The sequence below is a fragment of the Streptomyces sp. NPDC041068 genome (assembly GCF_040647455.1).
Taxonomy (GTDB): Bacteria; Actinomycetota; Actinomycetes; order Streptomycetales; family Streptomycetaceae; genus Streptomyces.
This window is the reverse complement of the sequence record NZ_JBEZCG010000003.1, coordinates 396756-452115: the sequence shown is the minus strand read 5'-3', so window position 1 is coordinate 452115 and position 55360 is coordinate 396756. Positions and strand designations below refer to the sequence as shown.

54 protein-coding genes and 7 tRNA genes (2 of these 61 only partly in view) are annotated in these 55360 nt (G+C 71.6%); 18 read left to right on the top strand and 43 right to left on the bottom strand.

What is annotated here, in order from left to right:
• From secD to pgsA, 12 genes are all read right to left on the bottom strand, one after another.
• Positions 1-1278 carry the 5' portion of a protein translocase subunit SecD gene (secD, locus tag AB0B50_RS09130; protein WP_362327907.1) on the bottom strand. Its footprint begins 522 nt before the window's first position, so 1278 of the gene's 1800 nt are visible here — the first part of the coding sequence; its start codon is at positions 1276-1278; its stop codon lies beyond the left edge, outside the window.
• A gap of 163 nt (positions 1279-1441) precedes the next feature.
• On the bottom strand, positions 1442-1900 hold the full coding sequence (gene yajC, locus AB0B50_RS09125) for a preprotein translocase subunit YajC (protein ID WP_362327905.1): 459 nt from the start codon (positions 1898-1900) through the stop codon (positions 1442-1444).
• A gap of 242 nt (positions 1901-2142) precedes the next feature.
• On the bottom strand, positions 2143-3225 hold the full coding sequence (gene ruvB / locus AB0B50_RS09120) for a Holliday junction branch migration DNA helicase RuvB (RefSeq protein WP_362327903.1): 1083 nt from the start codon (positions 3223-3225) through the stop codon (positions 2143-2145).
• 66 nt (positions 3226-3291) lie between these two features.
• Entirely contained in the window at positions 3292-3903 is a 612-nt protein-coding gene (gene ruvA / locus AB0B50_RS09115) for a Holliday junction branch migration protein RuvA (protein ID WP_362327901.1), read from the bottom strand.
• Positions 3900-4475 carry a crossover junction endodeoxyribonuclease RuvC gene (ruvC, locus tag AB0B50_RS09110; RefSeq protein ID WP_362327900.1) on the bottom strand — a complete coding sequence of 192 codons (576 nt, stop codon included), beginning with the start codon at positions 4473-4475 and terminating at the stop codon, positions 3900-3902. Before ruvC ends, ruvA begins: the two co-directional genes overlap by 4 nt.
• Positions 4476-4642: 167 nt before the next feature.
• The gene (locus AB0B50_RS09105) at positions 4643-5395 is read right to left on the bottom strand and encodes a YebC/PmpR family DNA-binding transcriptional regulator (protein ID WP_362327898.1); all 753 of its coding nucleotides are present in this window, start codon (positions 5393-5395) and stop codon (positions 4643-4645) included.
• A gap of 80 nt (positions 5396-5475) precedes the next feature.
• The gene (gene pdxT / locus AB0B50_RS09100) at positions 5476-6081 is read right to left on the bottom strand and encodes a pyridoxal 5'-phosphate synthase glutaminase subunit PdxT (protein WP_362327896.1); all 606 of its coding nucleotides are present in this window, start codon (positions 6079-6081) and stop codon (positions 5476-5478) included.
• Entirely contained in the window at positions 6081-6995 is a 915-nt protein-coding gene (pdxS, locus tag AB0B50_RS09095) for a pyridoxal 5'-phosphate synthase lyase subunit PdxS (protein WP_362327894.1), read from the bottom strand. The genes pdxT and pdxS overlap by 1 nt, the downstream gene beginning before the upstream one ends.
• Before the next feature lie 168 nt (positions 6996-7163).
• Complete coding sequence (locus AB0B50_RS09090) at positions 7164-7709, bottom strand: hypothetical protein (protein WP_362327892.1); 546 nt, start codon at positions 7707-7709, stop codon at positions 7164-7166.
• 65 nt (positions 7710-7774) lie between these two features.
• A complete protein-coding gene (locus tag AB0B50_RS09085; protein WP_362327890.1) occupies positions 7775-8935 on the bottom strand; it encodes a glycosyltransferase family 4 protein in 1161 nt (386 codons plus the stop codon).
• Positions 8932-9852: a phosphatidylinositol mannoside acyltransferase gene (locus AB0B50_RS09080; RefSeq protein ID WP_362327888.1), complete on the bottom strand. Its 921-nt coding sequence runs from the start codon at positions 9850-9852 to the stop codon at positions 8932-8934. Before AB0B50_RS09080 ends, AB0B50_RS09085 begins: the two co-directional genes overlap by 4 nt.
• On the bottom strand, positions 9849-10520 hold the full coding sequence (pgsA, locus tag AB0B50_RS09075) for a phosphatidylinositol phosphate synthase (protein ID WP_362327886.1): 672 nt from the start codon (positions 10518-10520) through the stop codon (positions 9849-9851). The genes AB0B50_RS09080 and pgsA overlap by 4 nt, the downstream gene beginning before the upstream one ends.
• Before the next feature lie 258 nt (positions 10521-10778).
• On the opposite strand from pgsA, the gene AB0B50_RS09070 reads away from it, so the two are divergent.
• Positions 10779-12977 carry an elongation factor G-like protein EF-G2 gene (locus AB0B50_RS09070; protein ID WP_362327885.1) on the top strand — a complete coding sequence of 733 codons (2199 nt, stop codon included), beginning with the start codon at positions 10779-10781 and terminating at the stop codon, positions 12975-12977.
• Positions 12978-13159: 182 nt separating this feature from the next.
• Positions 13160-14827 carry a hypothetical protein gene (locus AB0B50_RS09065; protein WP_362328244.1) on the top strand — a complete coding sequence of 556 codons (1668 nt, stop codon included), beginning with the start codon at positions 13160-13162 and terminating at the stop codon, positions 14825-14827.
• A gap of 22 nt (positions 14828-14849) precedes the next feature.
• On the opposite strand, the gene AB0B50_RS09060 is transcribed toward AB0B50_RS09065, so the two are convergent.
• Complete coding sequence (locus AB0B50_RS09060; protein WP_362327884.1) at positions 14850-15410, bottom strand: HIT domain-containing protein; 561 nt, start codon at positions 15408-15410, stop codon at positions 14850-14852.
• Between the two features lie 67 nt (positions 15411-15477).
• On the opposite strand from AB0B50_RS09060, the gene AB0B50_RS09055 reads away from it, so the two are divergent.
• The gene (locus AB0B50_RS09055) at positions 15478-16233 is read left to right on the top strand and encodes a potassium channel family protein (RefSeq protein ID WP_362327883.1); all 756 of its coding nucleotides are present in this window, start codon (positions 15478-15480) and stop codon (positions 16231-16233) included.
• 24 nt (positions 16234-16257) lie between these two features.
• On the opposite strand, the gene thrS is transcribed toward AB0B50_RS09055, so the two are convergent.
• From thrS to AB0B50_RS09040, 3 genes are all read right to left on the bottom strand, one after another.
• Positions 16258-18237 (bottom strand): threonine--tRNA ligase, encoded by a 1980-nt coding sequence (thrS, locus tag AB0B50_RS09050; RefSeq protein WP_362327881.1) that lies wholly within the window; start codon positions 18235-18237, stop codon positions 16258-16260.
• Positions 18238-18427: 190 nt separating this feature from the next.
• Entirely contained in the window at positions 18428-19657 is a 1230-nt protein-coding gene (locus AB0B50_RS09045; RefSeq protein WP_362328242.1) for a hypothetical protein, read from the bottom strand.
• Positions 19654-20220, bottom strand: coding sequence for a DUF4365 domain-containing protein (locus tag AB0B50_RS09040; protein WP_055553844.1), 567 nt, complete (start codon positions 20218-20220; stop codon positions 19654-19656). The genes AB0B50_RS09045 and AB0B50_RS09040 overlap by 4 nt, the downstream gene beginning before the upstream one ends.
• 179 nt (positions 20221-20399) lie before the next feature.
• On the opposite strand from AB0B50_RS09040, the gene AB0B50_RS09035 reads away from it, so the two are divergent.
• On the top strand, positions 20400-21125 hold the full coding sequence (locus AB0B50_RS09035) for a 3'-5' exonuclease (RefSeq protein ID WP_362327879.1): 726 nt from the start codon (positions 20400-20402) through the stop codon (positions 21123-21125).
• Between the two features lie 95 nt (positions 21126-21220).
• Here AB0B50_RS09035 and AB0B50_RS09030 read toward each other — a convergent pair.
• Together AB0B50_RS09030 and AB0B50_RS09025 are read right to left on the bottom strand one after the other, a co-directional pair.
• A tRNA-Val gene (locus tag AB0B50_RS09030) sits at positions 21221-21292 on the bottom strand.
• A gap of 116 nt (positions 21293-21408) precedes the next feature.
• Complete coding sequence (locus AB0B50_RS09025; protein WP_362327877.1) at positions 21409-21855, bottom strand: SRPBCC family protein; 447 nt, start codon at positions 21853-21855, stop codon at positions 21409-21411.
• Between the two features lie 117 nt (positions 21856-21972).
• On the opposite strand from AB0B50_RS09025, the gene AB0B50_RS09020 reads away from it, so the two are divergent.
• Positions 21973-24360 carry a hypothetical protein gene (locus tag AB0B50_RS09020; protein ID WP_362327876.1) on the top strand — a complete coding sequence of 796 codons (2388 nt, stop codon included), beginning with the start codon at positions 21973-21975 and terminating at the stop codon, positions 24358-24360.
• Positions 24361-24464: 104 nt separating this feature from the next.
• Here AB0B50_RS09020 and AB0B50_RS09015 read toward each other — a convergent pair.
• A tRNA-Val gene (locus AB0B50_RS09015) sits at positions 24465-24536 on the bottom strand.
• Positions 24537-24602: 66 nt separating this feature from the next.
• A complete protein-coding gene (locus AB0B50_RS09010) occupies positions 24603-25037 on the bottom strand; it encodes a TIGR02611 family protein (RefSeq protein WP_362327874.1) in 435 nt (144 codons plus the stop codon).
• Positions 25038-25228: 191 nt separating this feature from the next.
• Between AB0B50_RS09010 and AB0B50_RS09005 the strand changes: the two genes are divergently transcribed.
• Together AB0B50_RS09005 and AB0B50_RS09000 are read left to right on the top strand one after the other, a co-directional pair.
• Positions 25229-25642, top strand: coding sequence for an SsgA family sporulation/cell division regulator (locus AB0B50_RS09005; protein ID WP_003959770.1), 414 nt, complete (start codon positions 25229-25231; stop codon positions 25640-25642).
• A 215-nt stretch (positions 25643-25857) separates the two neighbouring features.
• Entirely contained in the window at positions 25858-26415 is a 558-nt protein-coding gene (locus AB0B50_RS09000; RefSeq protein WP_362327872.1) for a CGNR zinc finger domain-containing protein, read from the top strand.
• On the opposite strand, the gene AB0B50_RS08995 is transcribed toward AB0B50_RS09000, so the two are convergent.
• On the bottom strand, positions 26412-26687 hold the full coding sequence (locus tag AB0B50_RS08995) for a hypothetical protein (protein ID WP_362328268.1): 276 nt from the start codon (positions 26685-26687) through the stop codon (positions 26412-26414). The two genes, AB0B50_RS09000 and AB0B50_RS08995, sit on opposite strands and share 4 nt — an antisense overlap.
• Positions 26688-26871: 184 nt before the next feature.
• Here AB0B50_RS08995 and AB0B50_RS08990 point away from each other — a divergent pair, with 184 nt between their 5' ends.
• Positions 26872-28413, top strand: a complete 1542-nt coding sequence (locus AB0B50_RS08990) for a DUF4874 domain-containing protein (protein WP_362327869.1) — start codon at positions 26872-26874, stop codon at positions 28411-28413.
• Between the two features lie 36 nt (positions 28414-28449).
• Here the strand turns inward: AB0B50_RS08990 and AB0B50_RS08985 are convergent, their stop codons facing one another.
• Positions 28450-28896 (bottom strand): hypothetical protein, encoded by a 447-nt coding sequence (locus AB0B50_RS08985; protein WP_362327866.1) that lies wholly within the window; start codon positions 28894-28896, stop codon positions 28450-28452.
• 186 nt (positions 28897-29082) lie between these two features.
• On the opposite strand from AB0B50_RS08985, the gene AB0B50_RS08980 reads away from it, so the two are divergent.
• Positions 29083-29601 (top strand): DsbA family protein, encoded by a 519-nt coding sequence (locus AB0B50_RS08980; RefSeq protein ID WP_362327864.1) that lies wholly within the window; start codon positions 29083-29085, stop codon positions 29599-29601.
• Between the two features lie 10 nt (positions 29602-29611).
• Here the strand turns inward: AB0B50_RS08980 and AB0B50_RS08975 are convergent, their stop codons facing one another.
• From AB0B50_RS08975 to AB0B50_RS08965, 3 genes are read right to left on the bottom strand one after another with little or no spacing between them, the layout of a single operon-like run.
• Positions 29612-30436 carry a GNAT family N-acetyltransferase gene (locus AB0B50_RS08975; RefSeq protein WP_362327861.1) on the bottom strand — a complete coding sequence of 275 codons (825 nt, stop codon included), beginning with the start codon at positions 30434-30436 and terminating at the stop codon, positions 29612-29614.
• A gap of 53 nt (positions 30437-30489) precedes the next feature.
• The gene (locus AB0B50_RS08970) at positions 30490-31311 is read right to left on the bottom strand and encodes an aminodeoxychorismate lyase (protein WP_362327858.1); all 822 of its coding nucleotides are present in this window, start codon (positions 31309-31311) and stop codon (positions 30490-30492) included.
• The gene (locus AB0B50_RS08965) at positions 31308-32333 is read right to left on the bottom strand and encodes a chorismate-binding protein (RefSeq protein ID WP_362328240.1); all 1026 of its coding nucleotides are present in this window, start codon (positions 32331-32333) and stop codon (positions 31308-31310) included. The genes AB0B50_RS08970 and AB0B50_RS08965 overlap by 4 nt, the downstream gene beginning before the upstream one ends.
• A 187-nt stretch (positions 32334-32520) precedes the next feature.
• Between AB0B50_RS08965 and AB0B50_RS08960 the strand changes: the two genes are divergently transcribed.
• The 5 genes from AB0B50_RS08960 (at position 32521) to AB0B50_RS08940 (ending at position 32992) form a co-directional block, all read left to right on the top strand.
• Positions 32521-32593: transfer RNA gene (locus tag AB0B50_RS08960), tRNA-Gly, on the top strand.
• Positions 32594-32633: 40 nt separating this feature from the next.
• Positions 32634-32707: transfer RNA gene (locus AB0B50_RS08955), tRNA-Cys, on the top strand.
• Position 32708: 1 nt separating this feature from the next.
• Positions 32709-32780: transfer RNA gene (locus AB0B50_RS08950), tRNA-Val, on the top strand.
• Positions 32781-32816: 36 nt separating this feature from the next.
• A tRNA-Val gene (locus tag AB0B50_RS08945) sits at positions 32817-32888 on the top strand.
• Positions 32889-32917: 29 nt separating this feature from the next.
• Positions 32918-32992 (top strand) — tRNA-Val (locus AB0B50_RS08940).
• A gap of 50 nt (positions 32993-33042) precedes the next feature.
• On the opposite strand, the gene AB0B50_RS08935 is transcribed toward AB0B50_RS08940, so the two are convergent.
• From AB0B50_RS08935 to AB0B50_RS08920, 4 genes are all read right to left on the bottom strand, one after another.
• Entirely contained in the window at positions 33043-33351 is a 309-nt protein-coding gene (locus tag AB0B50_RS08935) for a zf-TFIIB domain-containing protein (protein ID WP_362327855.1), read from the bottom strand.
• A gap of 69 nt (positions 33352-33420) precedes the next feature.
• Positions 33421-34392, bottom strand: coding sequence for an aminoglycoside phosphotransferase family protein (locus tag AB0B50_RS08930; protein WP_362327852.1), 972 nt, complete (start codon positions 34390-34392; stop codon positions 33421-33423).
• 299 nt (positions 34393-34691) lie between these two features.
• Positions 34692-34895: a hypothetical protein gene (locus AB0B50_RS08925; RefSeq protein WP_055569527.1), complete on the bottom strand. Its 204-nt coding sequence runs from the start codon at positions 34893-34895 to the stop codon at positions 34692-34694.
• A gap of 199 nt (positions 34896-35094) precedes the next feature.
• Positions 35095-35361, bottom strand: a complete 267-nt coding sequence (locus tag AB0B50_RS08920) for a hypothetical protein (RefSeq protein ID WP_362327849.1) — start codon at positions 35359-35361, stop codon at positions 35095-35097.
• 196 nt (positions 35362-35557) lie between these two features.
• On the opposite strand from AB0B50_RS08920, the gene AB0B50_RS08915 reads away from it, so the two are divergent.
• Entirely contained in the window at positions 35558-36898 is a 1341-nt protein-coding gene (locus AB0B50_RS08915; protein ID WP_362327847.1) for a serine/threonine-protein kinase, read from the top strand.
• 27 nt (positions 36899-36925) lie between these two features.
• On the opposite strand, the gene AB0B50_RS08910 is transcribed toward AB0B50_RS08915, so the two are convergent.
• The 10 genes from AB0B50_RS08910 to AB0B50_RS08865 form a co-directional block, all read right to left on the bottom strand.
• A complete protein-coding gene (locus tag AB0B50_RS08910; RefSeq protein ID WP_362327845.1) occupies positions 36926-37744 on the bottom strand; it encodes an RNA methyltransferase in 819 nt (272 codons plus the stop codon).
• Positions 37745-37808: 64 nt separating this feature from the next.
• A complete protein-coding gene (cobA, locus tag AB0B50_RS08905) occupies positions 37809-39065 on the bottom strand; it encodes a uroporphyrinogen-III C-methyltransferase (RefSeq protein WP_362328238.1) in 1257 nt (418 codons plus the stop codon).
• 300 nt (positions 39066-39365) lie between these two features.
• Positions 39366-43589 (bottom strand): nicotinate-nucleotide--dimethylbenzimidazole phosphoribosyltransferase, encoded by a 4224-nt coding sequence (gene cobT, locus AB0B50_RS08900; RefSeq protein WP_362327843.1) that lies wholly within the window; start codon positions 43587-43589, stop codon positions 39366-39368.
• A 357-nt stretch (positions 43590-43946) separates the two neighbouring features.
• Positions 43947-45173 (bottom strand): precorrin-6y C5,15-methyltransferase (decarboxylating) subunit CbiE, encoded by a 1227-nt coding sequence (gene cbiE, locus AB0B50_RS08895; RefSeq protein ID WP_362327840.1) that lies wholly within the window; start codon positions 45171-45173, stop codon positions 43947-43949.
• Between the two features lie 141 nt (positions 45174-45314).
• Positions 45315-45977 (bottom strand): GNAT family N-acetyltransferase, encoded by a 663-nt coding sequence (locus AB0B50_RS08890; protein WP_362327838.1) that lies wholly within the window; start codon positions 45975-45977, stop codon positions 45315-45317.
• A 164-nt stretch (positions 45978-46141) separates the two neighbouring features.
• Positions 46142-46978, bottom strand: coding sequence for a MetQ/NlpA family ABC transporter substrate-binding protein (locus AB0B50_RS08885; protein ID WP_362327835.1), 837 nt, complete (start codon positions 46976-46978; stop codon positions 46142-46144).
• Positions 46979-46980: 2 nt separating this feature from the next.
• A complete protein-coding gene (locus AB0B50_RS08880) occupies positions 46981-47817 on the bottom strand; it encodes a MetQ/NlpA family ABC transporter substrate-binding protein (RefSeq protein WP_362327832.1) in 837 nt (278 codons plus the stop codon).
• A gap of 83 nt (positions 47818-47900) precedes the next feature.
• Positions 47901-48647, bottom strand: a complete 747-nt coding sequence (locus AB0B50_RS08875; RefSeq protein ID WP_362327830.1) for a methionine ABC transporter permease — start codon at positions 48645-48647, stop codon at positions 47901-47903.
• Complete coding sequence (locus tag AB0B50_RS08870; protein ID WP_362327828.1) at positions 48644-49711, bottom strand: ATP-binding cassette domain-containing protein; 1068 nt, start codon at positions 49709-49711, stop codon at positions 48644-48646. The genes AB0B50_RS08875 and AB0B50_RS08870 overlap by 4 nt, the downstream gene beginning before the upstream one ends.
• A gap of 404 nt (positions 49712-50115) precedes the next feature.
• Positions 50116-50763, bottom strand: coding sequence for an HAD family hydrolase (locus AB0B50_RS08865; RefSeq protein ID WP_362327825.1), 648 nt, complete (start codon positions 50761-50763; stop codon positions 50116-50118).
• 71 nt (positions 50764-50834) lie between these two features.
• Between AB0B50_RS08865 and AB0B50_RS08860 the strand changes: the two genes are divergently transcribed.
• Positions 50835-51194, top strand: a complete 360-nt coding sequence (locus tag AB0B50_RS08860; protein ID WP_362327822.1) for a hypothetical protein — start codon at positions 50835-50837, stop codon at positions 51192-51194.
• 1 nt (position 51195) lies between these two features.
• Positions 51196-51624 (top strand): hypothetical protein, encoded by a 429-nt coding sequence (locus tag AB0B50_RS08855; RefSeq protein ID WP_362327819.1) that lies wholly within the window; start codon positions 51196-51198, stop codon positions 51622-51624.
• A 93-nt stretch (positions 51625-51717) separates the two neighbouring features.
• Here the strand turns inward: AB0B50_RS08855 and AB0B50_RS08850 are convergent, their stop codons facing one another.
• The 3 genes from AB0B50_RS08850 to AB0B50_RS08840 all read right to left on the bottom strand — a co-directional run bounded on the left by AB0B50_RS08850 (position 51718) and on the right by AB0B50_RS08840 (position 54056).
• Positions 51718-52230 (bottom strand): GNAT family N-acetyltransferase, encoded by a 513-nt coding sequence (locus AB0B50_RS08850; RefSeq protein WP_362327816.1) that lies wholly within the window; start codon positions 52228-52230, stop codon positions 51718-51720.
• Positions 52231-52266: 36 nt separating this feature from the next.
• Positions 52267-52794: a sigma-70 family RNA polymerase sigma factor gene (locus tag AB0B50_RS08845; protein ID WP_362327813.1), complete on the bottom strand. Its 528-nt coding sequence runs from the start codon at positions 52792-52794 to the stop codon at positions 52267-52269.
• A gap of 74 nt (positions 52795-52868) precedes the next feature.
• The gene (locus tag AB0B50_RS08840) at positions 52869-54056 is read right to left on the bottom strand and encodes a glycerophosphodiester phosphodiesterase (RefSeq protein ID WP_362327810.1); all 1188 of its coding nucleotides are present in this window, start codon (positions 54054-54056) and stop codon (positions 52869-52871) included.
• 426 nt (positions 54057-54482) lie between these two features.
• Between AB0B50_RS08840 and AB0B50_RS08835 the strand changes: the two genes are divergently transcribed.
• The gene (locus AB0B50_RS08835) at positions 54483-55157 is read left to right on the top strand and encodes a lysophospholipid acyltransferase family protein (RefSeq protein ID WP_362328236.1); all 675 of its coding nucleotides are present in this window, start codon (positions 54483-54485) and stop codon (positions 55155-55157) included.
• A 156-nt stretch (positions 55158-55313) separates the two neighbouring features.
• Here AB0B50_RS08835 and AB0B50_RS08830 read toward each other — a convergent pair whose 3' ends face one another.
• Positions 55314-55360 carry the 3' portion of an MFS transporter gene (locus tag AB0B50_RS08830; RefSeq protein WP_362327807.1) on the bottom strand. The gene runs 1498 nt beyond the window's last position, so the window shows 47 of its 1545 coding nt (coding positions 1499-1545); the start codon falls outside the window, past its right edge; its stop codon occupies positions 55314-55316.

Sequence of the window (55360 nt, the reverse complement as noted above, 5' to 3'; positions counted from 1 at the left end):
GATGAGCGACAGGCCGCGGTAGTAGACCACCAGGTAGATGACGACCAGCGCGAGGCCGATGGCACCGGCGATCAGACCCGCCTTCAGCTGCTCGCCGCCGAGCGCCGGGCTGACCGTGGTGACGCTCTGCTCGTGGAAGGTCAGCGGCAGGGCGCCGTACGACAGGATGTTCGCCAGGTCCTTGGCCGACTCCTGGGTGAAGCTGCCGGAGATCTCGGCGTTGGAGCTCAGGGTGGTGCGGACGCTGGGGGCCGAGGCCACCTCGCCGTCGAGGACGATCGCGAACTGGTTCTGCGGGGGCTGCTGCTGCGAGAGCTTGGTGGTCACCGCCGAGAACTTCTTGGAGCCGCCCTTGGTGAAGTCCATGTTGACGACCCAGGCACCGGACTGCTGGTTGATGGTCGCCTTGGCGTCGTCGACGTCCTTGCCGTTCAGCTCGGCCGGGCCGAGGATGAACTTGTCCCACGTCTTGCCGTCGGGGCTCTTGCCGCAGGCGATGGTGTTGTCGGACGGCTTGGCACCCTTGCCGGCCGCGGCACGGGCCGTCTTGTCCGTGCAGTCGAGCTTGGCGAACTGCTCCTGCAGCTTGGCGGTGGCCGGGTCGGCGGACGGCGTGGACGACGGGTCGTCCTTCTTCTTGTCGTCCTTGTCGCCCTTGTCGCCCTTGTCGTCCTTGGCCTTGCCCGAAGGGGTCGTGGAAGGCGTGGGGTCGGCCTTCAGAGCGTCGGTGACGGCACGGCCCTGGGACGTCGGGGTGGCGGTCGGGGAGGTCGCCTCGTCCGTGGCCTTGTCGGCCTTGCCCTTGTCGGCCTTGTCCTTCTCCTTGTCCGTGCCGGACGAGGAGCTGGCGGACGGCTCGGGCATGGGCGCGCCGCTGGTCTGCGTGATCACCGGACGGAAGTAGAGCTGGGCGGTCGTACCGACCTGGTCCCGCGCCTGCTTCTCGTTCGTCCCCTTGGGGATGTTGACGATGATGTTGCGGTCGCCCTGGGTCTGAACCTCGGCCTCGGAGACACCCAGACCGTTGACACGGTTGTTGATGATGTCAACCGCGGTGTTCATGTTGGTCGGGTTGATCGCGTTCTTCTGGCCCGGCTCGTTCTTCGCCTCGAGCGTGATGCTCGTGCCGCCGGCGAGGTCGATGCCCAGGCGCGGCGTGGTGTGCCCGGAAAGGAACATTCCCCCGGTCAGCGCCACGAGGGCAATCAGGATGAAGACCAGCGAGCGCCCCGGCTTCCCCTGGGCGCCCTGCCTTCGGCCCTTCTTCGGTGCTGCCACCTTCTCGTTCTCCCTGTCCAACCGCCCGGCATCCGGAACGCCTCCTCAAGGTCGGGGAGGCCCGGGCGGGCGGCCATGAAGTGGTGTCGAGATTCGGCGCGAAATGCACGTGATCCGGGGCCCGCGGAGCGCGAGCGGCGCGCCCCGCGGGCCCCGGCCGTGACTACTTCGCGTCGGACTCGCCGTCGGTCTTCTTCGGCTCCGCGTCGTCGGCCCCGGCCGCGTCCTTCTTGCCGAGGTCGATGGGCGAGTCGTCGGAAGCGGCGGCGGGCTCGTCGGTCTCGGTCAGGGAGGAGGCGTCGTCCGGGACGACAGGGGTGTCATCCTTCAGGTCGTCCTCGGTGCCGTGCACGATGCGGTTGTACTCGTCGTCGGGAAGAACGGCGCCGATCGCGTTCTTCGCGTACACCGCGTGGACACCGGGGGCCACCTCAAGAAGGACCGCGTCGTCGTGGACCTCCTTGACGGTGGCGTACATGCCCCCGATCGTGCGGATGCCGGTGCCGGGCGTCATCTCATTGCGCATCTGCGCGGCGGCCTGCTGCTTCTTCTTGGCAGACCGGGTCATCAGGAACATGGCCCCGATGAGCACGATGAACGGGAGGAGGGTCACGATATTCACGGGACGGAGTTTCCTTCGCACGACCGCGCAGGTAAGCGGCCTGGTGGGATGGGGGTGGGCACGCCGCCCGCAAAGGCGGCATCGGCGGAGTCTAAGCGAGTCCGCACCTAACGAACAACGCTCAGCATGGCACCGCAGTTCCTGGCGGTGCGACTCTCCGCGCCGTTCCTCCGGTGTTCGACCGCCATCGTGTCGACATCACGTCGCCCTCGCGCCGTCGATAGGCCGCCGATACGCCGTCGTCACGCCCCGAACAGGTCCTGTTGTCCCTTTCCGCCCCCTTGCTGCGGGGGGACGAGACCCAGATGCGCCCATGCCGCGGGGGTGGCGACGCGACCGCGCGGGGTGCGGGCCAGCAAGCCCTCCCGTACGAGGAAGGGCTCGGCGACCTCCTCGACCGTCTCGCGCTCCTCCCCCACGGCGACCGCCAGCGTCGACAGGCCCACGGGGCCGCCGCCGAACAGCTTGAGCAGGGCCTCAAGGACGGCGCGGTCGAGGCGGTCCAGGCCGCGCTCGTCCACCTCGTAGACCGCGAGGGCCGCGCCCGCGATGTCGCGGGTGATCGAGCCGTCGGCCTTGACCTGGGCGTAGTCCCGGACGCGGCGAAGGAGGCGGTTGGCGATACGGGGCGTGCCGCGCGAGCGCCCGGCGATCTCGGCGGCGCCTGCCGGGTCGATCTCCACGTCGAGCAGTTGCGCGGAGCGGTGGACGACGCGCTCCAGCTCGGCGGGTTCGTAGAACTCCATGTGCGCGGTGAAGCCGAAGCGGTCCCGCAGCGGCGGGGGCAGCAGGCCCGCGCGCGTGGTGGCGCCGACCAGGGTGAAGGGCGGCAGCTCGAGGGGGATGGCGGTGGCGCCGGGGCCCTTGCCGACGATGACGTCGACGCGGAAGTCCTCCATCGCCATGTAGAGCATCTCCTCGGCCGGGCGCGACATCCGGTGGATCTCGTCGAGGAAGAGGACCTCGCCCTCCTGGAGGGAGGAGAGGATCGCGGCGAGGTCGCCGGCGTGCTGGATCGCGGGGCCGCTGGTGATCCGGATCGGGGCGCCCATCTCGGCGGCGATGATCATCGAGAGGGTCGTCTTGCCGAGGCCGGGGGCACCGGAGAGCAGGACGTGGTCGGCGGTGGCCCCGCGCGCGCGGGCCGCCTTCAGGACGAGGTCGAGCTGTTCGCGGACCTTCTCCTGGCCGATGAACTCGTCCAGGTCCTTGGGGCGCAGGGCGGCCTCGACCGCCTGGTCCTCGCCGTCGGCGGACGCACCGACGAGCCGCTCGGCCGCGCCGGGTGCGGCGGTCGCGTCGTCAGTCGTGTCGTCCCAGTTCATGAGGTGTGCCTCGCGATGCGGTTCAAGGGGTGGCCGGCGGGTGCGTACGTCAGGGTCGTGCGGTGGCTAGCGGGTGCGGTTCAAGGTCTGGAGCGCGGCCTTGAGGAGCTGGCCCACCTGCGGCGTGCCCTTGGCCGCCTCGGCCTGCGGGGTGACGGCGGCGACGGCTTCGTCGGCCTCGCGCGTGGCGTACCCGAGGCCGATCAGGGCGGCGTGCAGTTGGTCGCGCCAGCCGGAGGTGACGGCCGTGCCGATGGCGGGGCCGCCGGTGCCCAGCGGCTCGCCGAGGCGGTCCTTGTACTCCAGGAGGAGCTTCTGGGCACCCTTCTTGCCGATGCCGGGGACGGCGGTGAGCGCCTTCTCGTCGCCCGTGGAGACCGCGCGGCGCAGGGCGTCGGGGCTGTGCACGGCGAGCATGGCCTGGGCCAGGCGCGGTCCGACGCCGCTCGCGGTCTGCAGGAGCTCGAAGGTCTGGCGCTCGTCGTCGTCCGTGAAGCCGTACAGGGTCAGGGAGTCCTCTCGCACGACCAGGGAAGTGGCGAGCTTGGCCTGCTGGCCGACGCGGAGCGTGGAGAGGGTGTTCGGCGTGCACTGGACGGCCATGCCGACGCCGCCCACCTCGACCACCGCGAGATCGGGGGCGAGGGCGGCGACGGGGCCGCTGACGAAGGCGATCATGCGGTACGGCCTTTCTGAGCTGTCTTGGTCTTGGCCGCGTGCAGCGCCGCGGCCTGCTGGAGGCGGTTCTGGGCGACGGCCTGCTGGAGGCGGTTCTGCGCGGGGGCGCGCCAGATGTGGCAGATGGCGAGGGCCAGGGCGTCCGCGGCGTCGGCGGGCTTGGGCGGTGCGTCGAGCCGCAACAGGCGGGTGACCATGGCGCCGACCTGGGCCTTGTCGGCGCGGCCGCTGCCGGTGACGGCGGCCTTGACCTCGCTGGGGGTGTGCAGGGCGACGGGGATGCCGCGCCGGGACGCGCAGAGCATGGCGACGGCGCTGGCCTGGGCGGTGCCCATCACCGTACGCACGTTGTGCTGGCTGAACACCCGCTCCACGGCGAGGACTTCGGGGGCGTGCTCGTCGAGCCACTGCTCGATGCCCTGCTCGATGGCGACGAGGCGGTGGCCCAACTCGGCGTCGGCCGGGGTGCGTACGACCCCGACGCCGCGCATGGTCAGGGGGCGACCCGCGACTCCGTCGACGACCCCCACACCACACCGGGTCAGACCCGGGTCGACCCCCATCACGCGCACGTAGCCCCTCCAATCGCCTGTCCGTGCAGGTTATCGGGTCCCTCTGACAACGCGATGGGCCGACGGGGGTGTGTCCCGTCGGCCCATGCGCGCCCCATAGGGGCGCGGGGAACTGCGCGAGCAACCACAGACGGCCGCAGCCGTATCAGGGAAGCCCAGCGGAGCGCTTACGCGTCGACCTTCGCCATGACCTCGTCGGAGACGTCGAAGTTGGCGAAGACGTTCTGCACGTCGTCGCTGTCCTCGAGCGCGTCGATCAGCTTGAAGATCTTCCGGGCGCCCTCCTCGTCCAGCTCGACCTGCATGGTCGGGACGAAGTTGGCCTCGGCCGAGTCGTAGTCGATGCCGGCCTCCTGGAGCGCGGTGCGGACCGCGACCAGGTCGGTGGCCTCGCTGAGCACCTCGAAGGTCTCGCCGAGGTCGTTGACCTCTTCGGCGCCCGCGTCCAGGACGGCGCCCAGCACGTCGTCCTCGGACAGCTCGCCCTTGGGGACGATCACGACGCCCTTGCGGTTGAAGAGGTACGAGACGGAGCCCGGGTCGGCCATCGAGCCGCCGTTGCGCGTCATGGCGACGCGGACGTCGGACGCGGCGCGGTTGCGGTTGTCGGTGAGGCACTCGATGAGCACCGCGACGCCGTTCGGGCCGTAACCCTCGTACATGATCGTCTCGTAGTCGGCGCCACCGGCTTCGAGACCGGCACCGCGCTTGACCGCGGAGTCGATGTTCTTGTTCGGGACCGAGCTCTTCTTGGCCTTCTGGATGGCGTCGAAGAGGGTCGGGTTACCGGACACGTCGGCGCCGCCCGTGCGGGCCGCGACCTCGATGTTCTTGATCATCTTCGCGAAGAGCTTGCCGCGCTTGGCGTCGATCACGGCCTTCTTGTGCTTCGTCGTAGCCCATTTAGAGTGGCCGGACATCTGCCTGTCTCCTTCGCGTTACCCAACAACCAGTACGAACTCTCCCAGACCTTAAGGCCCCGGGGGGATCCCACGAGATCCTACAAGGATCCCGCGCGCCCGTTCCCCCGCACCATCTCCACGAACAGCGCGTGGATGCGGTGGTCGCCCGTCAGCTCCGGGTGGAACGACGTGGCGAGCGCGTCGCCCTGGCGTACGGCGACGATGTGGCCCTCGTGCTCGGCGAGCACCTCGACCTCGGCGCCGACCGACTCCACCCAGGGGGCCCTGATGAAGACGCCCTCCACGGGGGCGCCCTCGACGCCCTCGACGCCGACGGCCGCCTCGAACGACTCGTTCTGCCGCCCGAAGGCGTTGCGCCGCACGATCATGTCGATGCCGCCCACCGTCTCCTGGCCCGAGCGCGGGTCGAGGATCTTGTCGGCGAGCATGATCATGCCTGCGCAGGTGCCGTAGACGGGCATGCCGTCCCGCACACGCGCGCGAAGCGGCTCAAGGAGGCCGAAGAGGGTGGCCAGCTTGGAGATGGTGGTGGACTCGCCGCCGGGGATGACCAGGCCGTCGACCTCGGCGAGCTCCTCGGGGCGCCGGACCGCCCTGGCCACGGCGTCCGCCGCGGCCAGGGCGATCAGGTGCTCCCGTACGTCCCCCTGAAGGGCGAGGACGCCCACTACGGGAGTGGTCATCACCAGCCCCGGTTCGCGTAGCGCTCGGTCTCGGGGAGGGTGTCGCAGTTGATGCCGACCATGGCCTCGCCGAGGTTGCGGGAGGCGTCCGCGATGATCTTCGGGTCGTCGAAGAAGGTGGTGGCCTTCACGATGGCGGCGGCGCGCTTGGCCGGGTCGCCCGACTTGAAGATGCCGGAGCCGACGAAGACGCCCTCGGCGCCGAGCTGGCGCATCAGCGCGGCGTCGGCGGGGGTGGCGACGCCACCGGCGGAGAAGAGGACCACGGGGAGCCTGCCGAGCTCGGCGGTCTCCTTGACCAGCTCGTAGGGGGCGCGCAGCTCCTTGGCGGCGGCGTAGAGCTCGTTGTTGTCGAAGCCGCGCAGCTTGGCGATCTCGTTCTTGATCTGGCGCAGGTGGCGCACGGCCTCGACGACGTTGCCGGTGCCGGCCTCGCCCTTGGAGCGGATCATGGCCGCGCCCTCGGCGATGCGGCGCAGGGCCTCGCCCAGGTTGGTGGCGCCACAGACGAAGGGCGTCGTGAACGCGAACTTGTCGCTGTGGTTGACCTCGTCGGCCGGGGTGAGGACCTCGGACTCGTCGATGTAGTCCACGCCGAGGGACTGCAGGACCTGGGCCTCGACGAAGTGGCCGATACGGGACTTGGCCATGACCGGGATCGAGACGGCCTCGATGATCTCTTCGATCATGTTCGGGTCGGACATCCGGGCCACGCCGCCGTCCTTGCGGATGTCGGCGGGCACCCGCTCCAGCGCCATGACGGCGACGGCACCGGCGTCCTCGGCGATCTTCGCCTGCTCGGCGTTGACGACGTCCATGATCACGCCGCCCTTGAGCTGCTCGGCCATGCCGCGCTTCACGCGGGCGGTGCCGGTCTCGGGCGTCGGGTTGTTGCTGGAGAGGGTGCTGGACACGGAGTTGACCTCACTCGCTGAAGAGGATTTCTGCAGCTCCGAGGAAACTCCCGACGACCAGGCCACAACAAGGGCCAATGGATGACCGGTGGCTCATTTTTCCGGGATATACCTGGTCAGCGCCACGGCATGTGCCTGGTCAGCGCCGTCCGCCGTCGTACGGACCCGCTACGCGGTCGCCCGGTCCGCCAGCGCCACCGGCGGCTCGTCGTCCATCTCGAAGGCCATCGGGAACGGCGCGTGCCCGGCCAGGCGGAACCAGCGGACCTTGCGGTGGCGGCGCAGCGCTCGGGCGGCGCGCACCGCGTCGTTGTGGAACCGGCGGGCCATCGGCACCCGGCGCACCGCCGCGGCCAGCTCGGTCGCCGCCTCGTCCCCGCCGGGGGCCTCGCGCACCGCCTCGACCTGCTGAGTCTCCCCGAAGATGGCCCGCAGCGCCTGGCTGAGCTCGCTCTCGGCGACCTCGCGCTGTTCCTCCTCGGCCTGGCGGGCCGCGTGCGCCGCTTCGTAGAGCACGATCGACGCGGCGGGGTCGAGCACCCCGGAGGTGGCCAGCTCCTGGGCGACCGAGGCGCGGCGCAGCAGTTGTGCGTCGAGGGCGGCGCGGGCGGCGTCGATGCGCGCGTGCAGCCGGTCGAGTCGTCCGGCCGTCCAGCTCAGGTAGAGGCCGATCGCGAAGAGGGCAACCGCGATCCAGATCAAAGTGGAGGTCACGGGCCAAGAGGCTAGTCCCCTCACGGGGCGCGGTTCACCGCCGGGCGCCGTGAGGGGTCAGGGCGTCAGTCCCTGGCGAGCCCGAACCGCGCCCGCAGGCCCGTCCGTTCGTCCGCCGCGACCGAGGCAGCGCCGTCCGTGACCGTCTCGTAGACCGCGAGGATGTCCGCGCCGACCGTCGACCAGTCGAAGCGGCGTACGTGCGCGCTGCCGCGCTCGCGCAGGCCCTCGCGGCGCTCGGGGTCGGCGAGGAGGCGCACCGCCGCCTTGGCGAGGGACTCCGCGTCCTCGTTGCTGAACAGGTCGCCCGCCGCGCCCTGGTCGAGGACCTGGGCGAAGGCGTCCAGGTCGCTGGCGAGCACGGGCGCGCCCGCGGACATCGCCTCGACCAGGATGATCCCGAAGCTCTCGCCGCCGGTGTTCGGAGCGACGTACAGGTCGACGCTGCGCAGCAGCCGCGCCTTGTCCTCGTCGCTGACCATGCCGAGGAACTCCACCCGGGAACGCAGCTCGGTGGGGAGCGAGGCGACGGCCTCCTCCTCGTCACCGCGGCCCGCGACCAGGAGCCGCGCGTTCGGCCGCTCGGCGAAGATCTGCGGCAGCGCCTTCATCAGGACCGGCAGGCCCTTGCGGGGCTCGTCGATGCGCCCGATGAAGCCGATCGTCTCCCCCTGCCACTCGGGCCTGGGCTCGGCCTTGGCGAAGAAGTCGACGTCGACGCCGTTCGGGATGACGACCGCGTCGCCCCCGAGGTGTTCGACGAGCGTACGGCGCGCGTACTCGCTGACCGCGATGCGCGCGCTGATCTTCTCGAGCGCGGGCTGCAGGATCGGGTACGCGGCGATCATCGCCCGGGAGCGCGGATTGGACGTGTGGAACGTCGCGACGATCGGGCCCTGTGCGGCCCAGCAGCTGAGCAGCCCCAGCGAGGGCGAGGCCGGCTCGTGGATGTGGATCACGTCGAAGGTGCCGTCGTGCAGCCATCGGCGTACCCGCGCGGCCGACAGGAAGCCGAAGTTGAGCCGCGCGACGGAGCCGTTGTACGGCACGGGAACCGCGCGGCCCGCCGAGACGACGTACGGCGGCAGGGGTGTCTCGTCGTCGGCCGGGGCGAGGACGGAGACCTCGTGCCCGATGCGGATGAGGTGCTCCGCAAGGTCACGGATGTGGAACTGGACGCCGCCCGGCACGTCCCACGAGTACGGGCAGACGATGCCGATCCTCACGACGTCCCCTCGGCGGCCGGGGACTCGGGGCGGGGCTCCAGATCGGAGAGCCACAGACGCTGCAGCATGTGCCAGTCCTCCGGGTGGTCGGCGATACCGGTGGCGAAGGCGTCGGCCAGCGCCTGCGTCATCACAGACGTCTTCTCGGCCCGGGTACCTGTCTCGGGGACCTCGATGGGGGCGTGAACGCGCCCCTTCATGACGGACGACTCGTCGTACCAGAGCGTGACGGGCAGCAGCAGAGCGCCGGTCTGCTGGGCGAGCATCGCGGGCCCCGCGGGCATGCGCGCGGTGTCCCCGAAGAACTTCACCTCGACGCCGGACGCCGACAGGTCACGGTCCGCGACGAGGCAGACCAGGCCGCCCGCGCGCAACCGCCGCGCCAGCGTGCCGAAGGCGGAGCCGCCGACGTGCGGCAGGACCTCCATGCCGAGCTTGCCGCGGTAGGCGACGAACCGGTCGTACAGCGACTCGGGCTTGAGGCGCTCCTGCACGGTCGTGAAGGGCGTCTCCAGCTTGGTGGTGACCCAGGCGCCCGCAAGGTCCCAGTTGGCCAGGTGCGGCAGGGCGAGGACGACGCCCTTGCCGGAGGCGAGCCCCTCGGTGAGGTAGTGCAGGTCCTTCGGTGCGAAGCCGTTCCTGACGCGGTCCTTGCTCCACGCGGGCAGCCGGAAGGACTCCATCCAGTACCGCATGTACGAACGCATGCCGGCCCGGGAGAGTTCGGCGAGCCGCTCCGGAGTCGCGTCGGGCACCACGCGCGCGTAGTTGGCCTCCAGGCGCAGGACGCCCTTGCCGCGACGCTTCCAGGCGGTGTCCGCGATGGTCCTGCCGAGCCGTACGGCGACGGGCTCGGGCAGCTTCTTCACGGTGCCCCAGCCGAGGCCGTACAGCGCGTCCGTCAATCGTTCCTTCACTGGGCGGCCTCGCTCTCCTGTGTCTGCGCGGCCGCGGCGGCGTCCGCCTCGGCGGACTCCCTGCGCACCGTCACCACACGCTGGACCAACGTGACGAAGCTGCCGACCGCGACGATCCACAGGGCGATGGGCAGCAGGATCTCGATGCCCGGGACGCCGAACGTGTGGAGCCCGGCGAGGCCCGCGGCGACCAGCGAGATCACCAGGCGCTCGGCGCGCTCCACCAGGCCGTTGACGGCCACGGGCAGGCCGATCGCCTCGCCGCGCGCCTTCGTGTACGAGACCACCTGGCCGCTGGCCAGACAGAAGATGGCGACGGCGCACAGGATGTTGTCGTTGCCGGACCCGGCGTACCAGAGGGCGAGGCCTCCGAAGATCGCGCCGTCCGCCACCCGGTCGAGCGTCGAGTCCAGGAAGGCGCCCCAGCGGCTGGAGCGGCCCAGCTGGCGGGCCATGTTGCCGTCGACCAGGTCCGAGAAGACGAACAGGGTGATGACGATCGTGCCCCAGAAGAACTCACCCCGGGGGAAGAAGACCAGCGCTCCCGCCACCACTCCGGCCGTGCCGATGAAGGTGACCGCGTCGGGGCTCACCCCGCGGCGGATGAGAAACGCGGCGAACGGCGTGAGGACACGCGTGAAGAATGCACGCGCGTACTTGTTCAGCATGGCCTTCCCGAGGGGTCGGTGCGCCGCGTGGCCCCGTTGGCCACCGGCTGGCCCATCGTAGTCACGCCCTTGACGGACCGGCTCGCCCCCTCACGATCGCGTACGACGTATGGACGCAGAGTGACCCGAGTGGAAAGCTCGAAAGCACCACGGGCGCCGCCGGAGCCGCCCCGCACCCGGCCCCGCGTGTCCGCGAGCAGCCAGCATCCCCGAGGGGGCTGAGCCTCCTCACCGTGCACGTAACCGGGAGGCCAAGGCATGGGCGACAAGGCGAACGCACACCCCGGAGCCGCCGGCAGGGCGACATCGGCCGACCACCCCGCGTCCGTACGGAATGTGGTGCTGGTCGGCCACAGCGGATCGGGCAAGACGACTCTGGTGGAGGCCCTCGCGCTGACCGCGGGGGCGGTGAACCGCGCGGGCCGTGTGGAGGACGGCACGGCCGTTTCCGACTACGACGAGATCGAGCACCGGCAGCAGCGCTCGGTGCAGCTGTCCCTGGTCCCCCTCGAATGGGGCGGCTTCAAGATCAACCTTCTGGACACCCCCGGATACGCCGACTTCGTCGGCGAGCTGAGGGCCGGTCTGCGCGCCGCGGACGCGGCCCTGTTCGTCGTCTCGGCGGCGGACGGCGTGGACGGCGCGACCCGCATGGTGTGGGAGGAGTGCGCCGCTGTCGGCATGCCGCGGGCCATCGTGGTCACGCACCTGGAGTCGGCCCGCGCGGACTTCACCGAGATGACCCGCACCTGCGCCGCCGCGTTCGGCGCCGACGACCCCGACGCCGTACTGCCCCTGTACCTGCCGCTCCACGGCGAACAGGGCCCCGACGGCCACGCGCCGGTGACCGGCCTGATCGGGCTGCTCTCGCGGCGGATCTTCGACTACGCCTCAGGTGAGCGCAAGGAGTCCGAGCCGGGCGGCGACCAGCTGCCGCTGATCGAGGAGGCGCGCAACAAGCTGATCGAGGGGATCATCGCCGAGAGCGAGGACGAGTCCCTCATGGACCGCTATCTCAGCGGCGAGGACATCGACTTCAAGACACTCGTGGACGACCTGGAGCGCGCCGTGGCGCGCGGCATCTTCCACCCCGTGCTCGCCGCCGCGCCCGCCGCGGAGGGCGCCCGCCAGGGCATCGGCACGGTCGAGCTCCTGGAACTGATCACGGGTGGCTTCCCCACCCCCCTGGAGCACCCCACGCCCGCCGTGACCACGCCGGGCGGCACGGCGCGCCCCGCACTGACCTGCGACCCGGCGGGGCCGCTCGCCGCCGAGGTCGTGAAGACCGCGTCCGACCCCTACGTGGGGCGGATCTCGCTGGTCCGCGTCTTCTCCGGCACCCTGCGCCCCGACGAGACCGTGCACGTCTCCGGGCACGGCCTGGCCGACCGCGGCCACGAGGACCACGACGTCGACGAACGCGTCGGTGCGCTCTCCTCCCCCTTCGGCAAGCAGCAGCGCACGCTCACGCAGTGCGTCGCGGGCGACCTGGCGTGCGTGGCCAAGCTGAACCGCGCCGAGACCGGAGACACCCTCTCCGCCAAGGACGACCCGCTCCTGATGGAGCCCTGGGACATGCCCGACCCGCTCCTGCCGCTCGCCATCCAGGCCCACAGCAAGGCCGACGAGGACAAGCTCTCGCAGGGGCTCTCACGCCTGGTCGCCGAGGACCCGACCATGCGGCTCGAACAGAACCAGGACACGCACCAGGTGGTCCTGTGGTGCCTGGGCGAGGCGCACGCCGACGTCGCCCTGGAGCGGCTGCGCAGCCGCTACGGCGTGCAGGTCGACGTGGTGGCGCACAAGGTCTCCCTACGGGAGACGTTCGCGGGCAAGTCCGGCGGGCGCGGCCGGCATGTGAAGCAGTCCGGCGGCCACGGCCAGTACGCGATCTGCGAGATCGAGGTCGAGCCGCTGCCCGGCGGCAGCGGCATCGAGTTCGTCGACAAGGTCGTGGGCGGCGCGGTCCCGCGGCAGTTCATCCCGTCCGTCGAGAAGGGCGTGCGCGCGCAGGCGGCCAAGGGCGTCGCCGCCGGGTACGCGCTCATCGACGTACGTGTCACGCTCCTCGACGGCAAGGCGCACTCGGTGGACTCGTCCGACGCCGCGTTCCAGACAGCGGGCGCGCTCGCGCTGCGCGAGGCCGCGGCCGGCGCCAGAATCCATCTGCTCGAACCGGTCGCCGAGGTCCAGGTGTTGGTCGGCGACGACTACGTCGGCGCGGTGCTCAGCGATCTGTCGGGCCGCCGTGGTCGCGTGGTCGGCACCGAGCAGGCGCCCGGCGGACGCACGCTCGTGCGAGCCGAGGTCCCCGAGATCGAGATCGGCCGGTACGCGGTGGATCTGCGCTCCCTCTCGCAGGGCACCGCACGCTTCAGCCGTACGTACGCCCGCCACGAGCCGATGCCTCCGCAGCTGTCCGAGAAGATCCGCGAACAGGCCCAGGACGTCTCATAGTTGGACCGCGCGGAGCACGCCGCCCGCCCATTCCCCTTCGGGCGGGCGGCATTCCGCGGCCCACTGCCGGATGTCGGTGCGCCCGGATACGCTGATGACCTGATCAACGGATGTGCCGGACGACAACAGGTGTGCCGGACAAGGAAGTCGGGAAGAGCCGCAGCAGCGAAGGCGTCGCGGCGATGGGGGCGGCAGTGGCGGACGATGTATTCGACTTCAGGCCCGGGGCCCAGGTTCCGCTCTCGGGCGCCGCGGGACAGACCGCGGCGACGCATGCCCTGGCCTCTGCCGCCTATCGGGACGGCGACGTCGACGGCATCCTCAAGGCCAACAACGAATGGCACAAGTCCGAGGTGAAGCCCGGACTCTGGTCGCTCTTCAAACCGAACCTCGGCGAGGCGTTCGCGCGGACCGTGCAGGTGCGGATGCTCGGCGGCGGCCGCAGTCCGCTCATCCAGTCCTTCGGGATCGAGCCGCAGTCGGTCGTCGAGCACTGCCTGGCGGCGAGCCGCATCCGCAAGGAGCGCGACAGCTGGCTGACCGCCGTGATGGTCCTGTGCGGCCTGCTCTTCCTGCCGGGCCTGATCGTCTGGCTCCTCGTCTTCGCCATCAGGCGGCAGGTCGCCAAGAGCGAGAACAAGAGCGCGAGCGCGCTCGCCACGGCCGTCCTGGTCGCCGTGGGCGTGCTCGCCGTGCTCTTCCTCGTCAAGCTGCCGTTCGACGGCTTCTGGGCCTGGTACCTGCGCGCGGCGATCGTGCTTCCCGTGGTGGGCTGGTTCTGGGCCAAGCAGATCGCCGAGCGCACCGCCAAGGACATGCGCGAGCGCTGGTCCGGCCTGCTCGCGGGCGGCGGCATCGGCGCGAAGATCCCCGAGGCGGTGCCCGGCAGCCCCGGCGAGACGGCCGCCGAGCGGCTGCGCCAGGGCCTGGCCAGGCTCTCCGCCGAGCAGCAGAGCAACTCCGTGTTCTACGCCGGGCCCAAGGGCATATTGGGCATGGGCACCCGCTGGGGCAGCTGGCAACTGGCCGAGGAGCTGGTGCCCGCCGAAGAGGGCAAGGAGATCAACCCCTTCCGCAGCTGGGACGTCATACGGGCGGTGCACGACCAGCTCCGCATGCTGGAGCGCGGCCCCCTGCACACCGGCGGCTTCCCCACCCCGTCGATAAAGCACTGGATCGTCTCCCCCATCGGGGAGAACGCCAAGGCGGTGGCCCGCCCCACCGGCACGGACGTCGAGGCCTTCCAGATCCGCGGCCACGAGATACAGCGCATCTGCAACGAGCAGCAGTTCGGCAGCGGCAACCGTCACTACCTGGGCGTGCAGTTCACGCTCTGGGACGGCCAGTTGGTCATCACGATGCTGATCACGGTGACCGTGCTGCACGAGACGCTGCGCATCGAGGTCACCGGCCATGCCCTGGGTCCGGTGCACTCGCTGTTCACCAGCAAGCCGTCACCGAAGACGAAGACGGTCGCCAAGCCGATCAAGTTCTGGGAGACCACGTCCCGCAGTCTCCCGCTGGTCGACGCCGACGAGGTCGTACGCCTCGCGGTGCGCGCCCCCTTCACCTGGTACCCGCCGCTCCTGGACTACCTCGGCGGCAAGCTGGTCCTGCCCGAGCCCTTCGGCCTGCGGCACGCCTGGGCGGACAAGCCGTGGCGGCACCGCTTCATGGCCGACGACGCGCTGCGCGCCGCCACTCCCGTGCTGCGCGTGGTCCACTCGGCCGCGATCAAGGTCCTCGAGGAGAACGGCGTGAACACGGAGAAGTTCGGTGCCCGCTCCGGCTTCCTCAGCGGGGCGATCCAGGACCCGATGCCGAGGAAGGCGGATGTCTACGACGCGTGAGGCCGGCCGCGACGCGTGGCGCCTAGCCGACCGGCCAGGCGTCCGCGAGCATCTTGCGGGTGTCGGCGAGCAGTTGCGGCAGCACCTTCGTGTGCCCGACCACCGGCATGAAGTTGGTGTCGCCGCCCCAGCGCGGAACGATGTGCTGGTGCAGGTGCGCGGCGATGCCCGCGCCCGCCACGGCCCCCTGGTTCATGCCGATGTTGAAGCCGTGCGCGCCGGACGCGGCCCGCAGCGCCGTCATCGCCTGCTTGGTGAGCACGGCGAGTTCAGCGGTCTCCGAGCCCGTCAGATCGGTGTAGTCGGCGACGTGGCGGTAGGGCACGACCATCAAGTGCCCGCCGTTGTACGGGTAGAGGTTGAGCACGGCGTACACCTGCTCGCCGCGCGCGATCACGAGCCCGTCCTCGTCGGACTTGGCCGGGATGGAGCAGAAGGGACAGCCGTCGTCGGCCCCTGGTCCCGTGGGCTTGTTCTCGCCCTGGATGTACGCCATCCGGTGGGGCGTCCACAGGCGCTGGAACGCGTCCTGCGTCCCCACTCCGATCTGCTGCTCCGGCTCACTCGTCATGAAGTGCAGCATATGACTTCGCCCGTTCGGAGCGTGTCGGCGGGGCGGATCCCCGGGGCCCCGCAGTGAAGCTTGGCCGATGATCGACGACAGTCGGCAGGCGCGCTGGGAGCGCCGCGCGGAGTTTCCGTTGGCGGTGGCATCGCTGCTGTTCCTGGCCGCGTACGCGGTGCGGGTCCTCGCCCATGGGCTGTCCCCGGCCTGGCGTGAAGCGTGCATGGTGGTGGCGCTGGGGGCGTGGGCGGCGTTCGCCGTGGACTACGCGGTGCGGTGGCGGCTGAGCGGCCAGCGGCTCCGCTTCGTCCGTACGCACTGGCTGGATACGGTCGTTCTCGTGCTGCCGCTGCTGCGGCCGCTGCGGATCGTGCACGTCTACGAAGCGGTCCAGCGGCGGCGCGCCCGTCCGCGGCTCACCCTGCACGCGCGCGTGATGGCGTACGCGGGTCTGGCCGCGCTCCTCATCGGCTTCGCCGGGGCCCTGACCGTCTACGACCAGGAGCGCGGGGCGCGGGGCGCGACGATCGAGACCTTCGGGGACGCGGTGTGGTGGACCTGCGCCACCCTGACCACGGTCGGGTACGGGGACGTGGCTCCGGTGACACCGGTCGGGCGGCTCGCCGCCGTCGGCCTGATGGGCTGCGGTCTCGTGCTGCTGGGCGCCGTGACGGGCTCGTTCTCGTCGTGGCTGCTGCAGGTGTTCGCCCGCGAAGGCAACGAGGGCAACGCAGACAGCGCAGACAGCGCGGACAGCAAGAGCAGCGCGGGCGGCAAGGACGGCGCGAGGCCCCCGGGAAACACCCCGGGGGCCTCGTCACGTCACGACGACGGTGCCTGACCGGGCGACCGGTCAGGCGGCCGCTCAGACCTGCGTCCGCTCCTCGACGACCTTCGCGATCTTCGCGATGGCCTCGTCGACGGGGATGCCGTTCTCCTGCGAGCCGTCGCGGTAGCGGAAGGACACGGAACCGTTGTTCATGTCCTCGTCGCCCGCGATGACCATGAAGGGCACCTTGGCCTTCTGCTGGTTGCGGATCTTCTTCTGCATACGGTCGGACGACGCGTCGACCTCCACCCGCAGGCCCTGGGCGCGGGCCTTCTCGGCGAACTCCTCCAGGTACGTGACGTGCCCGTCGCCGATCGGGATGCCGACGGCCTGCACGGGCGCGAGCCACGCCGGGAAGGCGCCCGCGTAGTGCTCCAGGAGCACGCCGAAGAACCGCTCGATGGAGCCGAACAGCGCACGGTGGATCATGACGGGCTGCTGACGCGAGCCGTCGGCCGCCGTGTACTCCAGGCCGAACCGCTTGGGCTGGTTGAAGTCGACCTGGATCGTCGACATCTGCCAGGACCGGCCGATGGCGTCCTTGGCCTGCACGGAGATCTTCGGGCCGTAGTACGCGGCGCCGCCCGGGTCGGGCACCAGCGGCAGGTTCTGCTTCTCGGCGGCGAGGCGCAGCGCCTCGGTGGCCTCGGCCCAGTCCTCGTCCGTACCGATGAACTTGTCGGAGTCGTCGCGGGTGGACAGCTCCAGCTCGAACTCGGTCAGGCCGTAGTCACGCAGGAGGTCGAGCACGAAGGTCAGGAGCGTGTCGAGCTCCTGGGGCATCTGCTCCTTGGTGCAGTAGATGTGCGAGTCGTCCTGGGTGAAGCCGCGCGAGCGGGTCAGGCCGTGCACGACGCCGGACTTCTCGTACCGGTACACGGTGCCGAACTCGAAGAGGCGCAGCGGCAGTTCACGGTAGGAACGCCCGCGCGACTTGAAGATCAGGTTGTGCATCGGGCAGTTCATCGCCTTGAGGCGGTAGTTCTGCTCGTCGAACTCGATGGGCGGGAACATGCCGTCCGAGTAGTGCGGCAGGTGGCCCGAGATCTCGAAGAGCTTCTCCTTCGAGATGTGCGGGGTGTTCACGAACTCGTAGCCGGAGACCTCGTGGCGGCGCCGCGAGTAGTCCTCCATGACCTTGCGGATCACGCCGCCCTTGGGGTGGAAGACCGCGAGACCCGGGCCGAGCTCCTCGGGGAAGGAGAACAGGTCCAGCTCCGAGCCGAGCTTGCGGTGGTCGCGCTTCTCGGCCTCGGCGAGGAACTCCAGGTGCGCCTTCAGCTCGTCCTTCGACGGCCACGCGGTGCCGTAGATGCGCTGGAGCTGCGGGTTCTTCTCGCTGCCCCGCCAGTACGCGGCGGCCGAGCGCATCAGCTTGAACGCGGGGATGACGCGGGTGGAGGGCAGGTGCGGACCCCGGCAGAGGTCCTTCCAGCACAGCTCGCCGGTCTTCGCGTCGAGGTTGTCGTAGATCGTCAGCTCGCCGGCGCCCACCTCGGCGTCGGCGCCGTCGGCGGCCTGCGCGGCGTTGCCCTTGAGGCCGATGAGCTCCAGCTTGTAGGGCTCGTCGGCGAGCTCGACGCGGGCGTCCTCGTCGGTGGTGACGCGACGGGAGAACTTCTGGCCCCGCTTCTGGATCTCCTGCATCTTCTTCTCGATGCGCTTGAGGTCCTCGGGGGTGAACGGCTCCTTGACGTCGAAGTCGTAGTAGAAGCCGTCACGGATGGGCGGGCCGATGCCCAGCTTGGCCTCGGGGAAGAGCTCCTGCACGGCCTGCGCCATGACGTGCGCGGTCGAGTGGCGCAGGATGTTCAGGCCGTCCTCGGAGGAGATCTCGACGGGCACGACCTCGTCGCCCTCGGCCACTGCGTACGCCAGGTCCTTCAGCTCGCCGGCCACGCGGGCGGCGACGACGGTGCGCTCACCGGCGAAGAGCTCGGCGGCCGTAGTGCCCGTCGTCACCACGCGCTCTTCCCGCTCGGAATCGCGTTGGATGATCACACGGACGTCTGACACCGGTCTCTCCTTGCTGAAGGGGGGTGCGGCGCTTTCTTCGTGCGCGCGCACTAGGGATCGTACCGAGCCACAGGGGCCCGCCGCGAAACGGTTGCCCGCCGCCCCCGGAAGCTCGCCCTCCGATCCCGTGCCTGCCAGGCCGATGCTCAGCCCGTGCCGCACGCCCCCTCAGTCCGTCCCGCACGCCACCTCACTCCGGGCTGCACGCCTCCTCGAAGAAGTCGAGGTTCTCCTGGAGCGACTTCATCAAGCGGTCCCGCTCCGCCTCGTCCACCTGCACCGGCACCACCCCGGTCGCCCCGGTGAGCCGACGGAACCCGCCCCGGCTCTCGAGGCGTCCATGCACCCGGATCGGCAGCCCGACCAGGTGCGCGTGGCCCGCGATGCGGTACGACTCCTCGTCCAGGGTCATCCGTACCTGGGGGACCTCGGCCCCGGCGATCACCCGGATCCGCACCGTGCCGTCCCCGCGGGGCGACGACCGCCGCATCCGCACCACCGCCCCCGTGATCCGCACCGGCACCGACGGCTCCCCGTGCAGATAGCGGGCGCCCGCCTCGCGCAGCACCGGCAGGTCACCGGGCGAGAACTCGACGGGCTCGGCGGGGGCCGCGCAGCCCTCCGGCACCCCTGCGCCCGGCGCCCACTCGACCGCGACGCGCGCGCCTTCCGTGCCGCGCACCAGGGCCACGATCGCCTCGGTCAGCTCGTGGCTCACCCCGGCCTCGACCGCGCCGTCGAAGGCGTCCATGCCGCCGGTGGCGCGCTGGTAGTCGACGGCCTCGCGGCAGGCGTACAGCGCCTGGTGCAGCCGGACCGTGAGCGGCCGCCCGGTCGGCACGGGCACGAAGGCGGTCAGCGTGCGTCCGCCGGGGGCGGGCCCGACCAGGACGTTCTGCAGGGACGCGGCGGCGGGCCCGCGGTGCCGCGCGCCGTAGTACCCGGCGCGGCCGCGCGCGGCGAGGGCCCCCGCGAGCAGCAACTGCCGCGCGGCGGCACGCAGTTGCTCCTCCACCGGCCAGGTCGCCGTACCCGCGGGACCGACCGGCACATCGCGCCACCAGCGGATCTCGTCGCTGGGCACGGCGAGCCCGACGAGCACGTCGCGGGCGGCGGGCGAGGCGCTGCGGGACAGCGCGACGAGCGCCTCGCCGATCAGGTCCTCGCAGTCCGGGAAGGCCCGGCTCTCGGGCACGAGCAGGCTGGTGCCCCCGCCGCCGGGTCCGGGTGGCGTCCATCGCGCATAGCGTCCGGGGGCTCCGCCGCGGCGCTGCCAGCCGTGCCGGGCGAGCAGCGCGCCGAGCACGGCGGGGTCGACCAGGGCGGGCTCGGGCGGCTGCGACCAGTGGCCCGCGGCCGGGGCGGGGTGCGGGCGGACGGGAGGTACGGGCCCGTCGACGTCGAAGGGGCGGTGCATCAGGGTCTCCCTCCCGTCCCGACGCGCGTCATGATCTCGCAGAGCGCGCGGTCGTCGAAGATCCGTGAGGTCGGGACGCGCACGGTGGTGCGCCGTCTGCCGGTCACCGGGTGTCCGGCGAGATTGGTCCAGTAACAGCAGTGGCGCAGGTCGAGGCGGTCGTGCCCGGCGCGCAGCCAGTCGTCCTGCGACCGGGGCACGAGCATCACGACCAGGATCTTGTGGACCGAGACCGGGGTGCGGGCGAGCTTCTCCAGGTGGGCGTTGTCGAGCGTGAAGGAGAAGGCGGGCCCCGCCGGGTTCGGCGGTATCTGGTACGTGCACTTCAGCTGGACCTTGATGGTGACCTCGTCGTCGACCGTGTGCCCGGGGGCGCTGTGGCTGACGTGCCAGTCGATGCCGTTGTCCGGAAAGGGCTGTGACAGCGAGCATCCCGCCGCCGCCGCGACGGCGTGCAGGTAGCCCACCTGAAGTGTCTCCATACAGGCGGTGGTGGCGAGTGTGCCGCGCGGCGGTGCGATCCGCTCGGGCAGCAGCCCACCCTGTTCGGGCTGCGCGAGCGCCATGTCCAACGTGCCTTTCGAACCCGGTAGTTCCCGGCTGTTTCCCCGCTCGGGCCGTCAATGTCGAGGCCCTGTACCTCTGTTGTCTCCGGGCCGCGTACAGCGCAAACGGCCCGGGTATCACCAGCGTGGGCAGGGGACCGAACGTCATCTGCCGGAACTGAACGAGGAGTTGCGTCACCATGACGTGCTGGTACGAGGGCCCCTTGGCCGCATTCGACACGGAGACCACGGGCGTAGACGTCGAGACCGACCGGATCGTGTCGGCCGCCGTCGTCGTCCAGCAGGGCGCGGGCACCCGGCCGCGCATCACCCGCTGGCTGGTGAACCCGGGCGTACCCGTGCCCGAAGAAGCCACGGCCGTACACGGACTGACGGAGGATCATCTGCAGCGCAACGGCCGCTGGCCCGCGCCGGTGATGGAGGAGATAGCGCGCGATCTGGCCGAGCAGGGCGCGGCGGGACGGCCGATCGTGGTGATGAACGCGCCGTTCGATCTGACCATCCTGGACCGGGAGCTGCGCAGGCACCGTGCCTCGTCCCTGAGCCGCTACATGGAGGGTTCGTCCCTCTGCGTGGTCGACCCGAGGGTCCTGGACAAGCACCTGGACCGCTACCGCAAGGGCCGGCGCACGCTCACCGACCTCTGCGCGCACTACGAGGTGGAGCTGTCCGACGCCCACGACGCGGCGGCGGACGCACAGGCCGCCCTCGATGTCGTCCGCGCGGTGGGGCGCCGTTTCGCGTCACGCCTGGAGCGCCTCTCGCCTGCCGAGCTGCACACGCTGCAGGCCGTCTGGCACGCGGCGCAGGCACGCGGTCTGCAGGCGTGGTTCGCCAAGAGCGGTTCGCCCGAGGAGGTCGACCCCGCCTGGCCGCTGCGTCCCGAACTCCCGGCGGCCGCCTGAGCGTCGACGGCACGCGCGCCGGGTGCAGGGTGGCACGAGCCGTACACGGGCAAGAAAAAACCGGTCCGTCTGCTGACGGACCGGCATTCTCCGGGTGGGCGATACTGGGTTCGAACCAGTGACCTCTTCGGTGTGAACGAAGCGCTCTCCCACTGAGCTAATCGCCCGGGAACGCACTGAACAATACAGGTCCGGGCGCCTTTCCTTCAAACCGCCCTCCCACCACCCGACCACCGCCCCTCAACGACGCGCCACGCGCGGCCCAAACCTGCCGGGTACGCCGTCACACCGCCGCCAGGTACGCCGTCAGACCCCGCCGTCCCGCCCTCATCATCAGGGCGTGGTTGAGCAGGAACACGGGCCGTCCGGGTACGGCGAGGCGCCGCATCAAGGGCCTGCGCACCTCGACCTCCTGGTCGTAGAGGGCGCGCGTCCCCGCGGGCCCGGCCGTGACTGTCCAGCGTGCCCAGCCGTCCAGGTCCCCGGTCATGGCGATCTCCAGGACCCCGGCTCCGGCGTCGCGGCGCCGCTCGCGCGCGGTGACGACCAAGTCGTACGGGAGGAAGGACCGAAATCGCGCGACGCCGTTGCGGTCGTCGACGGGCGTCACCTCGCGCACCTGCGGCCACCAGCGCGGATAGTCCTCGGCCCGCTCCAGGACGGTGTAGACGTCGGCGGGCGCGCCGGGCAGATCCCAGACGCTGCGGAAGCGGTAGTGGCACCAGTCCATGGGCCGAGTCTGCCCGGTCGGGCAGCAAGTCGAGTACCGACTTGGGCGCCTATCTGAGTACATCCTGAGTATCCGCACCGATGTCGCGCGACGTGGCGCGGACCACACTCCCCTGACATGACGAACATTCCGCCCCCTGCCGAGGAGCTCCGCATCCTCGACTGGGAGTTGCGCCAACTGGAGGCGCGCAGGACGCAGTTGCTGCAGCGCCGGGCCTGGCTGCTCGGTGCCCTGCGCGCGGCGGGCCCGGCCGGGTCGCCCCCTCGCCCGGCCGGCCCGCCCGCCGAGACCACCCCGCCGAGCGCACAGAACGTGCTGCTCACGCTGGGCGGTGTCCTCCTGACCATCGCGGCGATCGCCTTCACCGTGGTGAGTTGGGGGCACTTGGGCATCGGGGGCCGCAGCGCGGTCCTCGGCGCCGTGACGCTGGCGGCGCTCGGCGCTCCCGCAGTGCTGCTGCGCCGCTCGCTGCGTTCGACGGCGGAGGCGGTGGCGGGCCTGGGGCTCGCGCTGACCGTCCTCGACACGTACGCGCTGCGCCATCTCGCGCTGCCCGACACGGACGCCTTCGGTTACGCGGCGGCGGCCTCCGCGCTCCTCGCCGCGCTGTGGGCGGGATACGGCCTGCTCCTCGGCGAGCTGCGACTGCCGCTGCCGACGGCCGTGGCGACGGCCCAACTCCCGCTGATCCTCTGGGCGGGCGCCGCGCAGGCAGGCGACCACGCGATGACGGCCGCGCTGCTCGCGACGGCGGCCTTCGACACCGCGCTCGCGCTGTGGGCGGGCATCCGCTCGGTACGGGTCGTCGCGACCGCAGGGGCCTGCACCCTCGGCCTGTGGGGCGCGGCGAGCGCGATCTGGCTGTCCGCGCAGGCCACGGATCCCACCGGCGCGGCCCGCGCGGGCGTGCTGCTGCTGTTCGCCGCCCTGGTCGCCCTGGCCGCCGCATGGTGGTCGAAGAACCCCGAGGCCACCACCGGCGCGGCATGCGCGAGCGGGCTCCTCGTGGTGGCCGCGTCCGGCGGTGTGCTGCGGACCGCGCTGCCCGCGGCGTGGACGGTACCGGCCCATCTGGCGTGCGGCATCGCCCTGTTGGCGCTCGTCCGCACCGCGCTGCCCCGCCCCCTGCGGCGCGGGATCGCCGCGGCGTCGGCCGCGGTTCAGGGGCTGGCGGTGCTGTGGGCACTGCCCGTCGCCGCCGTCGCCCTGCTCGGCCCGCTCGGCTGGGCCACCCGCGCCTGGTCGGGCGAGCCGTCGGACGCCCGGGACGCCCTGCTGCTCGAACTGCCCCTGCCCCACCCGCTGTCGGCCCCGCTGGTGCTCGCGACCGTCGCCGGGGTCCTGCTCGTGGCGACCGGTCTCCTGGATACGACGGCCCGGCGCGCGGCCCGCTACGGCGCACCGGCACTCGCCTGGTCCGCGGCGGTAGCCCTGCCGCCCGCGCTCCAACTCCCGTATGCCGTCGGCCTTTCGGCCCAGATCCTGCTGACCGCATCCCTCCTTGCGTACGCGGCACGCACCACGTCCGTGACGCGGGCCCTGGCGGCGTCGGCCCTGGCGCTGGCGTCCTCGGCGAGCGTCGCGTTCCTCTCCCTGGCGACCACGGCGGCCACCCTCACCACGCTCGGCACGCTGACGGCGCTCTTCCTCGCCACCTGCGCGCACGCGGCCCGACGCGCGGAACCGGCACCGGGCGCCGCCGCCCTCGCGGCCTGCGCGTACCTCGCGTACGCCACCGCGCTGGCCTGCGCCACAGGCGCCGCCTGGGATCTGCGTCCCGAGCACATCGGGCTGCTCACGCTCGTGGTGCCCGGCCTCGCCGCTCTCGCCGCCGCCCGCCTCGGCCGACACCCCCTGGCGCTGCCCGTCGAGATCATGGCGGCCGCGTCCGCGGCCCTCGCCGTCGCCCTCACCGTGGGCCACGCGCCGGCCCTCGCGCTCTCCTTGGCGCTGGCCGGGCTCATCGCGTCGGGCACGGCCCTGCGCACGGACCGCCGTCCCGTGGGGTACGCGGCCGGTGTGCTGTTCGTCCTGGCGAGCTGGGTCCGCCTCGCCTCGTGGGGCGTGACGGCTCCGGAGGCCTACACCCTGCCCGTCACCGTCCCCGCCCTGCTCGTCGGCTTCCTGCGGCGCCGCCGCGACCCCGAGGCCTCCTCCTGGACGGCCTACGGCCCGGGTCTCACGGCGACACTGCTGCCGAGCCTGGCCGCCGCCTGGAGCGACCCGCACTGGCAGCGCCCCCTGCTGCTCGGCACCGCCGCCCTCGCCGTGACACTGATCGGCGCCCACCACCGGCTGCGCGCCCCGCTGGTCCTCGGCGGCACGGTCCTGGCCTTGGACGCGCTGCACGAACTGGCCCCGTACATCGTGCAGGTGGCGGGCGCGCTGCCCCGCTGGCTGCCGCCGGCGCTCGCGGGTCTGCTGCTGCTCGCCGTCGGAGCCACGTACGAGCAACGTCTGCGCGACGCACGCAGGTTCCGGAATGCGCTGAATCGAATGCACTGATTGCGGCGCACCGCCGCAACATGTGGACCCGTCAATTCCATTCAAAGACAAGAGAATACGAGAACGGCCCGGAGGCTCTAAAGCCTCCGGGCCGTAATCCGGGGTGGGCGATACTGGGTTCGAACCAGTGACCTCTTCGGTGTGAACGAAGCGCTCTCCCACTGAGCTAATCGCCCCGGGCGCATGGAGAACATTACCGCATGTCAGCGGGTGCTCCCGACCGCCCCGGAGTCACCCTCGGGTCACTCCTTGATCTTCCACGGCATCGCGATGCCGAACTTCCACACGTAGATGGCCACGAGCACCGCGACGATGACGAGGCCGATGGTCGTCAAGATGATGTTCCTGCGGCGCACCTTGGGGTCGAGCGCACGCTGCGCGGCCTCGGTGACCTTGCGTTTCGTCCAGCGCAGCACCAGCTGGGCCCAGACGAACTCGGTCGCCCAGATCGCCATTCCACCGAAGATCACCAGCCAGCCGGGCCCCGGCAGGGGCAGCATGATGATGCCCGCGACGACGACCGCGAGCCCCACGATGAACACGCCCACCTGCCAGCTCAGGTGCAGCATCTTGCGCGCCTGGACGAACTCCGGCGCACGCGAGCCCAGAGGCGGCTCGGTCTTGGCTCCGACGGCCGGGTCCGCGACCCCCGCCGGATCGTTACTCCCCGTATTCATGCGGCCAAACCCTACCGGACGGAAACCCTTCACCGGAATGGGTGCACGTGCGGATGGGACAACCCGCCATGCGAGCTACCTAAAGACACGCAAAACCCTCAGAGGGGTTTACAACGGCACCGTAGGTGGCATGTCGATTTCGCCGACGTGCGAATCCCCGAGCGCACACTGAGCGAAAGGCCCTGGCGCTTATGAACACCACGGTCAGCTGCGAGCTGCACCTGCGCCTCGTTGTGTCGAGCGAGTCCTCACTGCCTGTACCCGCAGGACTGCGGTATGACACGGCCGATCCCTATGCCGTGCACGCCACCTTCCACACCGGAGCCGAGGAAACCGTCGAGTGGGTGTTCGCCCGCGACCTCCTCGCCGAGGGCCTGCACCGGCCCACCGGTACCGGCGACGTCCGAGTCTGGCCGTCCCGGAGCCACGGTCAGGGCGTCGTCTGCATCGCCCTGAGCTCTCCGGAGGGCGAGGCCCTGCTCGAGGCCCCGGCGCGGGCCCTGGAGTCCTTCCTGAAGCGAACCGACGCAGCCGTGCCACCCGGCACGGAGCACCGCCACTTCGACCTCGACACGGAGCTCTCACACATCCTGGCCGAGAGCTAGCGGCCACGAGGCGCGTCGAGAGGCACTCACGCCGTCCGACTCGGGGCGACGGCGCAGGCAGTCACGACACAACGACACAAGGCGAACAGAGCAGACACCGGCGCCGTCGCCGCGGGCTTCCCGCGGCGACGGCGCCGGTGCGTCCCGTGGGGAAGCCGCTAGCATCGGCCAGCATCGGCGGGCGTGAGCCCGACCCCCAGGCCAGGGAGCGAATCGTGCTGATCACCCACGACACCCGGTGTTCCCTCGACGCCGTGGTCGATCTGGTGAACACCGCACCGGAGCAGGACGGCGCCGACGGCCTCGCGGACGTGGCGTCACTCGGTGATTTCGTACGAAGCCACGACGTGAGCGATGTCGGGGAGCTCTCGGAGCGGGACCTCGCCGATGTCCGCCGGGTCCGTGGCCGCTTCGGCGAGGTCTTCGCCAACCCCGAGCCGCAGACGGCCTCCACGATCATCAACGAACTGGTCGCCGCGGCGGGCACCACTCCCCGCCTCACCGACCACGACGGCTACGACTGGCACATCCACTACTTCGCGCCGGGGGCGTCCGTCGCTGACCACCTCGCCGCCGACTGCGGGATGGCCCTGGCCTTCTTCGTGGTCGCCGGGGAGCAGGAGCGGCTGCGGCGCTGCGAGGCCCCGGACTGCCGGCGCGCCTTCGTCGACCTCTCGCGCAACCGATCGCGGCGCTACTGCGACAGCCGCACCTGCGGGAACCGGCTGCACGTCGCCGCGTACCGCGCCCGCCGCAGGGAAGCCGCGGGCTAGAGCAGCAGAAGGTCGTGGAGCGAGGCCGCCAGGATCAAGATGCTGATCACCGCCAGGAAGATCATCAGGGGTGGCTGGGAGAGGGCGAAGAGACAGCCCTGCCGCTCTGCCTCGTCGGCCTGCCGCTCTGCCTCGTCGGCGGGGGCGGCGCGCTCCGCCTCGGGGGCGGTCGCGGGCCTCGGCACGTCGGCAGGTCGTCGCTCGCGGGCCGGTGCCGCCTGCCGTTCGTCGTCCGGCGGGGCGGCGTCGCCCTGTGTGGTGGTGTCCAGCATCTCGCGGTGATGATGACGCAGGTCGCGGGCCACCGCCGACCAACACGCCCGGACGAAGCGGGAGTTCGCCGGATTCCGTGAACCGGTGAAAGTCCAGCGCCCGGCGCGTTCCGTCCATGGCTCACGGCCGCTCCCCCTCGCGAGACTCGGCGGCACCGTCCGCACTCGAACGAGGGAGCCGCTCATGACCGTGGACCGCAGACGGCTGTTGACGACCGCGCTCGGCACGGCGGCACTCGCGGCCGCACCGCTCGGCGCCGCGTCGGCCGCCACCGGACACGCGCGCGCGTGGCGCAGGACCCCGCACCGCGGCATCCGCCCCGACGACCCGGACGGCCGCTCCGCACTGCCCAATCCGCGCCGCGGCTTCCGCTACGAGATGTCGTACAACGCCCTTGATCTGACGAGCCCTTGGCCGAACGAGCAGGACCACTCCCCCGACGCCGCGAAGACGCTCGACCTCCTGGAGCGCGAGTACGGCGCGGGCGCGAACCTCACTCAGCTGTACTTCTATCTCTGGGACTTCGCGACCTCGACGATCCCACAGAGCGCGCTCGACAACATCGAACGTGTCCTCGGCGGGCTGCGGAGCAGGGGGTACGCGGCGGTCCTGCGCTTCGTCTACGACGACGGGGTGCGGGAGAACCGGCGCTACACCGTGCGGGACATCCAGCGCCACATAGGGCAGTTGGCGCCGCTGGTCGCGCGCAACAGCGACGTCGTCGCGGTCTGGCAGGCGGGCTTCCTCGGCACCTGGGGCGAGTGGCACGGCAGTCATTACCGGCACGAGACCTACCCCGACGCCGTGACCGCCATCATGACGACGCTCGTCGAGGCGCTGCCGCCCGGCCTGCACACCCAGGTCCGGTACGCCGAGAAGCGGGACATGATCACCAACCGGGCGATCCTGGACCGCGTCGGGTTCCACAACGACTACGTGACGCTCGGCGAGGGGCCATGGGACTACTACGTACCCGGCAACCCCGGCTGGCCGACGTACCTCGACGTCGCGCGGACGCGGATGATGGACGGCGAGATGCCCTGGGACAAGGGGCAGAGCTCCGACCCCTACGCGTGGAGCACCGTCATCCCCGGTGTCGCGGCCGCGCGACGGCTGCAGACGCTGCGCTTCGACAGCCTCTCGCTCGTGCACAACGCCACCGTCACCATCCCGGGCTGGAAGGCGGCGCCGCTCACCGAGCGGCAGGTCGTGGAGGCGCAACTGCCGGTGTCCGACGAGTACTTCAGGGACCGTGCGGGGCGGTCCGTGGCCCGCACCCAGTTCGAGTACCTCCGCGACCACCTCGGCTATCGCATGGAGGTGCGCGAGGCGCGCTACGACCTCGCGGCGGCGCGCCGGCTCGGGCGGCTGCCGGTGGAGGTCGACGTGGTGAACCGCGGATTCGCGCCGCCCAAGCATCCGCGTCCCGTACGGCTGGTGCTCCTGGACGCACGGGGACGGACGGTCGCGGCGGCGGACACGGGCGCGGACTGGCGCGACTGGCGGCCCCAGGGGCGCGCGGAGACCGACGACGGTCATGCGGCGCCCGCGGCCTCGACCGTGCGCGCCGAGCTCGCCCTGCCCGCCGGGGCCCGGGGTGCGCACCGCGTCGCGCTCGCCCTGCCCGACGCGGCCTTCCCCGGGCGGGGGCGGGCCGTGCGGTGCGCGAACGCCTCGGTGGACTGGGTCGACGGCGTGAACGTCGTGGCGGAGGTACGGCTCTGAGCCGCGAGCCCTCCGCCGGAACCGGACCCGGACCCGTCAGATGCCGTGCTTCTTCAGGATCGCCTCGATGTCGCTGAAGTCCTCCGCAGGCGCGGCCGCCTTCGGCTTGGCCGCGGGCTGGGCCGCGCTCGGCCGGACGCCCTGGCCGAGCGAGGGCGCCGACGCCGTGGGGGCGACCGCCTCGCGCTGGGCGGCCTTCGCTGCCTTGCGCTCCTTGCGGGTGCCGCCCGCGCGGCGCTCCACGGCGCGGGTGCCCATGAACATGAGCCAGGCCGCGCCGAGCACACCGAATCCGACCCACGCCTTGAGACTGAACGCGGTGTCGGACGCCCAGCCCACGACTCCCGTCAGGACCAGGCCCACCGGGACCAGGGAGTACGCGGCGAGGCGTGCCGCGGAGAGGAAGCGCTTGCGGTAGGCCGTGACCGCGGCGATGCCCAGCCCGGCCGCGGATACGGCGGAACAGACGGTCTCGGCAATCATCCGGTCCTCCAGGCATGCAGGCGTACGTAGGTATATGACGCTGTCGTCCCTTCCATCCTGCACCGGGTGGGCACCGTGGAGCCACGTCCGGGGCGGACCTCAGGGACATCTCCGGGTCATCTCGGGGTCCGGCTCCTCCCCAGGTCCCGGTTGGGCGGCGCGTTCACGGGCTGGAAGACTGTGCGCATGAACGACTCCACCCCCGCCCGCCCCGTCGTCCTCGACGTCTGGTGCGAGCTGCAGTGCCCCGACTGCCGTACCGCCCTCGACGACGTGCGCGCCCTGCGCGAGCGCTACGGCGACCGTCTCGAGGTGCGCCTGCGGCACTTCCCCCTCGAGAAGCACAAGCACTCCTTCGCCGCCGCGCAGGCCGCCGAGGAGGCCTTCGAGCAGGGCAAGGGCTGGCCGTACGTCGAGGCGGTCCTCGCGAAGGTCGAGGAGCTGTCCGACAAGGGCGAGTCCGTCCTCGTGGACACCGCCCGCGAACTGGGGCTGGACGCCGAGGAGTTCGACACCGCCCTGATCGACGGCCGGCACATCCTGATCGTCGACGCCGACCAGGCCGAGGGCAAGGCGATCAAGGTCACCGGCACCCCGACGTACGTGATCGACGGCGAGCGCCTCGACGGCGGCAAGAGCCAGGACGGCCTGCGCGCCCGCATCGAGGAGATCGCCGACCGGCTGCTCGCGGGCGACGACGCCTAGCCGCGGGCTTCTAGAGCAACGGCTTGTAGAGGTAGTACGAGGTCGGTTCGTAGCCGAGCGACTCGTACAGGCGCAGGGCCGGGGTGTTGCCCGCGAAGACGTTGAGGCCGATGCGGTGGTGGCCTGCCGCGCGGGTCTGTGCCTCGGCGGCGAGCATCAAGGAGCGGCCGTGGCCGCGGCCGCGGTGCTCCTCGTCGACCTCGACCCGGTAGACGAAGCCGCTCTCGCCCTCCAGGGCGACCCACAGGGTGCCCACACGCGCGCCACCGGACGTGAGGACACTCAGCCAGGTGTCCGGCGTCGCAAGGCCCTGTGGGAGGAAGCGCAGGTGGTCGGCCTCGGACTTGGCTCGCGCCTGGGCCTCGGGCACACCACGCTCGACCCAGTCGCGCGTGTAGGCCGCCACTTTCTCCACCAGCCACGGCCCGTACTCGTCCTCGGTCATCGGCCGCCACTCGGTGCCCTCGGGCAGCGCGGGCGCCTCGACGGGCAGCGGCTTCGCCATCGTGCGGTTGCGCTCGACGTATCCGAGGGCGGTGGCCAGGCGCAGGGCCGCCGTGGCGTCGGCGGGGACGGTCGCCTCGATCCGCCTGCAGCCCCAGCCGCGGGCCACCTCCTCGGCGGCCAGCGCGGCGACGGTGCCGCGCCCGCGCCTGCGGTCCGGTTCCGCGATCCGCAGGTCCATGACCTGGCAGACCTCCGGCCCGAAGACCTTGTGCGTGGCGAGGGCTATGGAACCCACGGGGCGGCTGTTCACACAGACGTCGTACGTGCGCGACTTCGCGCCGTCGGCGCTCTGCTGAAGCGGCGCGGTCGGCCGCAGGGTCGTGGTCATCACAGGTGTTCTACCCGCGCCGACCCCGGGCCGTCACCAGTGTTTCGCGGGACTCACGGATCCATGTCGTCGGCGGCGCGCTCCTCGAAGGCCCGCATCGCCTTGGTCGTCACCGGGCCCGGGGCGCCGGTCAGTTGGCGTCCGTCGACGCGGTGCACACCCTGGACGTCGCGCAACGTCGACGTCAGGAACACCTCGTCGGCACGGTCCAGGACGTCCAGCGGCAGATCGGTCTCGTGCGCGCCCGTCCACTCCACGGCCAGCGCGCGCGTGATGCCCGCGAGACAGCCGGATGCGACCGGCGGCGTGTGGATCTCGCCGTCGAGCACGACGAAGACGTTCGACCCGGTGCCTTCGCAGAGCTGCCCGACGGTGTTGGCGAACAGCGCCTCCGAAGCACCCTGTTCACGGGCGCGGGCCAGGGCCACCACGTTCTCCGCGTACGAGGTGGTCTTCAGGCCGGTGAGCGCGCCGCGTTCGTTGCGGGTCCACGGCACCGTGACGACCGCGGTGGAGTCCGGGCGCGGGGCGGCCTCGCCGAGGGCGACGACGAGCGTGGTGCCCTGGTCGCCGCGGTCGGAGCCGAGCGGTGAGAGCCCGCCGGTGTAGGTGATCCGCAGCCGTCCCAGCGGGAGCGGGTTGGCCTCGATGACGGCCGCGCAGGCGCGGCGCACCTCGTCGAGGTCCGGTTCGGGCAGGCCCAGGCCGCGGGCCGACTGCGTGAGCCGGGTCAGGTGGCGGGTCAGGGCGAAGGGCCTGCCCTCGACCGACTTCACCGTCTCGAAGATGCCGTCGCCCACCGTCAGGCCGTGGTCGAGCACGGAGACGCGGGCGGAATCGAGGTCCCGCAGCCCGCCATTGAGCCAGATCTTCACGTCGGATTTCCTCCACTCGCTTCGTACGCCCCTGACGCTACCTCCAGCAGTCGCGCGGCCTTCAGCTCGGTCTCCCGCCACTCCCCCTCGGGGTCGGAGCCCCAGGTGATGCCCGCTCCCGTGCCGAAGCGCAGCACGCCCTCGGCGCGGTCGATCCAGAAGGTGCGGATGCCGACGGCCAGCTCTCCGGTGCCCCGGTCGGCGTCGACCCAGCCGATGCCGCCGCAGTACGGGCCGCGCGGCGCCGTCTCCAGCTCGTCGATGATCCGCAGCGCGCTGGACTTCGGGGCGCCGGTGACGGAGCCGGGCGGGAACGTCGCGTCGAACAGCTCGGCCCAGCCCGCGCCGGGACGCAGCCGTCCGCCGACGGTCGAGACGAGATGGACGAGCCCGGGGTGCTTCTCGACCACACAGAGGTCGGGGACGGTCACCGAGCCGGTCGCGCAGACGCGTCCGAGGTCGTTGCGGACGAGGTCCACGATCATGACGTTCTCGGCGTAGTCCTTCTCCAGGAGGTCCGCCTCGGTCCTGCCCGTGCCCTTGATGGGGCCCGACTCCACGGTGCGGCCCACGCGGCGCAGATAGAGCTCGGGGGACGCGGTGGCTATCTCCACTCCGTGTTCGGGCAGACGGATGGTGCCTGCGTACGGAGCGGGGTTCCCGCGCGCGAGGAGGGACGTGAGGGCGTCCACGTCGGCGTCGGCCGGGACGGGCGCGGACAGCACCCGGCAGAGGTTCGCCTGATAGACCTCGCCGGCCGCGATGTACGCCCGCACCCGCCGCACACCCTCCGTGTACGCGGCGCGATCCAGGGACGACGTCCAGTCACCGGCCGCGGGGCCGTGCCACCGGCCCGGGACGGGAGCGGGCACGGCCTCCTCGCGTACGTCGTCGAAGCGGGCGCAGACCAGACCTCCCTCGAAGTCGGCGGACACCGCCCAGAAGCCGGTGGAGTCCAGGGCCGCAGGGTCGCTGGTCACGTCGCGTAGGCCGGTGGCCACGAGGCCGCCGAAGCGCGCCATGGGAGGGAGCGCGGAAGGGGACGTCAGAGGGGGGCTGTGCACGGCTGTGAGTCTATGACCGGTGTCCCGGTGGCGCCCTGGACCGGCGACAGCGCAGCACGCTGCGCAAACGCGTTTTTGTACTGGCCCAGGAATCCGCTAGAGTTCAACACGTCGCCGGGACGCGGAAGCGAAACGGGAAAGACAAGCGGACGTAGCTCAGTTGGTAGAGCGCAACCTTGCCAAGGTTGAGGTCGCCAGTTCGAACCTGGTCGTCCGCTCGCAGGAAAGTGGGGGATCTTCCCGAACCCCTACACTCCTGGTGGAGTGGCCGAGAGGCGAGGCAACGGCCTGCAAAGCCGTCTACACGGGTTCAAATCCCGTCTCCACCTCCAAGGACGATTAGCTCAGCGGGAGAGCGCTTCCCTGACACGGAAGAGGTCACTGGTTCAATCCCAGTATCGTCCACTGGATCTTCGGATCCTGGTCCTCGGACCGAACCCCGCGCGATTAGCTCAGCGGGAGAGCGCTTCCCTGACACGGAAGAGGTCACTGGTTCAATCCCAGTATCGCGCACGCAGTACGCTACAAACGCAGGTTCACCTGCGCGATTAGCTCAGCGGGAGAGCGCTTCCCTGACACGGAAGAGGTCACTGGTTCAATCCCAGTATCGCGCACCACAACACGGAGCCCCCGGTCGTTTCCACGGCCGGGGGCTTCGTCGTGTGCGTCAGGACGAGAAGAGCATGTGCCCGAAGCTCTTGTGGCGCTTGTGGCCGTAGTGACCTCCGTGGCCATGGCCGCCATGACCGCCGTGCGGGGCGCCCCAGGCGGGGGCCGGGGCCGCGGGGTAGGCCTGGGGAGCGGCCGGCGGGGCGGGCGGCGGGACCTGCTGGGCGCCCCACTGGGCCTCCAGGCGGGTCAGGGACTCCAGCTCGCCGTAGTCCAGGAATATCCCGCGGCAGCCGTTGCACTGCTCGATCTGGACGCCGTTGCGGTTGTACGTGTGCATGGGTGCGTGACACTTGGGGCACTGCATGGACGGCTCAACTCCTCGCCGGTGGTGACTTCTTCGCCGGATCTCTGCCCGGCTTCGGTGCGTTGCACCCTACTTCGTTGCGTCCTGGACCAACTCGGGCGGTGCGGTGGGCACTCCGGTCATCCGCGCGCAGGCATCGATCAGGGCCTGCTCGATCTCGTCCAGGGGGCGGTCCGCGGCGGCGGCCTTGGTGATCGCCAGGGCCGCGGTCTGCACGGTCAGCGCGCGGGCGGGGACGTCCAGGGCGGGCCAGGGGTCGGAGCCGTCCGTCGGGACCGCCGGGCCGCCTGCCGTGCGGTAGGCGTCCAGGAAGCGGGTCCACTCGTCGGGGGGCAGGAGGCCGCAGGCGTACCAGGCGGCGGGGCGGGCCAGGTCCCAGGCCGCGTTGCCCTCGCCGAGGTCGTCGACGTCGATGAGCAGCCAGGCGCCTTCGGGGGTGCGGACGAGTTGGCCCAGGTGGAAGTCGCCGTGGCACAGATGGCGAGGGGCCTGGGGCGGGGTGGGGGTCTCGGCGCGGGCCCAGGGCGGGAGGGCTGCCCAGGCGTTCAGGACCGGGGGCGCGGCGGGGTGCGGGCCTGCGGCGTGGAGGCGGGCGACGGCGCGGGCGGCCTTGGCGGGGCCTCGCATGGGTGGGAGCGGGGCCGGGAGTGCGGTGACGGGGGTGGAGTGCAGGCGGGCGAGGAGGGTGGCGGCGGCTTCCCAGGGGGCGGCGTCGGGATCGTCGCGGTCCACGGGGGTGCCGTGGGGCCAGAAGGTGACGAGGCGGCCGTGGAGGTCGGTGGGGGTGGGGCGCAGGGGTGGGAGGAGGGTGTCGGGGAGGCGGGCGGCCACGGAGAGGCGTGCCGCCAGCTCTGTGGGGGGCGTGTCCTGGGCGTGGGCCTTCGCCACGAGGTCGCCGTGGCGGATGACCGTGGCGTCTGTGCGGTCCGCCAGGACAGTGTCACCGGGGGCGCAGGTGCAGGGCCCTTCGCCGGAGGTGCGGTGGGCTTCGGTGCGGGCCTTTGCGGTCAGGGCGGGGAGAAGCGTGGGAGCGGGAGGCACGGGGGTTGAGGGTACGCACCTTTGCCGGGGCGCTGGGTGGGGGTTTCTCTTCGTGGTTCGTCTGCGGACCGTGGGCCGTAGGTGCCCACCCGTTCCGCCGTACGGAACGCCTGCCCACATACGGGGGGGCGGCTGACAGGGTGGGGGCGTCTGTCCACGAGTGCGGGCGGGGGCGTGGCAATGCCCGCGCAGCTCCCCAGCTGCGCGGGCATTTTTGCCGTCCGCCGCACCCCCGTCCCCACGGGGTTTCATGGCCGGATGTCCCCGCCCGGACCGCTCTTCCGGGCCCGGGGCGCCGCTCAGCGCCCCAGCATCACGCCCACGGACGACGCTTGTGTGACCACTGCTTCCCAGCCTCCGAAGACGACCACGAGCAGGGCTGCCAGGGGGAGGACCATGGCCGTCGCCACCAAGGGGTGACGCGTGCCGGACGGGCGGACGCCGAACGCGGAGAACCTGCGCCCTTGCGTGCGGATCATGGTCCGCGGTGCCGTGTCCGCCATGGTTCCTCTCCTGACCGATCTCGATGTGGATTTGGCAGCGGCGGGTGTCTGACCTCGGGGGACGAGTGCTGCACCCGCCGCTTGACCTCAAATCTAGGCGCGCGGAGCGTTCCGGGCGTCATGCCCTCGTACCGATTGCCTGGCCTCCCGGAGGATGACCAACCGGCGCCCGTGTACTCCCGTGGGTGGAGAAGGGGTCCTAGGACTCAGGGTCTTCCCGGAGGGGGCGTGGCGTGGCCTCGGAGGAGTCCTCCCGCGGGACCGGCTGCTCGACCAGGGCCAGCACACGGGTGGCCATGAACCGGGCCGTGCGCACCACCGAGCCGCTGCGGGTGACTTCGCTCACTTCCACCACTCCCCTGCGCACCGCCGTCTCCACCCGGCGGCCCGCCCGGCTCGCCACCACTTCGTACGTACGCGTCGTGTCCCCGGCGTCCACGACTATCTCCACGCGATCACCCTTCACGGGATCAATCCCCCTTCAGCGATGGATGGTTGGGGATTGGGGTGGTGTTGACGGCCCCTCGTCCCCCGTGTCCTGACCACTCTTCAAGTTTCCCACCCGGCACTGACAATCGATCGGCCCGCGAGGGCGCGGCCTCTGCACGTGCCCGGCCGTGGAAACGTAAGCTGTGGCTCGTCAAACGGACCGGGTAGCGGGGATGGACATGGCGATGATGCGGCTCCGGCGCGAGGACCCGCGTGTCGTCGGCTCGTTCAGGCTGCACAGGCGCCTGGGCGCCGGCGGCATGGGGGTCGTCTATCTGGGGTCGGACCGGCGGGGGCAGCGCGTCGCCCTGAAGGTGATCCGGCCCGATCTGGCGGAGGATCAGGAGTTCCGGTCGCGGTTCGCGCGGGAGGTCTCCGCCGCCCGCAGGATCAGGGGTGGTTGCACCGCGCGGCTCGTCGCCGCCGATCTCGACGCCGATCGGCCGTGGTTCGCCACCCAGTACGTCCCCGGGCCCTCGCTGCACGACAAGGTCGCCGCCGAAGGGCCGCTGTCCGCCGCCGAGGTGGCCGTGGTCGGTTCCGCGCTGGCCGAGGGCCTCGTGGCCGTACACGAGGCCGGTGTCGTACACCGGGATCTCAAGCCTTCGAACATCCTGCTGTCCCCGAAGGGGCCGCGGATCATCGACTTCGGGATCGCGTGGGCCACCGGTGCCTCGACCCTGACGCATGTCGGCACGGCCGTCGGCTCGCCCGGGTTCCTCGCCCCCGAGCAGGTGCGCGGCGCCGCGGTCACGCCCGCCACCGACGTCTTCGCGCTCGGCGCCACGCTCGCCTACGCGGGCATGGCGGACTCGCCCTTCGGACACGGCAGTTCCGAGGTCATGCTCTACCGCGTGGTGCACGAGGAGGCGCAGCTGCACGGTGTGCCGGACGCCCTCGCGCCGCTGATCCGGGCCTGCCTCGCCAAGGACCCCGAGGAGCGGCCAAGCACGCTCCAACTGTCGCTCAGACTCAAGGAGATCGCCGCCCGCGAGGCCCAGGGGCTCGGCGACGTGCGACCGCCCGCGCCGCGCCAGGACCACGACCGGCCGACGGGGCGGCTCGCCGAGGGGTACGCGGAGCAGCGCACCCAGCGGCGCCCCGCGCCCGGCGCCACTCCCCCGCCGCGGCCCAGCTCGTCGCGGCCCGGCTCGTCCCGGCCGAACGCCTCGCGGTCCGGCTCCCGGCCCGCGCCCCGCTCCGGCAGCAGGCCCGCCCCGCGCAGCGGCGCCGGGCGGCAGGGGCCCCGCACCACAGGGACGGGGCGGCGCGGGCCCGCCAATCCGCGGCTGCTGCGGCAGCGGCTCTTCGTGTTCGTCGTGGTGACGCTGCTGGTGGCACTCGGCATCGCGGCGGCGCAAGGGTGCCAGGGGCCCGCGCGGGGGCTGGGCGACGACGGCGTACAGGACAAGAAGCAGCACGGGCGGTACGAGCCGACGTACAAGCCACTGGACGGTCAGGTCATGTCCGAGCGCTTCGATTCGACCATGACCATGGACGACACGGACGGCTAGGCGCCCCGCTCCTTTCGGGGCGCGCTGTCAGAGCTGCGGGCGGCCCGTCGCCACCGCGTAGAACGCGACCGCCGCGGCCGCGCCCACGTTGAGCGAGTCCACTCCGTGGGCCATCGGGATGCGGACCCATTCGTCGGCGGCGACCAGCGCCTGGGTGGAGAGGCCGTCGCCCTCCGCGCCGAGCATCAGCGCGACGCGGTCCATGCGGTGCGGTGCCACCTCGTCCAGCGACTTGGCCTTCTCGTCGGGGGTGAGGGCGAGCAGGTTGAAGCCCGACTCGCGCACTCCCTCCAGGCCCTTGGGCCAGGACTCCAGGCGGGCGTACGGCACGGAGAAGACCGCGCCCATCGAGACCTTCACCGAGCGGCGGTAGAGCGGGTCCGCGCAGTCCGGGGAGAGCAGCACCGCGTCCATGCCGAGGGCCGCGGCGGAGCGGAAGATCGCGCCGATGTTGGTGTGGTCGTTGACCGCCTCCATGACGACCACGCGGCGGGTGGTCGCGAGGAGTTCGTCGGCGGTCGGCAGCGGCTTGCGCTGCATGGAGGCGAGCGCGCCGCGGTGCACGTGGTAGCCGGTGACCCGCTCGGCGAGGTCGGGGCTGACCGCGTACACCGGGGCAGGGAGTTCGTCGATGACGTCGCGCATGACGTCGACCCACTTGGCCGAGAGCAGCATCGACCGCATCTCGTACCCTGCGTCCTTGGCCCGTCTGATGACCTTCTCGCCCTCGGCGATGAACAGGCCCTCGGCCGGTTCTCGCTTGCGGCGCAGCTCGACGTCGGTCAGGCCTGTGTAGTCGCGCAGGCGGGGGTCGTCGGGGTCGTCGACGGTGATGAGATCAGCCACAGGGTGATACTGCCTTGTCCTGGGTGTGGTGCCAACGGCTGCGGACGGGATCCGTTACCGCTGGTTACTTGGGGGTGTGCGGGGTGCGTTGCGCGAGGGGCTCGGGGCCCACCTTCACGACGGCGCCGATGACGATGACCGCCGGGGGCTTCACCTCGTGGGTGCGGACCGCTTCGGCGACCGTGCCGAGCGTCGCGTCGACGCGGCGCTGGGCGGCCGTCGTGCCCTCCTGGATCAGGGCGAGCGGGGTGTCGGCCGCCTTGCCGTGGGCGATCAGGGCCTCCGCGATCTTGCCGATCTTGTCGACGCCCATCAGAATCACCAGGGTGCCGCGCAGCTTGGCCAGGGACTGCCAGTCGACCAGGGAGCGCTCGTCGTCCGGGGCCACGTGGCCGCTGACCACCGTGAACTCGTGGGCGACGCCGCGGTGGGTGACGGGGATACCGGCCGCCGAGGGGACCGAGATCGAGCTGGAGATGCCGGGTACGACGGTGCAGGTGATGCCCGCCTCGGCGAGCGCCTGGAGCTCCTCCATGCCGCGGCCGTAGACGTAGGGGTCGCCGCCCTTCAGACGGACGACGGCCTTGCCCTGCTCGGCGTGCTCGATCAGGGCGTTGTTGATCGCTTCCTGGGCCATGTAGCGGCCGTAGGGGATCTTCGCGGCGTCGATGACCTCGACGTGCGGCGGGAGTTCGTCGAGGAGGTCGCGGGGGCCGAGGCGGTCGGCGATGACGACGTCCGCGGCGGCGAGGAGGCGGCGGCCGCGGACCGTGATCAGGTCCGGGTCGCCGGGGCCGCCGCCGACGAGGGCGACGCCGGGGGTACGGGTGCGCAGGTGCGGGGCGACGAGGCTGCCGTCGCGCAGGCCCTCGACGACCGCGTCGCGGATGGCGGCGGTGCGGCGGGGGTCGCGGTCGTTGATGTCGGAGGAGAGGACCGCGACCGTGACGCCCTCGGAGCGGCCCGTGGCCGGGGTCCAGGCGGTGGCGGCCTCGGCGTCGTCGGAGCGGACGCACCAGACGCGGTGGGCCTCGGCCTCGGCCGAGGCCTGGGTGTTCGCCTCCGCGTCGCTGGTGGCGATGAGGGCGTACCAGGCGTTCTGGAGGTCGCCGGGCTGGTAGCGGCGCTTGGTCCAGGTGATCTCGCCCGCGTCGGCCATCGCTTCCACGGAGGGGGTTGCCGACGGAGATACGAGGAGGATGTCCGCGCCTGCCTTGATCAGGGCCGGGAGGCGGCGCTGGGCGACCTGGCCGCCGCCGAGGACGACGACGCGGCGGCCGGTGAGGCGGAGGCCTACGGGGTAGGCGGGGTTTTCGGCCATGGCCATGGCTGGAGGCTCCTCGTGCGGGGCGTTGCATTGCGGCTGCCGCTGCGGCGGTGGAGCGGCGGGGGCTTTGACGTGCGGGTTCAGTATGGCTGGGGCGGTGAGGGGTTCTCTCCCCCAAGCCCGCCCCTTCCCGGAACCAGGGCTCCGCCCCGGACCCCCGCTCGTCTGCGGACCGTGGGCGTTTGTGCCCACCCATTCCGCCGTGCGGAACGCCTGCCCACGAACGGGGCGGCCACAAGAGGTGGGAACCGCCTGCGGAACGCCTGCCCGTAGGCTCGGGCAGGCGTTCCGCCGTTACTTCTCGGTCACGCCCGCCGAGTCGAACGTCGCCACCTCGTGCATCGCGCGGGCCGCGCTCTGCACCACCGGCAGGGCGAGCAGCGCGCCTGTGCCCTCGCCGAGGCGGAGGTCCAGGTCGACCAGCGGGCGCAGGCCCAGCTTGTTCAGGGCCGCCACGTGGCCCGGCTCCGCGCTGCGGTGGCCCGCGATGCAGGCCGCGAGGACCTCGGGGGCGATGGCGCGGGCGACCAGGGCGGCCGCGCCGGCGCTGACGCCGTCCAGGATGACCGGGGTGCGCAGGGACGCGCCGCCGAGGAGGAGGCCCACCATCGCCGCGTGCTCCAGGCCGCCGATCGCCGCGAGGACGCCGATCGGGTCCGCCGGGTCCGGCTTGTGGAGGTCCAGGGCGCGGCGGACCACCTCGACCTTGCGGGTGTGCATCTCGTCGTTGATGCCCGTGCCGCGCCCGGTGACCTCGGCGGGGTCCGTGTCCGTGTAGACCGAGATGAGGGCGGCGGACGCGGTCGTGTTGGCGATGCCCATCTCGCCGGTGAGCAGGGCCTTGTTGCCTGCCGCGACGAGGTCGCGGGCCGTCTCGATGCCCACCTCGATCGCCGCCTTGACCTCTTCGCGGGTCAGGGCAGGGCCGGTCGTCATGTCGGCTGTGCCCGCGCGCACCTTGCGGGGCAACAGGCCCGGGGTGGCCGGGAGTTCACTGGCCACGCCCACGTCGATGACGCAGACCTCGGCGCCCACCTGGTTGGCGAAGGCGTTGCAGACCGCGCCGCCGCCGAGGAAGTTGGCGACCATCTGCGCGGTCACCTCCTGGGGCCAGGCGGTGACGCCCTGGGCGTGCACGCCGTGGTCGCCCGCGAAGATCGCGACGGCCGCGGGCTCCGGGATCGGCGGCGGGCACATCCGGGACAGGCCCGAGAGCTGTGCGGAGATGATCTCCAGCATGCCGAGCGCGCCCGGCGGCTTGGTCATGCGCTTCTGGCGTTCCCACGCCTCGCCGAGCGCCTTGGCGTCCAGCGGGCGGATGTTGGCCACGGTCTCGGCGAGCAGGTCGTGCGGGTCCTCTCCGGGCAGGGCGCGTCGGCCGTACGTCTCCTCGTGGACGACCCAGGACAGCGGGCGGCGCTTGGACCAGCCCGCCTGCATCAGCTCGGGCTCGTCCGGGAACTCGTCGACGTATCCGACGCAGAGGTAGGCGACGACCTCCAGGTGCTCGGGCAGGCCGAGGGCGCGGACCATCTCGCGCTCGTCGAAGAAGCTGACCCAGCCGACGCCGAGGCCCTCGGCGCGGGCGGCGAGCCAGAGGTTCTCGACGGCGAGCGCCGAGGAATACGGGGCCATCTGCGGCTGGGTGTGCCGGCCGAGGGTGTGGCGGCCGCCGCGGGTGGGGTCGGCGGTGACGACGATGTTCACCGGGGTGTCGAGGATGGCCTCGATCTTCAGTTCCTTGAACTGCTTCGCGCGGCCCTTGGGCAGGGACTTGGCGTACGCGTCGCGCTGGCGCATGGCCAGTTCGTGCATCGTGTGCCGGGTCTCGGCGGACTTGATGACGACGAAGTCCCACGGCTGCGAGTGGCCGACCGACGGGGCGGTGTGCGCGGCCTCCAGGACGCGGAGCAGCACCTCGTGCGGGATGGCGTCGTTGCGGAAGCCGTTGCGGATGTCGCGGCGCTCGCGCATGACGCGCAGGACGGCCTCGCGCTCGGCGTCGGCGTAACCGGGAGCGGCGGTGCCGGGGGACGGCACGGGCTCGGGGTAGTCGGCGGCCTCCTCGGCCTCCGTCTCCAGGAGCTCCGGGACGTCGGTGGCGTCCTGCGCCTCCACCGGCTCGGGAGCCTCCAGCGGCTCGGGTGCCTCCGTCGCCTCGGGGGCGTCGGGTGCGGCGACGGCGGCGAGTGCCTCGGGGGCCTCGGTCGTCTCGGGTACTTCAGGCGCTTCGGCCATCTCGGGTGCTTCGGCCACTTCGGTCACTTCGTTCGCATCGATCGGTTCGAACGAGATGACTTCGTCTGCCTCGTCCAACGCTTCGGCCGGGTCGGCCGTCTCGGGGGCGGCCGGGAACTCGGCCTGGTCCGCCACCGAGGAAACAGGCAGAGCCTGCGGGTTCTGGGGGAGGCCCTCGGCGGCCTCCGTAGGGGCGGGCGCCGCCTCGGGCGTCTCCTGCTCCGCGCTCGGACCGCTCTCCTGGGCCTCAACCGCCGCGTCCGGCACGGGGGTCGGCTCGGCGCCGTCGCGCGGGGCGGGCACCGTGGCGGCGGGCTGCTGTGCGGCTTCGGGGGTCTCGTCGGTGGCCGCGGGCTGCTCGGCGGTCACGGCCTCGGGCGCCGCCGCCTCGGGCGCCACCGCTTCGGGCGCCACGGCGTCCGTCGCTTCCGCCTGCGGTACGAGGGCGGGGGCGACGCCTGCCGGGTCGGCGGGCTCGGCCGGGGCGTCGGCGGTCGCCTGGGCCGCGGGCTGCTCGGCGTCCTGGGCGGCGTGCTCCTGAGCGGCGTGCTCCTGAGCGACGTGCTCCTGGACGTCCTGGACCTCGGGCGCGGCCTGGGCCTCGGGAGCCTCCTCGGCGGCGGCCGGGTCCTCCTGAGGGACGGCCAGCGGGCGCGGGGGCGTCGGGGCCAGGTGGGGCGTGGTCGGGACGGTGCCCTCGACCGGCACGAACTGGCCGATGGGCGTGGCCGCTTGGGCTCCGCCGAGCTCGCCGGGCAGCTGCGCGTTCACGGGGGCTGCGGAGTCCTGCGGGCCCTGCGGCTCGGGGATGTGCGGGCCCTGCGCGGCGTGCCGGGCCTCGGCCTGGTGGTCGCCGTCCGGCGTGTGGACGCGCTGGGCGTGCACGGCGCCCACGGGACCGGCGTGCGCGCCCTGCAGCGCGTCGGGGGCGAAGCCGGGGTGACCGGCCTCGTCGGCGTGCGGGATCCGGGCGCCGTCCCACGGCTGCGCGGAGGCGACGACGAACGGGGACTGGCCCACCGCGGCAGGCACGGCCTGGGCGAACGCCGGCTGCTCCCCCATCGGGAACTGCTGCGGCTCCCCCATGGGGAACTGCTGCGGCTCTCCCATCGGGAACTGCTGCTCCCCCGGCGGGACCTGCCCGGCGTCGGCGTAGTGCGCGGCGGGGACGGCATCGGGGACACCGGCGCCCGCGGCCTGCGGGAACGCGGCGGCTTCGGGGGCGCCCACGAGCGGGGCGCCCTGAGCGGCGTACTGAGCCCGGTCCTGGGCGTAGACCTGGCCGTCCTGCGCGTAGACCTGGTCCCGCGCAGGGTCATGACCCTGCGCGGGCGACTGGGAGGCGGCGGCTTCCGGTGCCTGCGGGACCTCCGCGGGCTGCGATGCGTCGGCTGCCAGTGGTTCCGGTGTGACATCTGAGGCGGACGGGACACCTGCGGCGCCCGGGACCTCCGAGGCCCCCGAGGCCGCTGGGACGACCGTTTCTGCTGATGCGGGATAAGCCCCCTGGGCCGCCGCCTCCTGGCCCGACTCCTGGCCCGGCCCCTGCGGAGCCCACGGCGCGGCCCCCTGCGGGATCTCACCGAGCTGCGGGCCCGGCATGCCCGCGTCGTCGCGCGGGATGTCGAGGTACTCGGGACCGGTCGTGGGCGGCCCCGCGTGGCGCACCGGCACGGCGTGCTGCTGCGGAGGCGTCGCCCCCGCGGGACCCCGGTCGGCGAGCGAACGCACGGGGCTGGCCGCGCCATCGGGCACCGCCGGGCCCGAAGGACCGCGGTGCAGCGGGCGGCGGGCGGGGGTCGGGTGGGACGGGGCGGGCGCGGAGCCGGGCATGCGGACGCCGTTGAGGTCGACCGAGCCGCTGTCACGGCCGGAGGTCTCGTGCGGACCCGGCTGGTGGGCGGCCTGCGCGGCGTGAGCTGCCGGGGCGGCCTGCGGCTGAGCTGCCGCGCCCCGGCCGGGAAGGTGGCCGTGGCCGGGCACCTGGCCCTGGCCCGGAACCTGGCCGTGACCCGGCATCTGACCGTGACCCGGGACCTGGTGCCCCGCGGCGTGCGCCGCCTGGGCCTCGCTCCATGCGCCCTGGGCACCCGGCATCAGCAGCAGGTCGTCGTCATCGGCAGGGTTCTCGGAGGGGTCGGCCGGGTCCACGAAGGTGTACGCACCCGGTGCGGGAACGCCCGGCTGCTGCGCCCCCGCGCCCTGCACGGGCCCGGAAGGTACACCGTTGCCTGCGCCCTCCGGCAGTCCCTCGCCCGGGACCTGGCCGGTGTCGGTCATGCGTAACCCCTCGCCCATCGGTTAGTGCTTCTTCGACCGCCCCTCAGCCTTCGCCGGGGTGGCCCCATTGCCCGGAGCGGCGCACCAACCGCCCGTCATCCTCAACGAGCGTGCGCGCCCCGCGGCACGAACCGCTGACCGGACAACAGGCATTGTCCCGGTCGGCCCGCCACCGCGGCAGCTTGATCGGCCACGGCCCGCTGTGGACTGCGCCACGTTGCGCGTCCTCCGGTCCTTGCCGTACCACACACACCCCTCAAAACGGGCGAGCTTTCCGGACATTGACCAACGAACTGCTGGACACCCGGGTGCAGTACAACAATCGGCCAGCCTACCCCGCACCGCGCATCGGCAGGGTCACGGGGAGCGGTCGGGCAGGCGCCCCGAGAGCAGGAACACCACGGTCCGCTTCTCCTCGCGCCAGGCGCGTGTGTCGAGCTCCACGGACTGCAGCAGGGCGCACTCGACCACGTATCCGTGCTCGCTCAGGTCCCTGCCGACGAGTTCGGCCGCGTCGCGTGTCGCGGCGTGCGTCACGATGCGTTCCGGGCGGCGGTCGGCGACCGCGGAGACCACCGCGGCTCCCCCGCCCCCGACGCGTACGACATCGGGTTCGGGAAGGTCTTCGAGGACGTGCGGGGCGATGCCGTGCACGGTCTGCGCCTGGACCCCGAAGCGGCGGACGGCGGCCGTGGTGCGGCCGAGGGCGTCGGGGTCGCGGTCGACGGCGATCACGGCGGCGCCGAAGCGGGCCGCCTCCGCGGTGAAGGCTCCGCTGCCGCAGCCGATGTCCCAGACGAGGTCGCCCACGCGCGGGCCGAGCCTGGCGAGTTGGGCGGAGCGCAGCCGGTCGGTCTCGCCCTCGCCGAGCCAGACGTCCCCGCCGTACTCGGCGGCGGGCAGCGCCCAGCCACGCGGTGCGGACGCCGGTTCGCGTCCCGCGATCCAGCCGGTGTCGGGGGAAGCGGCGGCGCCGGGTCCGGAACCACCGATGACGATGACGACGTTCGGGTCGCGCCAGGTGTGGTCGGCGGCCTTGTCGGAGGTGACCACGGAGACCTGCTCGCGCTCGGTGCCGAGCTCCTCGCAGATCACGAAGGTGCGGTGGACGCCCTGGAGCAGCAGGCCCAGTTCGGCGGGGCCCGCGCCGGGCGAGGTGAGGACGGCGACCTTGGGGTGGGCGCGGCAGACGTTCACGGCCCTGCGCAGGGTGCGGCGGTGGGCGACCACGACCTCGGCGTCGTCCCAGGGCATGCCCGCGCGGGCGAAGGCCTGGGCGACGGAGGAGACGGCGGGCACCACTTCGACCTCGAGGCCGAATTCCGGGGCGCGCAGGGTGCGTACGACGCCGAAGAAGCCGGGGTCCCCGTCGGCGAGGACGACGGCGGTGCCGCGGTGGGCGGCGATGCGGCGGGCGGCGAGGGACACACTGCCGAGGCGGATCCGTTCGGCGCGGGCGGGGAGCTCGTCCAGCGCCAGGTGGTGGGCGGCGCCCGCCACGAGCGTCGCGGCGCTGAGCGCGGAGCGCGCCGCGGCGGTCAGCGGCGTACCGTCCCAGCCGATCACCGTGACCCGGTCGGCCATCGTCGTCTGTCTCCTGGGTTCTCGCGGGTCGTCAGGGCGGGGCGGTGGCTGCGGGGTGGGGCAACCGCGCACGCGGCCAGGGCGAGCGTACCTGGTGGCAGAAGCCGGGTGCGAAGGGCTCGGTTCCGGCTCGGGTCCGGCTCAGTTCCAGTCGGAGAACGCCGAGAACCCGCTGTCGGCGAGGCTCTCGGAGACGCCTTCGAGGTCCTCGGGGAGCAGACTCCACACGATGAGGTCGGTGCGGGTGTCGAGCCAGCCGCCGAAGGGGTCGCCGCCGTTTCTCGTGCGCGCTATCCAGGCGCCGCGCAGGACGCCCTCGCTGATGCAGCCGATCTTCTGGGCGACCTGCTGAGCCGCGGTGTTGTCGGCGGCCGTGCGCAGCTCTATGCGCTCGAACTTCTGGTCGTGGAAGAGCCATTGGGCGGTGGCGAGCGCCGCCTCCGAGGCATAGCCCTCGCCGCGGGCCCAGGGGGCGACGACGTAGTTCAGCTCGGTGGAGCGCACCCGCCAGTCGGTGCCCCGGAGTTGGATGATGCCGACAAGGCGCTGGGTGAGGAACTCGGTGACGGCGAGGACGATGCCGCGGCCCTCGGAGCGCTCGGCGGGGGCGAGGCGGGTGATCCAGGCGTGGGCGTCGGCCTCGGTGTAGGGCTGGGGCACCGAGGTCCAGGCCGTGACGAGTTCGTCGTTCATCATCTCCGCGTACGCGGGGACGTCCGCCTCTTCGAGGGGGCGCAGCACCAACCGCTCCGTGCTGATGGAGATATCGGGAAACTCCGAGGACCCCGAGGAGGCTCTGTTCATGCGCCGCTCCATAACCTTCATAGACCCGAAGGACCTTCACCTTCGGGCCTTCTGAAGTGACCAGCATGCAACATGTCCGCCCGCAGACGCACCACGGGGTCCACTCCCGCATCAGGAGTGGACCCCGTGGATGTCTTGTATGCGTCCCGCGTGCGGAAGGCCTTTCAGCCCGCCTCGACGGGCAGCACGGACCCCTTGTACTTGTCCTCGATGAACTTCTTCACCTCGGGCGAAGTCAGCAGTTTCGCCAGCTTCTTGATGCGCGGGTCGTCCGCGTCGCCCTTCTTGGCCGCGAGGACGTTGTTGTAGGGATTGCCCTTCGAGGACTCCAGGAGGATGGAGTCCTTCTTGGGGCTCAGCCCCGCGTCGAGCGCGAAGTTGTTGTTGATGACCGCCGCGTCGAGGTCGTCCAGCGAGCGCGGCAGCTGCGCCGGTTCGAGCGGCTTGACGGTCAGCTTCTTCGGGTTGGACGTGATGTCCTCGGGTGTGGCGGTGCCGCCGACGCCCTTCTTGAGCCCGATGACGCCCTTGGACGCGAGGAGTTGGAGCGCCCGGCCCTCGTTGGTCGTGTCGTTCGGAATGCCGACGGTCGCGCCTTCGGAGAGGTCGGCGACGTCGGTGATGCCCTTGGGCTTCTTCGCGTACACGCCCATCGGGGGCAGGTACACCTCGGTGACCGGCACCAGGTCCGTCTTCTTGGACTCGTTGAAGTCCTTCAGGTACGGGGTGTGCTGGTACAGGTTGGCGTCGAGGGAGCCCTCCTGGAGCGCGGTGTTCGGCGTGACGTAGTCCGTGAACTCCGTGATCTGGAGGTCGAGTCCCGCCTTCTTCGCGAGGTTCTTCTGGATGTACGCGAGGACTTCACCGGCCGGGGTCGGGGTGGCCCCGACGACGAGCTTGTCGCCGGAGCCCTTCGAACCGCTGCCGGATCCGCCGCACGCGGTGAGGCCGAGCGCGAGGGCCAGGGTCCCCGCCGCGGCGGCGATGGTGGACGTACGCATGATCAGAACGCCGCGACGACGGCGCCGTCGTACTTGTCGTCGATGAACTTCTTGACCTCGGGCGAGGTGAGGAGCTTGGCGAGCTTCTTCACGCGCGGGTCGTTCTCGTCGCCCTTCTTCACGGCGAGGAAGTTGCCGTACGGGTTGCCCTTGGCGGCCTCGGCGACGAGGGCGTCCTTGGCGGGGCTGAGCGCGGGCTTGGCCTCCAGGGCGTAGTTGCCGTTGATCACCGCGGCGTCGACGTCGCCCAGGCTGCGCGGCAGCGTGGGGGCCTCGAGCTCCTTGAACTTGAGGTTCTTGGGGTTCTTGGCGATGTCCTTGGGGGTGGCCTCGTAGCCGACGCCCTTCTTGAGCTCGATGATGCCGTTGTCGGCCAGCAGCTTGAGGGCACGGGCCTCGTTGGTGGTGTCGTTCGGGACGGCGACGGTGGCGCCGTCCTTCAGGTCACCGAGCTTCTTGAGGCTCTTGGAGTAGACGCCGAGCGGCTCCAGGTGAACCGTGGCCCCGGGGACGGGCACGATGTCCGTGCCGTTCTTCTTGTTGAAGTCGTCCAGGTACGGCTTGTGCTGGAAGTAGTTCGCGAAGACCTCGCCCTGCTGGACGGCGGTGTTCGGCGTGACGTAGTCCGTGAACTCCTTGACCTCGAGGTCGAGGCCGGCCTTCTTGGCGAGGTTCTTCTGGACGAAGTCCAGGATCTCGCCCTGCGGCGTCGGGGTCGCGGCGACGACGAGCTTGCCGTTCTTGTCGCCGGCGGAGTCCTCGGAGCCGCAGGCGGCGAGCCCGAGGGTGAGGGCTCCGGTGGCGAGGACAGCGGTGGTGATCTTGGCGGTGTTACGCACGAAAAGTGCCTTTCTCCATGGGTGGTGCAGCCCCGCTCAGGTGCGCGGGGAAGTCTGCGGGTGGGGCCCGGGGCGGGCCCCGGTCAGCCGGTCTTGGTGGTCGTCTCGGCGGCGACGGTGCCGGGCAGCACGCCGCGCAGCGGCCGGAACAGCAGCAGCGGCCCCGAGCCGCCGCCGCGCTTGTGCAGCCTGCGGGCGGCGTAGTCGCCCGCGAACTGGATGATCGAGATGACCACGGCAAGGATCGCCACGGTGATCCACATCAGCTCGGTCTCAAAGCGCTGGTAGCCGTAGCGGAGCGCGAGGTCGCCGAGGCCGCCGCCGCCGACCGTGCCCGCCATCGCGGAGTAGCCGATGAGGGCGACGATCGTGGTGGTGGCGCCGGAGATCAGCGAGGGCAGCGACTCCGGGACGAGGACCTTGCGTACGACGGTCCAGGTGGAGCCGCCCATCGACTGCACGGCCTCGACGAGCCCGCCGTCGACCTCACGGACCGAGGTCTCCACCAGGCGCGCGAAGAACGGGATGGCGCCGACGGCGAGCGGCACGAGGGCGGCCTCGCGGCCGATCGTGGTGCCGACGATCCAGCGCGTGAAGCCCATCAGGGCGACCATCAGGATGATGAAGGGCATCGAGCGGGCGATGTTCACGATCTGCCCGAGCACCTTGTTGAGGAAGGCGTTCTGCAGGAGCCCGCCGCGCTCGGTGAGGATCAGCAGGATGCCGATGGGCAGTCCGGCGACGATGGCTATGAGCGTGGACCAGCCCACCATGTAGAGGGTGTCCCAACACGCCTGCTCCAGCAGGGGCTGCATCTCCGACCAGGTCACTTGGCACCTTCCTTGACCAGCAGCGTGGCGTCCTTCGGCGTGGCGGCGCCTGCTACGGGGGCCTCGCCCGCGATGTCGACCTGCAGGCCCTGCTCGCGCAGGAAGCCGATCGGGACGACGTTCTCCTCGAAGCGGCCCGGCAGTTCGATGCGCATGCGGCCGACCTGCTTGCCCGCGACGGTGTCCATCGCGGCACCCAGGATCGAGATGTCGATGTTGTACGTGCGCGACAGCTGGGAGATGACCGGCTGGGTGGCGGCCTCGCCGTGGAAGGTCACGTCGACGACGGTGCGGTTGTCGCCCGTGGCGTCGCCGCTGACCGGGAAGAGCGCGGCGGCCAGCTCGGACCCTGGCGTCGCGAGGAGCTCGCTGACGGTGCCGGACTCGATGATCTGGCCGCGCTCCATGAGGGCCGCGGAGTCGCAGACGCTCTTGACGACGTCCATCTCGTGCGTGATGAGCAGGACCGTCAGGCCGAGCTGCTGGTTGAGGTCGCGCAGGAGCTGGAGGATGGAGCGGGTGGTCTCGGGGTCAAGGGCGCTGGTCGCCTCGTCGGAGAGCAGCACCTTGGGGTCGCCGGCCAGGGCGCGGGCGATGCCGACGCGCTGCTTCTGGCCGCCGGAGAGCTGGCTCGGGTAGCTCTTGGCCTTGTCGGCGAGGCCGACCAGGTCGAGCAGTTCGAGGGCCTTGCGGGAGCGCTCCTGACCGGAGAGGCCGAGGATCTCCAGGGGCAGCTCGATGTTGGCCTGCACGGTCCGCGAGGACAGCAGGTTGAAGTGCTGGAAGACCATGCCGATGCGGCTGCGCGCCTGCCGCAGTTCCTTGCCCGCGCGCGAGCCGCGTCCGGCGAGGGCGGTGAGGTCCTGGCCGTCGACGGTCACGGTGCCGGAGGTGGGGCGCTCCAGGAGGTTGACGCAGCGGATCAGGGAGGACTTGCCGGCGCCGGACTGGCCGATGACGCCGTACACCTCGCCCTCGCGGACGTGCAGGTCGACTCCGTCGAGGGCGGTTACTTCACGACCGCGTGAGCGGTAGACCTTGGTGAGGCCGGAAGTGGTGATCACAGGGGATTCCGTCACTGTCGAGTGCGCGGCGCGGGTGTCGCCGGGCACGGGGCATTCGTTCGGAACGCGGCACGGTTCTCGCGGTGGTGGGGCGGGGGAACCGGAGGACGTGTGCGCGGGGCAGGCTCGCTTCCTACGTCGACTACTTCTCGTACGTCACGCAGGGGCGCGGCACAGCGGCTTCGCTTCGGGGCGCGAGGCTCTTCAGTGGTGCGGGGGCCCTCAGAAGGCGCACATTCGACACATACAACGAGCACCGGGCGTCGTGATCGCCTCGGTCGCAAGGGTGCGGCTGCTCGTCGTGGTCATGGGCCCAAGTAAAACACGCGTGAGGTGCCTGTCCACCATCGCTGTCCGAATAGCGGACAGCGATGGGACGGCGGCGGACGGTCCCTGCCGAGCGCTCACTCGACGCAGGTGATCTCCACACCACCCGTCGTGGCCTGCGCGGACACGGCGGAGAGGTCCTTGACGACGACGTCGGCGGAGAGCTCGGACGCCTGGTGGGTTGTGGTCAACGCCACGGTCGTCATGCCCGCGGCCCGGCCGGCCTGGAGGCCCGCGGGCGCGTCCTCGAAGACCACGCAGCGCGCGGGGTCGGCGCCGAGCTTGGCAGCGGCGAGCAGGAAGGGCTCCGGGTCGGGCTTGCCGCGGGTGATGTCGTCGGCGGCGATCATCAGGCCGGGGCGGACGCCGACCTCGGCGAGCCTGGCCTCGGCGAGGACGCGGGTCGCGGAGGTGACCACGGCCCAGCGGTCCATCGGCAGGGACTCCAGGAGCTCACGGGTGCCGGGCAGCAGGACGACCCCGCCTGCCACGTCGGAGACCTCGAGCTCCTCGATGCGGGCGACGGCCTCGGCGACCTTCTCGGCGGGCAGCAGGTCGGCGACTATCTCGGCGGCGGGGCGGCCGTGCAGCTCGACCCGGGCGAAGTCCTCCGCGGTGATCCCGTACTCCTGCGCCCAGCGCGTCCAGCAGCGGTACACCGACTCCATGGAGGAGATGAGGGTGCCGTCGTTGTCGAACAGGAGCGCGTCAGCCTGGATCTTCATGGTCCCCGAGCCTACGGGGCACCCCGGGGGCCCGCGCATCGGGTCAAAGGGCCCGTAATAAAGTCACGGGCATGCTTGATGCCCTGACGATCGCGACCGCCGTGGCCGCGCTCGCCCTCGCCGCCTGGTGCGGTTTCGCCGCGTACCGCGACCAGCCGACCAAGGACTGGCACTTCATCGGCATGGGCGTGGTGAGCTTCCTCGCCCTGGTCCAGCTGATCGTCGGCATCGTCCAGCTCGCCCGGGGCGAGAAGCCGGAACAGGGCACGACGATCTTCGTGGCGTATCTGCTCGGCTCCTTCGCGTGCGTACCGGCCGCGGGCTTCATGTCCCTTGCGGAGCGCACGCGTTGGGGCTCCATGACGGTCGCCGCGGGTGGCGTGGTCCTCGCCGTGCTCGAAGTACGGCTCTACGACATCTGGGGAGGCTGAGGTGACGGTGACCGACGAGAGCGAGCCGCGCGGCAAGCGCCAGAAGCTGATCACCGGCCCCGGCATCCTGCTGGTGTGGCTGTACGGCGTGATGGTCGTCGGCGCGGTGTCGCGCTCCGCGGTGCAGATCGCCACGGACTTCGACAAGGCCCCGCTCGCGTACTCGCTGTCGGCGCTCGCGGGCCTCGTCTACGGCTTCATCACGTACTCACTGGTGCGCGGCGGGGACACGGCCCGCAGGGCGGCGCTGGTGTGCTGCGCCGCCGAGCTGGTGGGCGTGCTGGCCGTCGGTGCCTGGACCCTGGCGGAACCCTCCGCCTTCCCCGACGCCACGGTGTGGTCGGACTTCGGGATGGGGTACCTGTTCATCCCGGTGATCCTGCCGGTGACGGCGATCTTCTGGCTGCGGAAGTCGCGCCGCGCCCCGTAAGGGGCGCGGGGCTCTGACATTTGCGGCTCCGCCGCGTGGGCGCGACCGGCCACATCGGCCCCGCAGACGACGAACCCGGCGCCCCGGCAGGTACTACGCGCTGGTCACAAAGGCACGCGCGTCGACATCCTTGGCCAGCGTGACCTGAGTGAGCCGCTCATTCACGCGCTGGGTGCCCACAGGGGCGTACCCGTGCTTGCGGTACAGCTGCAGGTTCTGCTCGCTCCGGTGCCCCGTGAAGAGCTGGAAGCACTTGGCCGCACCGCCCGCGCCGAGCCGGCGCTCTATGGCGTCGAGGAGCCGGCCGCCCAGGCCGTGCCGCTGCATCCTGGGGTGGACGATGAGCTTGCCGATCCGCGCCGTGCCGTCCGCGTCGACCGTGCCGCGCACGGAGGCCACCACCTCGTCGCCGAGGCGGGCCACCAGGACGACGCCCGTGTCCAGTTCGGCCCTCAGGGAGTCGAGGGACTGGGTCAGCGGCTCGATGGAGTAGTCGCCGTACAGTTCGGCCTCGCTCTGGTAGCAGAGGTACTGCAGTTTGAGGATCTGCTCGGCGGCGTCCGTGTCGTCGCCCGCCGCCTCCGAGATGGTCACGCTCATGCCCATGTGTGCATGCCTCCCGCTCACCTGTCCACCGGTTGTCTATCGCTCCTTTCCCCAGGGTTCAGGAGCTGCAACCTCCGCCGCCAGCATTCTGCGCAGGCATCCCAGGCATCGGGAACGTTCCGGCCCCAGACTGCCCTGTGACATTCCCAACTCCCCTGCGATTTCCCGGTAGGTGAGGTCCTTGGGGGACAGCAGGGCGGCCATGATGCGAGGGCAACGGCCGGGCAGTCTGCGCACGGCGGCGTGCAGGGTGCGGTGCCGGTCGGCGGTCAGGGCGCGCTGTTCGGGGCCGCACTCCGCGTCGTCGGCGGGTTCGGTCGCGTACGCCACTTCCCGCTGGCTGGTGCTCCGGGTGCGGCGGGCTTCCGACTGGACGGCGCCGCGCAGCCACAGCGCCGGGTCCGCGGGCGGGCCCTCGGCCTCCATGCGCTCCAACAGGCGCAGCCAGACAGCCTGTTCGAGGTCGCCGGGGTCGGCTCCCGAGCCGAGCGCCTCGGCCGACGCCTCGGCCGCCAGGAGCGGCCTGAGCGTGGGAATGAGGGTGGGGATGAGCTCGTAGGTCATGCACGGCGGGACGCGGCCGCTCCGGCGCGAGGTTGCCGAAGCGGCCGTCGATCACCCCAACCGGGTCCGGGGCCTCACTTGTTGACGAAATCCGCGGCCGCGAGCAGCGCGGTGTCGCAGTTGTCCGAGAAGATCCCGTCGATGCCCGTCTCGAAGTACGCCTTGAAGGCGCCGAAGGCGTCGCCGTATGCGTTCGGGTCGGTGCCCTTCCTGAAGTTGGTGGGCAGGAAGGTGTTCTCGTTGCGCATCGTGTACGGGTGCAGGATCAGGCCCGCCGCGTGGGCGTCCTCGACCAGGGTGGTCGGAGTGCCCAGGCTGCCGTCCGCCTTGCGCGGGATGATCAGGTCCAGCGTCGGGCCGATGCCCTGCGCGAAGCCGGCCATCCACGTCAGGCCCTCGGGCTTGATGAGGTCGGCGACGGTGCGCGGGTCGCCCGCCTCGACGAAGTCCCAGGGGCGGGAGTTCGCGGTGGACAGGAGCACGACGCGCGGCGCGGAGACCAGCTTGGCCAGGCGCTGGATGCTGCTGGGCTCGAAGGACTGCAGGAAGGTCGGCGAGTTCTTCTTGTGCCGGCCGTAGCGCCGCAGGAGCTTGGCCAGCGGCTCCTCAAGGCCCAGGCCCAGCTTGCGGAAGTACGTGGGGTGCTTGGTCTCGATGTGCAGCCAGATCGGCCTGCCGCGCCTGCGCCCCTCCTTCTCCGCCCAGCGGAAGACCTCTTCGAGGGTGGGCACGTCCCAGCGGCCGTCGTAGAGGGTGTTGCGCTGGCGGGTGCCGGGGATGCGCTCCTTGGCGCGCAGCGTCTTCAGCTCGGCGAGCGTGAAGTCCTCGGTGAACCAGCCGGTGAGCGAGGTGCCGTCCACGGACTTGGTGGTCCTGCGGGACGCGAACTCGGGGTGCGCCGAGACGTCCGTGGTCGCGGTGATGTCGTTCTCGTGACGGCATACGAGATGGCCGTCCTTGGTGGGCACCACGTCCTGCTCGATGACGTGGGCGCCCATGTCGAGGGCGAGCTGGTACGAACCGAGCGTGTGCTCGGGCCGGTAGCCGCTGGTCCCCCGGTGTGCGACGACGGTGGGCACCGGCAGGTCCTTGTACCCGCCGTGCCCGCCGTGCCCGCCGTGCCCGCCGTGCCGCTCGTCGGCTCTCGCCACGCCGGGCAGTCCTGCCACGGCCGTTCCCGCGCCGAGGACCGCCGCCCCCAGCACCGCCCGCCGCCCCGGGCTCGTCCCCGGCCGCTGCTGACCCGACTCCTGCGTCGCCATTGGCGCTCCTCCCGAATAACGCTGCCTTGCACCTGACAAAGCGGGACCGATCGTAGGTGGCCGCGAGTGACGTGTGGGAGACCCCTGACGGAACGGCAGGATGACGAGGCATGGCGAGTGGGCGCACCATGGAGGTGGCGGCCCGCAGTCGGCGGCCGCCACGGAGAGCGAAGCAGGGCGTGACGGAGAGCGAAGTGCGGGCGTGACGGAGAGCGAAGTGCGGGCGTGACAAGGACCACTACTTCGGGCCACACCGTCCCCACGGGGATACGGTCGTCGCAGGGGCGACGGACCTGGGCAACTCCGTGCAAAATCAGGTCAACACTGCGTATCGAGTGCGTGAACCCGATGTGCAATCGCCCCCGGCCCGCGAGTATCGTCCTCACCTGCATTTACTCGTCGTCGACCCGTTGAAACCCGGAGGGCCTGTTGTCCCGTCTAGCGCTCATCAAGGCAGTGCTCGGACCGATCTTGCGCCTGATGTTCCGCCCACGGGTAGAAGGCGCCGAGAACATTCCGGGCACCGGTCCGGTGATCCTGGCCGGAAATCACCTGACGTTCATCGACTCGATGATCCTGCCCTTGGTGACCAACCGTCCGGTGTTCTTCATCGGCAAGGACGAGTACGTCACCGGCAAGGGCCTCAAGGGCCGTCTGATGGCGTGGTTCTTCACGGGCGTCGGCATGATCCCGGTGGACCGTGACGGCGGCCGCGGCGGTGTCGCGGCGCTGATGACCGGTCGGCGCATTCTCGACGACGGCAAGGTCTTCGGCATCTACCCCGAGGGCACGCGCTCGCCCGACGGTCGTCTGTACCGCGGCCGCACCGGCATCGCCCGCCTGACCCTGATGACCGGCGCGCCCGTCGTCCCCTTCGCGATGATCGGCACGGACAAGCTCCAGCCGGGCGGCAAGGGGCTGCCGCGGCCGGGCAAGGTGACGGTCCGCTTCGGCGAGGCGATGGAGTTCTCGCGGTACGACGGCATGGACCGCGACCGCTATGTGCTGCGGGCGGTGACGGACTCCGTGATGACGGAGGTCATGCTGCTGTCCGGGCAGGAGTACGTGGACATGTACGCCACAAAGGCGAAGGCGGCCTAGCCGCCGGGAACGGATTCACGGTGCGCCCGCACCGGCCCGGGGTTTCGACCCTCGGCGCCGGGGCGGGCGTTCCGCGTTTCGTCCGGGCTTGCTTCTGCGGGTCCGTCGTGGTCGCTCGCGCAGTTCCCCGCGCCCCTTACGGGGCTTGCGGAGCGCTCAGTGTTCTACGCCGTCCTCCAGCTTCTGGCCCTTCAGGAGGAACC

What these genes read in the sequence shown, in the direction of transcription:
- cobT (WP_362327843.1), bottom strand. Translation starts at nt 43,589, where the DNA reads ATGACCGACACCGGCCAGGTCCCGGGCGAGGGACTGCCGGAGGGCGCA.
- AB0B50_RS08885 (WP_362327835.1), bottom strand. Translation starts at nt 46,978, where the DNA reads ATGCGTACGTCCACCATCGCCGCCGCGGCGGGGACCCTGGCCCTCGCG.
- pgsA (WP_362327886.1), bottom strand. Translation starts at nt 10,520, where the DNA reads ATGCTGAACAAGTACGCGCGTGCATTCTTCACGCGTGTCCTCACGCCG.
- AB0B50_RS08845 (WP_362327813.1), bottom strand. Translation starts at nt 52,794, where the DNA reads ATGACCTACGAGCTCATCCCCACCCTCATTCCCACGCTCAGGCCGCTC.
- AB0B50_RS08850 (WP_362327816.1), bottom strand. Translation starts at nt 52,230, where the DNA reads ATGGGCATGAGCGTGACCATCTCGGAGGCGGCGGGCGACGACACGGAC.
- AB0B50_RS08915 (WP_362327847.1), top strand. Translation starts at nt 35,558, where the DNA reads ATGGACATGGCGATGATGCGGCTCCGGCGCGAGGACCCGCGTGTCGTC.
- cbiE (WP_362327840.1), bottom strand. Translation starts at nt 45,173, where the DNA reads ATGGCCGACCGGGTCACGGTGATCGGCTGGGACGGTACGCCGCTGACC.
- AB0B50_RS09005 (WP_003959770.1), top strand. Translation starts at nt 25,229, where the DNA reads ATGAACACCACGGTCAGCTGCGAGCTGCACCTGCGCCTCGTTGTGTCG.
- AB0B50_RS09070 (WP_362327885.1), top strand. Translation starts at nt 10,779, where the DNA reads ATGGGCGACAAGGCGAACGCACACCCCGGAGCCGCCGGCAGGGCGACA.
- AB0B50_RS09010 (WP_362327874.1), bottom strand. Translation starts at nt 25,037, where the DNA reads ATGAATACGGGGAGTAACGATCCGGCGGGGGTCGCGGACCCGGCCGTC.
- AB0B50_RS08985 (WP_362327866.1), bottom strand. Translation starts at nt 28,896, where the DNA reads ATGATTGCCGAGACCGTCTGTTCCGCCGTATCCGCGGCCGGGCTGGGC.
- AB0B50_RS08975 (WP_362327861.1), bottom strand. Translation starts at nt 30,436, where the DNA reads ATGACCACGACCCTGCGGCCGACCGCGCCGCTTCAGCAGAGCGCCGAC.
- AB0B50_RS08995 (WP_362328268.1), bottom strand. Translation starts at nt 26,687, where the DNA reads ATGCTGGACACCACCACACAGGGCGACGCCGCCCCGCCGGACGACGAA.
- ruvB (WP_362327903.1), bottom strand. Translation starts at nt 3,225, where the DNA reads ATGAACTGGGACGACACGACTGACGACGCGACCGCCGCACCCGGCGCG.
- AB0B50_RS08925 (WP_055569527.1), bottom strand. Translation starts at nt 34,895, where the DNA reads ATGGCGGACACGGCACCGCGGACCATGATCCGCACGCAAGGGCGCAGG.
- AB0B50_RS08865 (WP_362327825.1), bottom strand. Translation starts at nt 50,763, where the DNA reads ATGAAGATCCAGGCTGACGCGCTCCTGTTCGACAACGACGGCACCCTC.
- AB0B50_RS09105 (WP_362327898.1), bottom strand. Translation starts at nt 5,395, where the DNA reads ATGTCCGGCCACTCTAAATGGGCTACGACGAAGCACAAGAAGGCCGTG.
- AB0B50_RS09020 (WP_362327876.1), top strand. Translation starts at nt 21,973, where the DNA reads ATGACGAACATTCCGCCCCCTGCCGAGGAGCTCCGCATCCTCGACTGG.
- AB0B50_RS09065 (WP_362328244.1), top strand. Translation starts at nt 13,160, where the DNA reads ATGGGGGCGGCAGTGGCGGACGATGTATTCGACTTCAGGCCCGGGGCC.
- AB0B50_RS08860 (WP_362327822.1), top strand. Translation starts at nt 50,835, where the DNA reads ATGCTTGATGCCCTGACGATCGCGACCGCCGTGGCCGCGCTCGCCCTC.
- AB0B50_RS08965 (WP_362328240.1), bottom strand. Translation starts at nt 32,333, where the DNA reads ATGGCGCGCTTCGGCGGCCTCGTGGCCACCGGCCTACGCGACGTGACC.
- ruvA (WP_362327901.1), bottom strand. Translation starts at nt 3,903, where the DNA reads ATGATCGCCTTCGTCAGCGGCCCCGTCGCCGCCCTCGCCCCCGATCTC.
- AB0B50_RS08890 (WP_362327838.1), bottom strand. Translation starts at nt 45,977, where the DNA reads ATGAACAGAGCCTCCTCGGGGTCCTCGGAGTTTCCCGATATCTCCATC.
- AB0B50_RS08840 (WP_362327810.1), bottom strand. Translation starts at nt 54,056, where the DNA reads ATGGCGACGCAGGAGTCGGGTCAGCAGCGGCCGGGGACGAGCCCGGGG.
- AB0B50_RS09055 (WP_362327883.1), top strand. Translation starts at nt 15,478, where the DNA reads ATGATCGACGACAGTCGGCAGGCGCGCTGGGAGCGCCGCGCGGAGTTT.
- AB0B50_RS09035 (WP_362327879.1), top strand. Translation starts at nt 20,400, where the DNA reads ATGACGTGCTGGTACGAGGGCCCCTTGGCCGCATTCGACACGGAGACC.
- AB0B50_RS08990 (WP_362327869.1), top strand. Translation starts at nt 26,872, where the DNA reads ATGACCGTGGACCGCAGACGGCTGTTGACGACCGCGCTCGGCACGGCG.
- AB0B50_RS08980 (WP_362327864.1), top strand. Translation starts at nt 29,083, where the DNA reads ATGAACGACTCCACCCCCGCCCGCCCCGTCGTCCTCGACGTCTGGTGC.
- AB0B50_RS09060 (WP_362327884.1), bottom strand. Translation starts at nt 15,410, where the DNA reads ATGCTGCACTTCATGACGAGTGAGCCGGAGCAGCAGATCGGAGTGGGG.
- AB0B50_RS08935 (WP_362327855.1), bottom strand. Translation starts at nt 33,351, where the DNA reads ATGCAGTGCCCCAAGTGTCACGCACCCATGCACACGTACAACCGCAAC.
- pdxT (WP_362327896.1), bottom strand. Translation starts at nt 6,081, where the DNA reads ATGACCACTCCCGTAGTGGGCGTCCTCGCCCTTCAGGGGGACGTACGG.
- cobA (WP_362328238.1), bottom strand. Translation starts at nt 39,065, where the DNA reads ATGGCCGAAAACCCCGCCTACCCCGTAGGCCTCCGCCTCACCGGCCGC.
- AB0B50_RS09025 (WP_362327877.1), bottom strand. Translation starts at nt 21,855, where the DNA reads ATGGACTGGTGCCACTACCGCTTCCGCAGCGTCTGGGATCTGCCCGGC.
- AB0B50_RS09040 (WP_055553844.1), bottom strand. Translation starts at nt 20,220, where the DNA reads ATGGCGCTCGCGCAGCCCGAACAGGGTGGGCTGCTGCCCGAGCGGATC.